The sequence below is a fragment of the Streptomyces sp. NPDC023573 genome, from assembly GCF_055559735.1.
On the sequence record NZ_JBVHKB010000005.1, the window covers coordinates 576,689 to 633,651 of the forward strand.

The following is a 56,963-nucleotide window of genomic DNA, read 5'->3' on the forward strand; positions in this document are numbered from 1 at the left end:
GCTTTACCTAGTTCCCGTTCCCGGGGCAGAAGGAGGCAGGATGTTGGGTATGCCCAACGTTTCCCCCTCAGGCCCTCCGATGGCCGCGAGCCCCCTCACCGTCGCCGTCCTCGAAATCGACGCATACGCCGCCGGCCTCGGCTGGGACCAGCCGGCCCGGCTGTTCGCCCTCGTCGACACCGCCAGGCTGCGCGCCCACGAGCCGGGCCTCGCCGCCCAGCTCGGCCTCGACGACTCCGCTTCCACGACCGCCACGCTCACCCCCGTCGAGCAGGAGGAGCTGCCCGACGGCACCGCCCTGGACGAATTCCTCGCCACGATCGCCTGGCCCGACGCCGTGGTCGGCTGCGCCATGACCGTCGAACGGCTGATGCTGCCGCCCTCGGCGGAGGCGTCCGTACCCGACGGACTGTCCGACGCACAGCTGACCAAGTGGGTCGCCGAGCATCCCGACCGGCAGGAGGTGCGGATGACCGTGGCGGTGCTGCGGGACGGCGCGCGGGACTCCGCCGTGCGCCTGCGGGCGAAGGACTCCCCGACCGAGGTCCTGACCGGCGCGGGACTGGTTCCGGGGCTGGCCGAGGCACTCGCGGCCACCTTCGAGTCCTGACGTCTCCGGCGGGGGCCGGCCTCGAGGACTCCGGTGGCCTCCGCCCGGTCCGGGGCCGCCTGCGGCTCCTCAGCCCTTCGAGCAGCTCGGCAGGCCTGCCGTGTCCCCCGCCTGGATCTTCTCCAGGGACTTCTTGGCGTCGTCGAGGGTCTTCACCCTCACCAGGGTGAGGCCGTCCGGGGTGTCGGAGGCCGCTGCGGAGCAGTTGTCGTCCGGGGTCAGGAAGTACCGGGCGCCCGCTTCCCGCGCGCCGACCAGCTTCATGTTGATCCCGCCGATGGGGCCGACCTTGCCGTCGTCGTCGATGGTGCCGGTGCCGGCGATGAACTTGCCGCCCGTCAGCTTGTCGGGCGTCAGCTTGTCGATGATGCCGAGCGAGAACATGAGTCCGGCGCTCGGGCCGCCCACATCGGCCAGCTTGATGTCGATCTCGAACGGGAACGTGTGGTCCGTCCCTGCCTGGATCCCCACGATCGCCCGGTCCTCCGACGGGTTCGAGGGGTCCTCGGGCGCCTTCCGCGTGGTCAGGGTGACGTCGCGGGAGCCCTTGGGCTCCTTGCCCGCCTTCTCGGCCGCGGCGGCGGTCCTGGCCGGGATCACCGAGAAGACGACGTCCTCGCCCGGCTTGTGCTTCGTGACGAGCTTCGCGACGTCCTCCGGCTCTTCGACCGCCTTGCCGTCGACCGCCTCGATCACGTCGCCCGCGTGCAGCAGGCCCTCCGCGGCGCTGTCCTTGACGACCGTGGAGACCACCACGCGGGAGGTGACGGGGATCTTCAGCTCCTCCAGGGCGGCGACCTTCGCGCTCTCCTGGGACTGGCTGAACTCCTCGGCGTTCTCCTGCGTCGACTGCTCCTCGGTCTTCCCGTCCGGGTAGAGGGTGTCGTGGGGGACGACCACACTGTCGTGGGCCAGCCAGCCGTAGACGGCCTCCACGATGTTCATGTCGTAGTCCGCGCCGGTGACCCGCACCGTCGTCATGTTGAGGTTCCCGGACGTGGGATACGTCTTGCGCCCGCTGATGTGCAGCACCGGCTCGCCACGCGCGTCGCCGAGCGTGTTCACGGTCGGTCCGGGGGACATCTCCGAATACGGCACACGGATCAGCACGCCTGCGCAGAGCAGCGCGATGAGGATGAGGGTGGAGGCGAGCATCGTCGCGGTGCGGCGTGGCATGGAACGACAGTACGGGAACGGCCTGTCAGTGCACCGTCGGGGCCGGTCCGTACGAGGCGGACGGCGGAGGAGATCCGGAAGGACCGGGGGACCGCGGATTCGCTCGCTGCGCGGGCTGCGCCCAAGGGGAGCGGGTGCGGTGCGGAATTGGCGACTGCGTACAGCTGCGGAGTCTCAGACGGCCTCGGAACCGGAGTGCGATTTCTCCATCGCCTCACGGAACCTGGCGTAGCCGGCGAGTTCGGTGACGTCGCCGGTCGTTCGATTGCGGGCTGCCCACCCTCCCCATATCGCCGCGCCAAGAGCAGCTATAAGCGGAATCAAGAGCCAAGCGAGTGCTGCCATCACGACCTCCCTACCCCATGAGCGACCGCAACTGACGATCAGAAGATTAACCACCTGCAGGACCAACGCTCACGGCAGGGGTGCGGTTACGCAAATCGGGGCTGATGCCCCCTGGGGCGGTTTGCGCTCAGCAGGCGCCGACCCACTCCTCCGTGCCGTCGGAGAAACGCTGGTGCTTCCAGATCGGGACCTCGTGCTTCAGGTCGTCGATCAGCTTGCGGCAGGCCTCGAAGGCCTCACCCCGATGGGCGCAGGACACGGCGACGACCACCGCCAGATCGCCCACACCCAGTTCACCCACCCGGTGGACGGCGGCCAGAGCCCGTACCGGGTACTCGGCCACCACCTTCTCGGCCACTCGGCGGAGCTCGTCGCCGGCGGTCGGGTGGCAGGAGTATCCGAGGGCGCCGACGTCCTGCCCGTCGTCGTGATTGCGCACCGTGCCGACGAAGAGCGCCATGCCTCCCGCGGCGTCGTCCCCGACCGCGCGGAAGATCTCGTCGACGGACAGCGGTGTCTCACGGATGTCCAGGAGCCGGATCGGGTCCTGAGCGGCCTGCTCGCCGGGGTGGTCGTGGGTGCGTGCCATGGGCCCATCGTGCCGCACGGCGGGCACATCACGGAATAGCGTTTTCGACCGGTGGCGCGCCGGCCCGCTTGGAGCCTCCTACCAGGCGGGGGTTCCCGGCGGATGGGCCGGCCCGGGGCCGGCGGCCTCCTAGAAGCGCCGGCGCGCCTTGCGGGCCCGCCGGACCAGCGCCGCCGTACCGAGCAGCGCGACGGTCGCTCCAGCGGCACCGGCTGCGGTGGCGTCCTTGCGGCCGAGCCGCCGTCCGGCGACGGTGTGGCGTCCCTCGACCTCCTCCAGGAGCGCTGCGAGGACCTCCTCGTTGGTCCACCTCGGGCGCCATCCCGCGTCGTGGAGCCGGCTCACACTGACCACCCAGGGGTGCATGGTGTAGGCGAGATCACCCGCGGGTGACGGGGTGAGACCGATCCGGTGGAGGCGGGCGGCCGCGCCGAGTGCGACGGCGGACGGCAGCTCCATGCGGCGCACTCCGGAGAGCTCCTCCACCTCTTGCTGTTCGAGCCAGCCGTCGCAGCCGACCGCGAACTCTCCCTCGATCTTCTCGAGAGCCGCGTACTCCAGGGCGCTGACCAGGTCGTCGACGTGGCAGAACTGCCAGGCCGGGCGTGAGCCGGCGACGACGAGGAGCCTGGGGGACTCGAAGTACCGGGTGAGCGCCGTGTCCGTACCGCCGACCAGGACAGTGGGCCGTACGACCGTGACGTTGAGGCCGGGGTGGGCGCGGGGCGCGCGGCGGCCCAGCCGTTCGATCTCCAGCAGGTCGCCGACGCCGGTGGCCTCCGCCGTGGCCCGCAGTTCCGCGTCCTCGGCGAGGGGGATGTCGTTGTCGGGCAGCGCTCCGTAGACCATCGCCGAGGTGCAGAGCACCACCCGGTGGACGCCCACGGCCGCCGCCGCCGTGAGCACGGTCTGGGTACCGCGGACGTTGTACGCGGTGCGGGCGGCGGGATCCGTCTCCAGGTCGAGGTCGAGCGCCATGTGTACGACGACGTCCGCGCCGCGCAGCTTCTCGGCGATGGCGGGGTCCCGTACGTCCAGGATGTGCCACGTCGCTTCGGAGACGTCCCCCCGGCGCTCGTCGATGGCGATGACCTGCTTGATCTCGTCCGATGCGGCAAGATGCGCGGTGAGCAGCTCACCGACGCCGGACGCGGCACCGGTGACCGCGACGACGGGGCCGCGCTTCCGGGGAAGATTTTTCGTGGGCTTGCTCTCGGTCGTGGGGTCGGCCAGGTTTCGCGCTGCGCGAACCTGCGGATCTGGGGAACTCACCGGGCGTCTCCAGCGGTTGTCTTCAGTACGTACCCGAATGACGCGTACGTACCAGGTGGCGTCCATCCTGCCGCAGGCCGGGAGCCGGCGGAGCACCGAGGGCCTGAGCGGTCTTCGGTGTCTACGCTGGATGGTGATGTCGGGCAGTCGCCGTCGGTTCGAGCCGGCGGCCCTACGAGCCGAGGAAACCCGTGAGTGACACCCCATTCGGATTCGGCCTTCCGCCGGAGGAGCCGGAAGACGGCGACGAAGGCAAGAAGAAGGACCCCACCGGTGCTGGGCAGGGCTCGGGCGGGCCGGCGAACCCGTTCGGCTTCCCGCCCGGCGCGGGCGGCGACAACCCGTTCGCCGCGATGTTCGGCTCGATGAACCCGAACGACCTGGGTGCCGCCTTCCAGCAGCTCGGCCAGATGCTGAGTTACGAGGGCGGCCCGGTCAACTGGGACATGGCCAAGCAGATCGCCCGCCAGACGGTGTCGCAGGGCACCACGGACGGCAGCAAGGACGCGAGCGTCGGACCCGCCGAGCGGGCATCCGTCGACGAGGCTCTGCGTCTCGCCGACCTCTGGCTCGACGGTGTGACGTCGCTGCCCTCGGGTTCCGTCTCGACGGTGGCGTGGAGCCGCGCCGAGTGGGTCGAGGCCTCGCTGCCGGCCTGGCAGCAGCTGGTGGACCCGGTGGCCGAGCGCGTCGGCCTGGCGATGGGCGATGTCCTGCCGGAGGAGATGCAGGCCATGGCCGGCCCGCTGATCGGCATGATGCGGTCCATGGGCGGCGCCATGTTCGGCCAGCAGATCGGGCAGGCCGTCGGCGTGCTCGCCGGCGAGGTCGTCGGTTCGACCGACATCGGCCTCCCGCTGGCGCCGGCCGGCAAGGCGGCGCTTCTTCCGCTGAACGTCGAGCGGTTCGGCAAGGACCTGAGCGTGCCCCAGGACGAGGTGCGGCTGTACCTGGCACTGCGCGAGGCGGCTCACCAGCGGCTCTTCGCCCACGTCCCGTGGCTGCGTTCGCACCTGTTCGGCGCGGTCGAGGCCTATGCGCGCGGCATCAAGGTCGACACCAGCAAGCTGGAGGACGTCGTCGGCCAGTTCGACCCGTCGCAGCCCGAGCAGCTGCAGGACGCTCTTCAGCAGGGCATGTTCCAGCCGGAGGACACCCCGGAGCAGAAGGCGTCGCTGGCCCGTCTGGAGACCGCTCTCGCCCTCGTCGAGGGCTGGGTGGACGCCGTGGTGCACGAGGCCGCGAAGTCACGGCTGACCTCGGCGGACGCGCTGCGCGAGACGATGCGCAGGCGCCGGGCCTCCGGTGGTCCCGCCGAGCAGACCTTCGCCACGCTCATCGGGCTCCAGCTGCGCCCGCGCAGGCTGCGGGACGCCTCGCGGCTGTGGGCCTCGCTCACGGACGCCCGGGGCGTCGACGGCCGTGACGGCCTGTGGGAGCACCCGGACATGCTGCCGACGGCCCGGGACCTGGACGACCCGGACGGCTTCGTCCACCACGAGCAGCTGGACTTCTCCGAGCTGGACAAGATGCTCGGCGAAGCGGCGAAGGGCCCGCAGAAGCCCACGTCCGAGGAGCAGGGCAAGGACGAGCCCGGCGACGACGATCCCCAGAGCGACGGCAAGGACGACTCCGGACGGTGAGCCTGCACGACGACGCGGTTTCGGTACTCGAGGGCTACGCCGGCGGCGGCACGGAGCAGGCCGGGTTGCGCCGGACGTACCTGGACCACCTGGCCGGGCATCCTGACGGCATGTGGAAGGCGTGCGGGGCGGGGCATCTGACGGCCAGCGCGCTGGTCGTCGACCAGGAGGGCGGCAGGGTCCTGCTGACGCTGCACAGGAAGCTGCGGATGTGGCTGCAGATGGGCGGGCACTGCGAGCCCCAGGACACCACTCTGGAGGCGGCGGCCCTGCGGGAGGCCACGGAGGAGTCAGGGATCCCCGGGCTCACCCTGTTGCCCGGCGGGCCCGTACGGCTGGACCGGCATCCCATCCCGGCGCCCTGCCACTGGCACCTCGACGTGCAGTACGCGGCGACGGCGTCGGCCGGGGCGGTGGAGCGGATCAGCGAGGAGTCCCTGGATCTGCGCTGGTTCCCCTACGACGAGGTGCCGCGGGTGGCGGACGCCTCGGTCGAGCGGCTGCTGGCGAGCACCCGAACACGGCTGGAGCAAGTCCGCTAGACAACGGGTGAGGGGCGGTTCCCCGCGGGGAACCGCCCCTCACCCCTCGGTCCTGCCGGTCCGGCTCAGTTCCAGGAGTTGTTCTGGTTCTGTCCGTGCGATCCCTGCTGACCCATGCCGAACTGCGCTGCGGCCCCCTGGCCGATCTGGGCGTTCTGCGGCGGCAGCACCTCACTGGGCTGGACGAGGGCGAAGCCCTGCCCCAGGAAGCTCAGTTCCCAGCCCTCCCCCGTGTTGCCACGACGCCGGAAGACGCCTGACGAATGCGTCTGGGCCTGCATCTGCACCCGCAGCCCGCTCGACCAGGCGACGATCGCGTCGGCGTCGGCGTTGACGTACTTGTCGGGGGTGACCTGCATCATCAGCGGCTGGCCGGAGGTCATCAGGGCGACCTTGCCGCTCCCGGAGATGTTGAGCTGGTACTTGCCGGTGCCGGAGATCCCGTACTGGCTGTCCACCGCGATGACCTCGGTGTGCAGCGAGGAGTCCAGCGCCAGGACGTAGGCGCTGTCGACCGTCATACCCTCGTGGTCGACGTCGACCACATGGATGTACTGCGCGAGGTTGGCCAGGTAGACCGTGCCCTGACCGGAGCAGCGCATGAGGTCGAGGCCCTCGCCCGTGTTCCTGCGGGCGCGGCGCTGGCTGTTCGACTGGTACTCACCGTCGAACTCCATGAGCCCCTGGTAGGCGACCATGGCGCCCTTGCGGGCGAGGACGTCGTCGTGGCCGCCCAGCGCGACCCGCAGGAGCTGCGGGTTCTGGACCGTGTAGCGGTCCTGCGACTGCTGTTCCGTGTAGCTGAAAAGCGGACTCTGCATGATGTGTTTCTCCCCCGCTCAGTTCCGGATCCGCAGGCGGTCGGTGCTGTCCTCGCTCGGCTGGACGACGACGATGCCCTGGCCGGAGAAGGCCATCTGGTACGCCTCTCCGCTGCCGCGCCCGATGAGCGAGCTCGCCTTGAAGCTGCGCTTGCCCTTCACCTTGAGGTTCGGGGACCACGCGACGAGGGCGTCCGGGTCGACGAACGTCTCGTCCTCGCCGCGCCCGCAGTCGACCACGATCGGTGTGCCGCGCGAGGTGATGGCGACCCATCCCGTGCCCTGGATCCCTACGTTCCACAGGCCCTGGCCGGCGAACTTGGCCAGCCCCTTGACCCGCTCCACTCCCCAGGTGAGGTGGCTGTCGAAGGCCAGGAGGTTGGTGCCGTTGACCGAGAGCGAGTCGTTGTCGAGATTGATGACGACCACGTCGGCGCCGTAGTCGGCGAGGTAGAGCAGTCCGTCGCCGGCGCACTTCATCAGGGGTGCGCCCTCGCCGGTGATCCACTGGGACGCGATCTGGCGGACGGCCGGCGGGTTGGGTTCGTACTGGATGAAGCCCTCGTAGGCCACCATCGATCCGGTGCGCGCGTAGAGGTCCTGGCCGGTGGCCATGGCGACCTTGAGCATCGTACGGCCGTGGTTCTCCATGCGGGCCGTGACGGGGGTCGGGGCGAAGCCCGCGAGCTGCTGATTCATGACGGGCTCCCTCAGACCTCGTAGGGCTGGACGACGATGAAGTTGCCGGGTGCGCCCCGGAACTGGAGGTTCACGGTCTCTCCGCTGTGCCCGGGGTACGCGTTGCGGCGCAGCCGGACCTGGCTGGAGATGATCACCTGGGACCCCGACGACCATGCCACCACGGCGTTGCAGTCGGCGAAGGTGGTCGGGGTGACGGGCAGGACGACCGGCACACCGTGGGTCTTGACGACGACGGTGCCGGTGCCCTGGAACTGCATGGTGAACAGGGCGCCGCCGGGAATCCCGTGTCCCTCGATCCTGCGGATCTCGTACTGCAGTGACTCGTCGAAAGCGAGCACGCTCTCGGCGGAGACGCAGATGCCGTCGCCCTGCAGCTCGATGGGATGCAGATGCGACCCTTCCTCGGCGAGGAAGACCTGGCCACGGCCGCTGCAGCGCATCAGCTGCATTTCCTGGCCCGTCGCGTTGCCGACCATGCGGCCCGCGAAGCCGGCGCCCTTGTAGCCGAAGTCGACCTTGCCCTGGTACATCACCATGCTGCCCTGACGGGCCAGCACCGGTGTGCCGCCCATCGTGAGGTCGACGCGCATGAGCTGCTGGTTCTGCGAGGTCCAGCGCTGCCCGGTGGCCGCTTCCTTGTAGGGCTGCAGTGCGGCCTGCAGGCCCGCACCACCGGCGGGGACACCCTGGGGTACGCCCTGCGGCATACCGGGCTGCATCCCCGGTGGCTGCTGGCCGAACGGCCCCGGAGGCTGCTGGCCGAACGGCGGCGCGGCCGGGGGCTGCTGTCCGTACGGCGGCGCGGCGGGCGGAGCGCCCTGCCCGGGGACCTGTCCGAACTGCGGCTGCTGGGGCGGCTGCTGCCCGTACGGCGCGGGTGCCTGCGGTGCCGGGGCCTGCGGTGCCGGTGCCTGCGGCGGTGCCGGTGCCATAGGGGCCGCTATGGTCGGCGCGGCGTGCATCGGCTGCTGCTGCGGCGCGGGCGCCGGTGCCGCGGGAGCGCCGAACGCCGGTGCGGGCTGCGGCGCCTGGGGTGCGGCCGGAGCGCCGAAGGCGGGGGGCGCGGAGGCCTGGGCGGGCGGCGCGAACGAGGGGGCGGCCCCCTGGGGTGGCGCGGCGGGGGCCTCCTCGGCGACCTCCCCGCCGAAGTTCTTGAGCAGCGCGTCGAGCCCGCCGTCGAAGCCCTGGCCGACAGCGGCGAACCGCCAGACGTCCTTGAGGTAGAAGTCGCCGAGCATGACCGCGCGCTCGGTGGTGAACTCCGAGCCGGTGAAGGCGTACTTCACCACTTCCTCGCCGCCCGCGACGATCCGGATGTATCCGGGGCCGGCCTGCGACATCTGCCCGGCACCGTCGAGCGTCGCGGTGAAGGACAGCTTGTGGATGTTCGCCGGAATGCGGTCGAGGGTGACGCGGAACGATTCGGTGTCACCGGCCTGGGCACCGAGAAGCTGAATGGACTCCTCCGGTGATTTCGGCTGGTTGAAGAAGATGAAATACCGGTCGTCGGAGAGCTGCTCATTGGCGTCGAGGCCGAAGCAGCTGATGTCGAACGTCAGGCCGGGGCCCGCGATCTGCACACCTACGTACAGATCCGTCCCAGACGTGAGATCACTGACCTTGGCCTTGTGGCCGCGCTGAAATTCCCTGGCCATGCGTAACGACCGTCCCCCATCCCGAAGGTGAATGCGTCGCGTCAGGCTAACCGCAAACCACGACATCGAGCCAAGCCGGTACAGACCCGGTACAGAATCGGCGACGTCACTCTTCGCGGGCGGCGGGCAGATGCGGGAGCCGGTCGGCCGCCACGACTCCCTCGAGGTAGCCCCGCGCGCGCTCGGTCCGCGGATAGGCCTCCAGGAGCCGCCAGAAACGCGGCCCGTGGCCCGGAACCAGCAGATGGGCCAGCTCATGGAGGAGCACGTAGTCGAGGACGTACTCCGGCATTCCCTGCAGGCGGTGCGAGAGGCGGATGCTGCCCTCGGCAGGGGTGCAGGAGCCCCAGCGGGTGTTCTGGTTGGTCACCCAGCGCACGGAGGCCGGCCGCGCCCGGCCGTCGAGGTACTGACCGGAGAGCCGCTCGGCCCGGTCGGCGAGCTCGCTGTCACCGATGACGCGTCTGCTCTCCTGCGCGGCGAGCTTGTCGAGCATCACGCCGACCCAGCGCTGCTCCTCGGCCTCCGACATGCGGGCGGGGATGAGCACGATGGTGCGGTCGCCCTCGCGGTACGCGGAGACCGTTCTGCTGCGCCGGGTGCTTCTGCGGACCTCGACCGCGCTCGTCACCGCCGCGCGGGGCTGCTGGGTGGCTGCGCTGCGCTGCTGTCGTCCGGCGCGGCGCGCAGGGGTCTCCGCGGCGAGACCGGGAGAGGGGTCGGCGGGCACGACTCGACGTTACCCGCCGGCGGTGCGGGAAGTCCCGCCTCCCCGACGGTCCGACGTTGATCCACTTCTCGGCTTGCACCATTTGAACGACTAATGCCCCAGCCTGTGGATAACTTTCGGCCCGTTTCGCCGCCATGTTGCATTCTGGCAACGGACTCAACACCGACCTGGGAGAAGTCATGCACCCGATGCTGAAGCCCGCACTCCGCCGCGCCTAGGACGTAACACCGTGCAATTCGGCGTGACGCCCGCACACGCGGTAACGCTGGGGCCGATGGATATCGCCACCGGAAGCTTTCTGGAACTCCTGGACGGAACGCGTGGACTTCCTCTGCTCCGCGAAGAGGCCAGGGCTCTGGATCTGTCGGACCGTCACGTGGACATTCTCGTGTCGCGCCTCACGGAGGCCGGTCTGCTGGACGATCCGGACGCGGGCGGCCCCGAGGCCGACGCCTTACGCCGACGGGCCGAGACCCTCGATCGGCAGCGACCCGACGCCGCGGCGCTCTCGGTGGTCCATCCGACACCCGGTGGCGGGTTGCGCACGCTCGCGGCCCGGCGCGCGATGCGGGTGCAGGTGCGCGGAGCGGGCAGGGTCGGCGCGGCGGTCGCCGCGGTGCTGTCCGGGTCAGGGGTGGGGCACGTCGAGGTGCTCGACGGGGGCCGCGCCGAGCCCTGGGACGTGGCGCCGGGCGGCCTCCCCGCGTCGTCGGTCGGCGAGCGCCGGGACACGGCGGCACGGCAGCTGGTGCGCAGGTCCGCGGTCGGCGGGCCTCCGCGGTCGGGAGGGACGTCCGAGGCTCCGGCGCGGGGTGAGCCCGCCCTGTCCCTGATCGTGGTGGCGCCCCGGGACGGCCTCTCCGTGTACGCCCCCGATCCGGACACCGCCGCACCGTGGATCGCTTCGGGTACGCCGCACCTCTATGCGGGCGTGATCGAAGCCACCGGAGTCGTCGGGCCGTTGGTGCTCCCCGGAGGCACCGGCTGCGCGGGCTGTCTGGCGCTGAGCCGCGCGGAAGCGGATCCCCAGTGGCCGCGGATGCTCGCGCAGTGGAGGTCCGGGCGGCGCACTTGCGTGCAGGCCTGCGATCTCGGTCTGGCGACCGCGGTGGCCGGCCTCGCCGCGGCTCATGCGCTCTCCTTCCTGGACGGAGAACTGCCGGCCAGCACGGGGGCGCGGTGGGAGGCCGCCATGCCCATGCTGGACTGGCGGTCGGAGCGGCTGGGCCCCCACCGCGACTGTGGCTGCGGTGCCGCCGGGCACACTGAGGTGGAGCTCACCCCCGCGGCCGGCGCCACGCAGGACACAATGGCCGGGTGACCGCCGCCGCCGGAGCGGAGCCGGAAACGCACGCCGCACGGCAGTCTGGGAAATGGAGGGGCACATGTCTGATCTTCCCCGGAAGGCGGTCACCCGTACCGCGAAGCTGGCAGCCCTGCCGCTCGGCTTCGCCGGCCGTGCCACATGGGGCCTGGGCAAGCGGATCGGCGGCAAGTCCGCCGAGATAGTGGCCCGCGAGGTCCAGCAGCGCACGGCGGACCAGCTCTTCAAAGTCCTCGGCGAGCTGAAGGGCGGTGCGATGAAGCTCGGCCAGGCGCTGTCCGTCTTCGAATCCGCGCTGCCCGAAGACGTGGCGGGACCCTACCGGGCCGCGCTGACGAAGCTGCAGGAGGCCGCACCGCCCATGCCGACCCGCACGGTCCACGGGGTCCTGGCGGAACGCCTCGGCGAGGACTGGCGGGAGCTTTTCACCGAGTTCGAGGACCTGCCCTCTGCCGCTGCCTCGATCGGCCAGGTCCACCGCGCCGTGTGGCACGACGGGCGGGACGTCGCCGTGAAGGTGCAGTACCCGGGCGCCGGTGAGGCGTTGCTGTCGGACCTCACCCAACTCAGCCGCTTCGCAAGGCTGCTCGGTCCTCTCGTCCCCGGAATGGACATCAAGCCGCTCATCACGGAGCTCCGCGACCGGGTGTCCGAGGAACTGGACTACGAGCTCGAGGCCCGGGCGCAGCAGGAACACGCCGCGGAGTTCGAGGACGATCCCGACGTGGTGATCCCGGGCGTGGTCCACCGGTCCGAACAGGTGCTGGTCACGGAGTGGATCGACGGAATTCCGCTGTCGGAGGTGATCGCTGACGGCACGACGGAACAGCGGGACCGGGCGGGCCAGCTGCTGGCGCGCTTCCTCTTCTGCGGGCCGGCACGCACCGGTCTGCTCCACGCGGACCCGCATCCGGGCAACTTCCGCCTGCTGCCCCCGCCCGAGGCGGCCGCCGGGGACCCGGCGGGGCCCGACGGGGACGCCGGCCTGTGGCGTCTGGGTGTGCTGGACTTCGGCACGGTGGACCGGCTCCCGGGTGGTCTGCCGCAGACCATCGGCGAGGCCCTGCGGATGACGCTGGACGGAGACGCCGACGCCGTCTACGCCATGTTGCGTGAGGCCGGTTTCGTGAAGGATTCGATCGATCTCGAACCGGACGCCGTGCTCGACTACCTGATTCCCATCATCGAGCCGGCGCAGGCGGACGAATTCACCTTCACCCGTTCCTGGCTGCGCGGCCAGGCCGCCCGGATCGCCGATCCGCGCTCACCGGCACACCAGTTGGGGAAGCAGCTGAACCTTCCGCCCTCGTACCTCCTGATACACCGGGTGACGCTGAGCACGATCGGGGTGCTCTGCCAGCTGGGGGCAACGGTCCGTCTCCGCGACGAACTGGAGTCCTGGCTGCCCGGGTTCCTCCTGGAGTACGAACCGGACGAGGACAGCGCCGAGGAGCAGGAGGAGACGGTCGAGGTGTAGCACGAGCGCCGTCACCACCAGGCGGAGTCGAGCCTGCTCTCGACGGCCCTGATATGGGTGCGGGCACAGTCCTCGCAGAAGTACCGGCGTCCGCCGTTCTCCACGGAGCAGAGCCATGTCGGAGGCGGGGGGGCCGAACCGGCGACGGTGCCGCAGCGGGCACACGCCACGTGGCCGTCGGCCGGGTCCGCGGGGTGATGGGTCTCCTCGTCCACCTCGCGACGATAACGCCGCCGGCCTGGCGGCGCGCGCCGGAACGCACTGCGGGGCCGGCCTGGCCGGGCCGGCCCCGCTGATGGGGAGGGTGGCTGCCTCAGTGGCCGAGCGGGGCCGGGCAGCCGTGGTGCGCCGTACTGCTGGTGCGGCTGTCAGTGCATGACGGCCATGGCGAGCGCACGGCGGGCGCGCATCGAGGCGCGCTCCGCACGGCGCTGCATCCGCCGGGCGGCCACCAGGCGCACTGCCTGACGTCCCTCCTCGGCTTCCCTCAGGCGGTCGTGCATATGCGCACGAGCCAGGGCTTCTGGGATGAGTTGCATCTCGCGGGTCCTGTTCTGACGCGAGTCGTTCGCGCCGATGATGGTGACGTCCGGGGTGGCGGAGCCGACGGGCTCCCTCGTCGTGGTGATCATTGGTGCCTGATTTCGGGGGTCATGGGTCTGGGGACGGTCGATGGTTCCGATGCGCTTCGTTCGTGCGGGGGACATGACCCCCAGGCCGGGAGTCACGCCGCGACCGGGTTCTTACGCGGACGGCCACGCGGCCGCTTGCGGGCGACGACGACGCCCTGGACGAAGAGCTCGCCGCCCCAGACGCCCCACGGCTCACGCCGCTCCTTGGCGCCGGCGAGGCAGGCCTCGATCAGCGGGCAGGTCCGGCAGAGGGACTTGGCGTACTCGACGTCGGCCGGGGACTCGGCGAAGAAGACCTCCGGGTCGTAGGAACGGCAGGGGACGGGTACGCCGAGGTTCTCGATGGCGTCGTCGAGCGCAGTGAGCGCGGTGAGGGGGATCAAGGTGGAGTCCTCCGTGAGGCCGGGCGGGGAGATCGTGTCGGAAGGCGGTACGGACGGGGCGTGCGTCTCGAGTTGCACGGTGGCGTTGTCCTCGTCTGGTCGTGCCGGCCTGTTGGCCGGTTGGCGGCTGGTACCAGGTCCTGCTGTCCCGAGGCTCCTTCGTCTCGTCTCATCCGTTCGGACAAAACAAAAGGGCCGCGGATCCCGAGTGGGGTTCCGCGGCCCTGAAGGCGCCGGCCTGACTTGCTGTCAGGCTGGATCACTCCAGGGTTCAGGCCCACGGAAGGCCCACATCGTGTGGTGCTGCGTCGTCTGCTTCTTGGCTCCGGCACCGGCTGCCGCAAAGGCATAGGCCGAGGCCTGTCCCTTCGCTACTGCTGCTTCCGGTGCCTCGGTCGGTCGCTCATTGCGCTCCCGCACGGGCAGGCTCGCCAGGGACAGCGGGCTGACCAGGGAGACGCCGGACACACCGGTGCCACGAAGCGAGAGCTGCGAAGAGCGGGTGAGGCCGAGCGAGCAGGTGGAGACGACCGACGGATCGGTCATTTTGATGGTGTTGATGATGCTGATCACGACAATCGCCTCCTCTCGGCGTCTCAAGGGACCGGCCGGGGCCGATCCTGCGGTATTCGGATAAGTACAGCACGGAGTCAGGGCTTCAGAGAAGTCGCTGTTCCCGTGGTTAAGAACCTATGGTGACGACTGCTGTGCGCGCAAACTATTTTTCCGACGAGTTTTCCTCACACGTCGCCGTCATTCCCGCCGAGCTCCTGACCCACCGTCCGACCTGCGCAGATGTCCAGGACGTCAGCTCCGAACCGGGTCAGCTTCCGGTTGCCCACTCCGGCGATGACGACGAGCTCCCCCTCGCTGACCGGCGCGGCCTCGGCGATCGCCATCAGTGTCTTGTCGGTGAAGAGGCAGTAGGCGGGCTGGCTGATCTCCTTCGCCCGGTCCGCGCGCCACTCACGCAGCCGCTCGTACAGTCCCTCGTCCATGTCCGAGGGACAGTCCTCGCAGCGCATCAGTTTCATCTCGCCGGCCTCGGTGAGCGTCTTGCCGCAGACCCGGCACCGGACCGGGCCCCTCCGGCCGGCCCTGACCGGCTTCTCCGTGCCGGCGCCGCCCGCTCCCGCGCGGGAGCCTCGGTCGATGCCGCCTCCTCCCCCGGCGCCGCCCCGGGTGCCGAGCGCGGCAGAGCCGGGCCGCAGTCCGTTCAGGAAGCGCGTCGCCCGGCGGTTCCCCCGGCCGCCCGGCGACCGGGACAGCGCCCAGGACAGCGAGAGGTGGAAGCGGGCCCGGGTGACACCGACGTACAGCAGGCGGCGTTCCTCTTCGACCTGTTCGTCCGTCTTGGCGTAGGCGATGGGCATCATGCCCTCGGTCAGCCCGACGAGGAACGCGGCGTCCCACTCCAGGCCCTTCGCCGAGTGCAGCGACGCCAGGGTGACGCCCTGGACCGTGGGCGCGTGCTGGGCTGCGGCCCGCTCGTCGAGCTCGGCGACGAGATCCGAGAGCGTCGCTCCCGGCTTGGCCTGTTCGAAGTCCTCGGCGAGACGCACCAGGGCGGCGAGGGACTCCCAGCGGTCCCGCACGGCTCCTGAGCCGGCCGGGGGCTTGGAGGTCCATCCCTTGGTGGAGAGCACCGCCCGCACTTCGGAGGGCAGGTCGTCGGCGCCGTCGAGCAGCGCGTCGTTTCCTCCCGCGCGGGCGGCACCGCGCAGGGCGACGCCCGCCTCCCGCACCTCGGGCCGGTCGAAGAAGCGCTCGGCGCCGCGCAGCTGGTAGGGCACGCCCGCGTCCGCGAGTGCCTGCTCGTAGACCTCGGACTGGGAATTGACCCGGTACAGCACGGCGATCTCGCCGGCCGGAACGCCGGCGGCGATCAGATCACGGATCCGGCGGGCGGTGCCCTCGGCCTCGGCGGGCTCGTCCGCGTACTCCGTGTAGACGGGTTCGGGGCCCTTGGCCCGCTGGGAGACCAGCTCCAGCCGGTGTTCGGCCGCCCGGCCCCTGGCCTGACTCAGCAGGCCGTTGGCCAGGTGGACGACCTGGGGTGTGGAGCGGTAGTCGCGCACCAGCTTGACCACCGTCGCGTCCGGATGACGGGTGCGGAAATTCAGCAGGTGGTCGGGGGTGGCGCCGGCGAAGGAGTAGATGGTCTGGCCGGCGTCGCCGACGACGCAGAGATCGTCCCGGTCGCCCAGCCAGAGATCGAGCAGCCGCTGCTGGAGCGGGCTGACGTCCTGGTACTCGTCGACGACGAAGTGCTGGTACTGACGGCGCACGTGTTCGGCGATGTCGTGGCGGTCCTGGAGGATGCCGACGGTGAGCAGCAGCACGTCCTCGAAGTCGATCACCGACCTGTCGCGCTTCAGCTGCTCGTACATCGCGTAGATCTGCGAGAGCTCGGCCGGGTCGCGCGGGACGTCCCGCTGTGTCTTGGCCACCGCGGCCGGATAGTCGGCGGGGACGGTCTGGGTGACCTTGGCCCACTCGATCTCGCTGGTGGTGTCCCGCAGTTCGTTGCGGTCGAGCCGGACGCCGCAGCGGGCCGCGGCCTCGGCGACGAGCTGGACCTTGCGCTCCACCAGGCGTGGAAGATCGCCACCGACTGCTTTCGGCCAGAAGTACTGGAGCTGGCGCAGGGCCGCGGAGTGGAACGTACGGGCCTGGACACCCGTTGCTCCGAGCTGGCGGAGCCGGCCCCGCATCTCTCCGGCCGCCCGGTTGGTGAAGGTGACGGCGAGCACGGTGGTCGGCTGGAGGATCCCGGCCCGCACCCCGTACGCGATGCGGTGCGTGATCGCCCGCGTCTTGCCCGTCCCGGCTCCGGCCAGCACGCACACGGGTCCGCCGAGGGCCAGCGCGACCTCGCGCTGCTCGGGGTCGAGCCCGTCCAGCACGGCGTCCGCGGAGTCGGGGACCTGTGGGAAGAGGGTGGAATGCGTTGCTGCTGTCACCCTGCCATGCTGCCAGGTCGCGAGGGGCCGCCGCGGCGGTTGTCCACAGGGGGTGCCGTTCGTCATACCGGCCGGGGACCGCCGGGAATGGTGGTCAGATCCCGTGCGTTCCCTCCATGCGGGAACGTGCGCGTACGGACGGTCCCGCATCCGGACGGACAAGACGAAGGAGCGCCGACGACATGCCGGGCACTGTGACGATGTACAGCACCACATGGTGCGGCTACTGCCGCCGGCTCAAGGGGCAGATGGACCGCGAAGGCATCGCGTACACCGAGGTCAACATCGAGCAGGACCCGGACTCGGCGGCCTTCGTCGAGAAGGCGAACGGCGGAAACCAGACGGTTCCGACGGTTCTGGTGGTTCCCGAGCAGGGAGGCTCCGAGGTCGTCATGACGAACCCGAGCCTCGCGCAGGTGAAGCAGGCGCTCGGCGTCTGACCGGGCGTGACGCGCGCACAACCCCTGATCGGCCTGGAGCTGGTCGGGGGTTTCGTGTATCCCGGTCCTGCCCAGGAGTTCCGGCGCGCCGAGTACGGGGCGGGCGGACAGCGGGGCCGCCGAAGGGAGGGGGATCACATGACACGGCAAGGGGCCGTCGGGATACAGCGGATGGACGGTTCTGCCGCGGTCCGGGCCGAGGAGGCGTTCAGGACGGTCTACGCCGAGGCCTTCGCCGAGCCTCCCTACGACGAGGGCGAGGAAGATGTCGCCGCCGCCTTCCGCCGCTTCCCCGTCCAGGCCCGCGACCGCACGTTCCGCGCCGCCCTGGCCCGCTCCGAGAACGGCGAGCCCGTCGGCATGGCGTACGGCATCACGCTCGGCCCCCGTGCGGTGTGGTGGGACGAACTGACCGAGCCCGTGCCCGAGGACATGCGGCGCGAGGACGGGCGCCGGACCTTCGGGCTCATGGAGCTCGCCGTGCGGGGGCCGTGGCGTGGGCGGGGCGTCGCGCGTCGTCTCCACGGGGCGCTGCTCGACGGCGTAGGGGCCGAGCGGGTGCTGCTGAACGTCCACCCGCGCGGCGAGGCGGCGTCGGCCGCCTACCGGGCGTGGGGATATCGCAAGGTCGGCGAGTCCCGGCCGTGGGGGGCGAGCGCGGATCTCCACGACGTGATGCTGCTGGCTCTGCCCTGAAGCGGCCCCGGGCGGGCTGTGCGTTCCGGTGATCGTCACCGTGCCCGCCCGGACCGTCAGCCGGTGGTGCCCGGCCTCGGGAGCGGTTTGCCGTACCAGAGCTCGATCAGCCGCGCCGCGATCGAGACGCCGAACGGGGGCAGCACCTCGCCCGAGTCGAAGGCGGCTGTCAGCTCCTCGCGGGAGAACCAGCGGGCCTCCTCGATCTCCTCGCCGTCCACGTCGATCTCGAAGGAGGTGGCACGCGCCATGAAGCCGAGCATCAGGCTGGACGGGAACGGCCAGGGCTGGCTGGCGATGTACTCGACCTCGCCGACGACGATCCCGGCCTCCTCGAACACCTCGCGGGCGACGGACTGCTCGATCGACTCACCCGGCTCGACGAACCCGGCGAGGGTCGAGAAGCGGCCCTCGGGCCAGTGCACCTGCCGTCCCAGCAGGGCACGGTCCTGGTCGTCCGTGACCAGCATGATCACGGCGGGGTCGGTACGCGGATAGTGCTCCGCCCCGCACGCCTGGCAGCGGCGGATGTGCCCGGCCGCCGCGATGACGGTGCGCTCGCCGCACCGTGAGCAGAAGCGGTGCAGCCGCTGCCAGTTCTCCAGGGCCACCGCGTGCACCATCAGTCCGGCGTCACGCGGGCCGAGGAGCATTCCGGCCTCGCGGAGACCGGCGGGGCGGGCCGACTGGTCCATGCGGCCCGGGAGGGAGTCCTTCTGGAGCGCGAAGTAGCGTACGCCGTTCTCGTCGGTACCCAGGAAGTAGCGGTGGGTCTCGGTGACGGGCGCCTCGAAGGCGGGTGTCATGACCAGCTCGGTGCCGCCGTCGGGGGTGTCGTCGATGAGCGCCTGCCCCCCGGAGACGACGAAGACTCTGGTCGTCGGGTGGCTCCAGGCCGCGGCGAGCCAGGCCTCGTCGAGCCGGTGGTGCGCCGCGCGGTCGATGCCGCTGGGCGCGGTGAGACCGATCGGGCGGTCTGCGGTGGCGTTGTCGAAGGTGCTCACAGGTGCTTCCTACTCCCCCGGGGGTGGATCGGGCGTTCAGAGATTCAGCGGAGTGCGTCGGCCAGCTCGCCCCACAGGTGGGCGGCGGTCTCCACGCCTTTGAGGAGGAGATCGAGTTCGACCTTCTCGTCGGGACCGTGCCAGCCGTCGGAGGGTACGGAGATGCCCAGGAACAGGACCGGCGCGCCGAGCACGTCCTGCAGGTCCGCGGCGGGGCCCGAGCCTCCCTCGCGGGTGAAGAGGATCTTCGTCCCGAAGGCCCGCCCCATGGCGCGGGCCACCGCCTGGAGGGCGGGGTGGTCCAGGGGCGTCAGACAGGGGCGGGTGGCGGGCGCGAAGGTGATCCTGTGCCGGACCCCGGCGGGGACGCGAGCCTCGGCCCAGGTGCGGACCGCTTCCTGGATCCGCTCCGGGTCCTGACCCGCGACCAGCCGGAAGCTCAGCTTCGCCAGGGCGGACGAGGGGACGACGGTCTTGCTGCCCGCCCCCTGGTAACCGCCGCCGATGCCGTTGACCTCGGCGGTGGGGCGGGCCCAGACGCGCTCGAGGGTGGAGTAGCCGGCCTCGCCCGCGGCGGCGTGGGAGGCGGCCGTGCGCAGCCACACGTCCTCGTCGAAGGGCAGCTCGGCGAAGAGGTCACGCTCGGTCTCGGTGAGCTCGGCGACGCCGTCGTAGAAGCCGGGCACCGCGACCCTGCCCTCCGTGTCGTGGAGGGCGGCGACGAGGCGGGCGAGCGCGGTCGCGGGGTTGGGCACCGCGCCGCCGAAGGACCCGGAGTGGATGTCCTGGTCCGGGCCGTGCAGCTCGATCTCGCACTCCGCGAGGCCGCGCATGCCGGTGCAGACGGTGGGGGTGTTCTCGTCCCACATGCCGGTGTCGGAGACGATCACGGCGTCGGCCGCCAGGCGGGCGGACCGCTCCTCGGCCAGCGCGCGGAAGTGCGGGGAGCCCGACTCCTCCTCACCCTCGACCAGGAGCTTGAGGTGCACGGCGGGAGTCGTGCGGCCGGTCGCGGCGAGGTGGGCGCGGACACCGAGTGTGTGGAAGAACACCTGGCCCTTGTCGTCGGCGGCACCGCGTCCGTACATCCTGCCGTCGCGGATCACCGGGTCGAACGGGTCGCTGCTCCAGCCGTCCTCACGGGCGGCGGGCTGCACGTCGTGGTGGCCGTAGACGAGGACGACGGGCGCGTCCGGATCCTCCGAGGGCCACTCGGCGAAGACCGCCGGAGCGCCGGGCGTCTCCCAGATCTCGGTGACCGGGAACCCGGTCTCCGCGAGCTTGGCGGACAGCCACTCGGCGCTGCGCCGTACGTCCCCGTCGTGCTCCGGCTGGGCGGAGACGGACGGGATGCGCAGCCACTCGGCGAGATCGTCGAGGAAGGCCGCGCGGTGCTGCTCGGTGTACGTACGGACGGCGCTGTCCGGGGTGTCGCTCATGCTTATGAGCCTATCGGCCCTGGGGAGGTGGCTCGTCCAGCAGGAGCTTCTCCAGCTCCTCCCGGCCCGGCAGCCCGGTGGGCCGGGACGTCTCGCCGGTGCGCACGTACAGGAAGGTCGCCTCGACCGCTTCCAGGGGCAGCCCGTGCAGTTCGGCCCACGCCAGCCGGTAGACGGCGAGCTGGAGCGGGTCGGCCGTGCGGTGCCGGCTGGTCTTCCAGTCGACGATCTCGTACGTGTCTCCCGTGCGGTAGACCGCGTCGATCCGGCCGCGGACAACCCGGCCTCCGAGCGTGATCTGGAACGGTGTCTCGACGCGGTACGGAGTGCGCCGGGCGTACGCGGTGCGCTCGAAGGCCTCCTTGAGGTCGGCGAGGTCACGCTCGTCGGCGATCTCCGCGTCGCTTTCGTCGCCCCCGGGGAGTTCGTCCGGGCCCAGCATGGGCAGGGGCAGCTCCTCGAACCGGGACTCCACCCAGGCGTGGAAGCGGGTCCCCCGGCGGGCGGCCGGCTGAGGGGGGCGGGGCATGGGGCGGGCGAGTTCCCGCGCGAAGCCGTCGGGGTCGTCGGCGAGGTGCAGGAGCTGGGTGGCGGAGAGCGTGGCCGGTACGACGACGTCCCGCACGGCCGCGCGGGCGCGGCGCAGCTCACCGGCGAGGGCGTCGAGGTCCCGGTCCCAGGAGGCGAGGGTGCGGGACTCCTCCGGGGTGAGGGCCTCGTCCGCCGGGGCGCGGGCGGCCGGTACGTGCGGGATGGGGGCCGCGCCGTGCGGAGCCGCGCCGGCACCGTCCGGACCCGGGCCGCCGTCCGGCGGCAGGGCCCCCGCGGCGGACGCGGCGGGCTCGCCGTCCGGGAGCGGATCGTCGTAAGGGGCGTCGGTCTCGTCGTACGGCGGCTCCTCGTCGTCGAACGGGGGCTCGTCGTCGTACGGCGGCTCCTCGTCCTCGTAGGGGGGCTCGTCGTGCTGGGGCCAATCCTGTGCCTCGTACACATCCGGTACGGGCGTGGCCGCCAGGGCCTCCAGGTGTGCCAGCACCGTGTCCCGGGCGGCGCGGCGGCGGGCCATGGCGGTGCCGTCGAGCGGGAGCGGCCAGGCCTGGTCGGCGTCCGTCTCCTGGAGCGCCGGGTTCTCCTCGTCCTCACCGGGTTCGTCCGCCCAGGTCTCGATCTCGCCGTGGCCGGCCGCGCAGTGCTCGTACAGCGCGTCCAGGAACACGGACGGGCCGCGGGGCTTCTTCTGGGACGGGCCCCACCAGTGGCCGGAGCCGAGCAGCAGGCTGCGGGGGCGGGTGAAGGTGACGTAGCCGAGGCGCAGCTCCTCGGTGTGCTGGTGGCCCTTCAGCTCTTCCTTGAACGCCTTGAGGCCCTTGGCGTCGAAGGAGCCGAGGGCGGGCAGCGTGGCCGCGTCTCCGCGCAGAGCGTGCGGGAGGACGTGGGACTGCGAGGTCCAGGCGTCCCGGGACCGTGTGCTGGGGAACTGCCCGCCGACGAGGCCGGGGACGGCGACGACGTCCCATTCCAGTCCCTTGGACTTGTGGGCGGTGAGGACCTTCACGGTGTTCTCGCCGCCGGGCAGGGCGTTGTCCAGGCCCTTCTCGTACTGCGCGGCGGTCCGCAGGAAGCCGAGGAAGGCGAGCAGGGTCGCGTCCCCGTCCACCGCGGCGAAGCCCGCCGCGACGTCCAGGAAGTTGGCGAGGGTCTCACGACGGCGTGCGGCCAGGGCGTGCGGCGACGCGGAGAGCTCCACCTCGAGGCCGGTGGTCGCGAGGACGCGGTGCAGTACGTCCATGAGGGGGTCGGCCAGCGAGCGGCGGAGGTCGCGGAGCTCGGCGGCGAGACGGGCGAAGCGGACGCGCGCCTCGGCCGAGAAGGGCAGCTGGTCGTCCTCGGACCCGCCGGACTCCAGGAAGGTGTCGAGGGCGTCGGCGAGCGAGATCACCTCGGCGGGGTCGATGCCCTCGACGGCCTCGGCCAGGCGCCGGTCCGGGTCTGCGTCGTCGCCGGCGGTGGAGCGGTGGACGAGGAGGCGGGCGCGGCGCCCCAGGAGGGCGAGGTCCCGGGGTCCGATGCGCCAGCGCGGCCCGGTGAGCAGCCGGACGAGGGAGGCGTTGGCCCCGGGGTCCTGGAGGACCTCGCAGACGGCGACGAGGTCCGCGACCTCGGGGAGGTGCAGCAGCCCGGACAGGCCGACGACCTCCACCGGGATGTCCCGGGCGACCAGGGCGGCCTGGATGCGGGGGAAGTCTCCGGCGGTCCGGCACAGGACGGCGATCTCCCCGGGCGCCGTCCCCGTCCGCACGAGATGGGCGAGCGCGTCGCCGAGCCAGTCGATCTCCTCGGCGTGGGTGCGCAGGAGGGCGCACCGGACCATGCCGTCCCTCTCCGCTCCAGGTGCGGGCCGCAGCGCCTCGACGCCCTCGTGCATGGCGCGCAGGGGTTCGGCGAGGCCGTTGGCGAGATGGAGGAGGCGGCCGCCGCTGCGGCGGTTCTCGCTGAGGGAGTAGCGGCTGGCCGGGGTGCCGTCGGCGTGCGGGAAGTGGTGCGGGAAGTCGTCGAGGTTGGCCACGGAGGCGCCGCGCCAGCCGTAGATCGCCTGGCAGGGGTCACCGACGGCGGTGACGGCGTGGCCCGCCGTGCCGCTCCCGCCGCCCCCGCCGAACAGCGCGGCCAGGAGCAGTCGCTGCGCCACGGAGGTGTCCTGGTATTCGTCGAGCAGGACCACCCGGAACTCGTCGCGGAGGATGGCGCCGACCTCGGGCCGGGTGAGCGCCAGCTCGGCGGAGAGGGCGATCTGGTCGCCGAAGTCGAGGAGGTCCCGGCTGCGCTTGGCCTCCCGGTAGCGCCGGGTCAGCTGGAGGAGTTCGCGGCGGGCCTCCGCGGTCTCGGGAAGCTTGCGCAGCTCGGCGTTGGTGAGCCTGGCCGTCTCCAGGGTGTGGAGCAGCTCAGTGTCGTACTCGGCGAGCTGCTCGGGCCGTACGAGGTGTTCGGCGAGCTCGGCGTCCAGGGCCAGCAGGTCGCTGACGAGGGTCGGGAAGGACCGGGTGAGAGCCGGGTACGGGCCGGGGGCCTCGCGCAGCACCCGGGCGGCGAGCTGGTAGCGGGTGGCGTCGGCGAGGAGCCGGGTGGTGGGTTCGAGCCCTATCCGCAGGCCGTGGTCGGTGAGGAGCCGTCCGGCGAACGCGTGGTAGGTGGAGATGCTGGGTTCGCCCGGGGGGTTGTCCGGGTCGATGACGTCCGGGTCGGTGACCCCGGCGGCGACGAGGGCCCGGCGGACCCGCTCGGCGAGCTCACCGGCGGCCTTGTTCGTGAAGGTCAGGCCGAGGACCTGCTCCGGGGCCACCTGCCCGGTCCCGACCAGCCAGACGACCCGGGCGGCCATCACGGTGGTCTTCCCCGAGCCGGCTCCGGCCACGATCACCTGCGGGGCGGGCGGCGCGGTGATGCAGGCCGTCTGCTCCGGGGTGAAGGGAATCCCCAGGAGCTCCTTGAGCTGCTCGGGATCGGTGATACGGGAGGACACTCCAGAGAGGCTAACCGGCCCCGCCGACAACGCGGCCCCGCCCGGATTCCACCGGGAAGATCATTCGATGATCTGCCGGCCCTCGGGCTGTGCGCTGCACGACGCCTTGAAGGCGCAGTGGGTGCAGTGCTGACCGGTCGTGGGGGTGAACCGTTCGTCCAGGACCCGCCCGGCCGCCGTGGCCAGCAGGCCGGAGACCCATTCCCCGGAGAGGGGTTCCTGCGCCTGCACCTTGGGAAGGGCGTCGCCGCCCTCCTTCTTGGGGGCGGGCTGGCGCAGCTGGACGAGCTCGGCGCCGCCGGCGTCGGGACGGCGGCCGTCGAAGACCTCGTCGACGGCACCTTCCCTGACCGCCAGCTGGTACACGGCGAGCTGGGGGTGGGACGCCACCTCTTCCTTGGTCGGCGCCCCCTTGCCGGTCTTGAAGTCGACGACGTACGCCCTGCCCTCGGCGTCCTGTTCGACCCGGTCCATGGAGCCCCGGATGCGTACGGCGTACTCGCCGGCTTCCAGGGTGACGTCGAAGTCGTGTTCGCTCGCCGTGGGGGTGCGGCCCCCGCGGTCCATGACGTGCCAGCGCAGGAACCGTTCCAGTGCGTCGCGTGCCTGGTCCTTCTCCTGCTGCGACTTCCAGGGCGCGTCGAAGACCAGGCCGTCCCACACGGAGTCCAGGCGCTCCATCAGGACGTCCAGATCGGCGCCCGTCCGCCCGGAGGCCACCTCGTCCGCGAGGACGTGGACCACGTTGCCGAAGCCCTGGGCCGCCGTCGCCGGGGCGTCGGCCTTGACCTCCCGGCCCAGGAACCACTGGAGGGCACAGGTGTTGGCCAGCTGGTCGAGGGCGCTCCCGGAGAGCGGGACGGGGTGGTCCCGGTCGCGCAGCGGGACCTCGGAGCGGGTCGGCTCGTCCAGCCCCCACCAGCGGTACGGGTGGGCAGCGGGCACGAGCGGCCGGCCCTCGTCGTCGCTGAGGGCCGCGAGCCGGGCCAGCCGTTGCGCGGCGGCGTCGCGCAGGACTTCCGAGGCGGCGGGGTCGACGGTCGTCGCCCGGAGTTCGGCGACGAGCGAGGCGACCGCGAGCGGGCGGCGGGGGCGCCCGGTGACGTCCCGGGGTTCGACTCCGAGCTCGGTGAGGAAACGGGACGGCTGGTCGCCGTCGTCGGCGGGCGCCTTGACGGCGGTGACGATCAGGCGCTCCCGGGCCCGGGTCGCGGCCACGTAGAACAGGCGGCGCTCCTCGGCCAGGAGCGCCCCCGGGGTGAGCGGCTCGGCCAGACCGTCGCGCCCGATGCGGTCCGCCTCCAGGAGCGACCCCCGGCGGCGCAGGTCGGGCCAGAGCCCCTCCTGGACACCGGCGACGACCACCAGGCGCCACTCCAGGCCCTTGGAGCGGTGCGCGGTCATCAGGCGTACGGCGTCGGGCCGCACGGATCGCCGGGACAGGGTGTCGGCGGCGATGTCCTGGGCGTCGACCTCCTCCAGGAAGTTGAGCGCGCCGCGTCCGCCGGTGCGCTCCTCGGCGCGTGCCGCGGTGTCGAAGAGGGCGCACACGGCGTCGAGGTCCCGGTCGGCGTTCCGGCCGCCCGCACCGCCGCGCAGGGCCGCCCGCTCGAGCCGGCCGGGCCAGGGCGTGCCGTTCCACAGGGTCCACAGGGCCTCCTCCGCGGTGCCGCCGCTCTCCAGGAGTTCACGGGCCCTCCGCAGGAGCGCGCCGAGCCGCTGCGCTCCGCGGGCGTACGCCGGATCGTGTGTGGCCAGGCGCTCGGGCTCGGTGAGCGCCCGGGCCAGCAGCTCCCCGGACGGCGGCGGTACGCGGTTCCCGGCGGCCCGCTCCTCGTCGCGCAGGGCCCGGCCGAGACGGCGCAGGTCGGCGGCGTCCATGGAGCCGAGGGGCGAGGTGAGGAGGGCGAGGGCGGTCTCGGTGTCGAGCGTGCCGCGCGCCTCCCCGGTGGCCCCGTCGTCCGGGTGCGTGCCGCCCGCCTCCCCGCCGGCCCCGGCCCCGTCGTTTGGGTCCTCGGGCGCCGCGGGGTGCATGGCCGCCGTGGCGACGGTGCGCAGGGCGGTCAGGAGCGGGGCGACCGCCGGCTCGTGGCGGAGCGGGAGATCGTCGCCGTCCACCTCGAGAGGGACTCCCGCTGAGCTGAGCGCCCGGCGCACGGCCGGGATCGAACGTCCGCCGGCGCGTACGAGGACCGCCATGTCCCTCCAGGGCACGCCCTCTTCCAGGTGCGCGCGCCGGAGCAGGTCGGCGATGTTCTCCAGCTCGGTGGAGGGCGTCGGATAGGTGTACGTCTCGACGCGGCCGCCTCCGCGCACGGCGGACAGCTCGCGGTGGGCGCGGACCTTGGCCGAGGGCAGACGGGTGAGCGGCATCCGGCGGGTGAGCAGCCGGGTGGCCTGGAGCAGCTTCGCGCCGGAGCGGCGGGAGGTGGTGAGCACCCCGACGGGTGCGGGCGCCCCGTCGGCACGGCGGAAGGTGTCCGGGAAGTCGAGGATGCCGTTCACATCGGCGCCACGGAAGGCGTAGATCGACTGGTCGGGGTCGCCGAAGGCGATCAGCGTCCGGCCGCCGCCGGTGCCCGGCGCGGCGCCGCCCTGGTTCCCGGCCAGCGCGTGCAGCAGCCGCACCTGGGCGGGGTCCGTGTCCTGGTACTCGTCGACGAGGACCACGTCGTAGCTCCGGGCCAGCTCTGCCGCCACCTCGGGCCGTTCGGCGAGCAGGACCGCCCGGTGGACCAGTTCCGCGTAGTCGAGGACACCCTGGGCGTCCAGGACGTCCAGGTACTCGGCGAGGAACTGGGCGGCGGCGCTCCAGTCGGGACGGCCCGTGCGGCGGGCGAAGGCGGCCAGCGCGTCCGGTCCCAGGCCCAGCTCGCGGCTGCGGGCCAGCACTGCGCGCACCTCGTCGGCGAAGCCCCGGGTGGTCAGGCACGCGCGCAGCTCGTCCGGCCAGCGCACATGGGCGAGACCCGCCTGCTCCAGGCCGAGCTGTCCGGCCAGGAGTTCACGGACGGTGACGTCCTGCTCGGGCCCGGAGAGCAGGCGCAGCGGATCGGCGAACAGGTCGGCGTCCTGGTGGGCGCGGACGAGGGCGTAGCAGTACGAGTGGAAGGTGGTGGCCTGCGGACCCCGGGTGCCGCCGAGGCGGGCGGCCATCCGGTCGCGGAGTTCGACCGCCGCCTTGCGGCTGAAGGTGAGGACGAGGATGCGCGCGGGGTCGGTCCCGCGGGCCACCCGCCGGGCCACCGTCTCGACCAGCGTCGTGGTCTTGCCCGTGCCGGGTCCGGCGAGGACCAGCAGCGGGCCGTCCCGGTGGTCAACCACGGCCCGCTGCGGTGCGTCCAGGAGAGGGGGGTCCACGGATCCCGGCGGCGTGCGCACGAGCCGGTACGCGCCCGGGGCCCGCCGCCGTGCCTGACGGTGCGGGCTGTTCCGGGTGGTGGAGGAGGAGCTCACGTGGTTCGCCGGTCCTGGTGGGTGTACGGGGTCTGCGCGGTGGCCGGCCCATGGGGTGCGGCCCGGGTGTGACGGCTGCTGGTGTCCTACGGGTCCCGGGTGAGGGGCGGCCGGGACGGGAACGGACGGACGGATGAGGGAGCGGAGCGTGCCGCGTGTGGACGACGCTACGCCAGCGGCGAGGCGGACAGCGGGTGGTGCGGCGCGTCGCCCGTCACACGCGGGACCGTCGACGCGCCCCGCTCACCGGCCGGCCGCCTGTCCCGGCGGGGCACGAGGGCGGAAGCTGTCAGATGTGAACTTCGTCGCCCGGGCCACCGGTCACGCCGTCCCATCTGGCGCGCTTCATGTCGAGGCGCGGGACATGCCCTTCCGCGGCGCGCGGGGCCACTCTCAGTGGAGTGCCCTCCTCGCGGTAGTGGCCGAGCGCGCGCAGTTCATGGCCCGGCAGCAGCAGCCCGTCGGCGCGCACGACACGCCACCAGGGCGCCGCGGAGCCGTACAGGGCCATCACCCGGCCGACCTGCCTCGGCCCGCCGTCACCGAGCCACTCCGCGACATCGCCGTACGTCATGACCCGGCCGGGCGGGATCAGGTCCGCCACGTCCAGGACCCGCTCGGCGTAGACGGGCAGCTCGGCGGTCACGGGGCGGGGCGGCACGTCCCCGGTCCGGCCGCTGCCTCTCGTCCGGTCTTCGCTCATCCGCCCCATCCTGCCGTACGCCACCGACAGCCGGGGCCCTGCGGCGTGGTTCCGCTCACACACCGCGCGCGCGGCGGCGGGGCCGCGTATGTTGCGCATCGCGCCCGCGCAATGCACCCTGATGCCCCCCTCTGTCTGCAGGCCGTGCCACCATCATGCGGGCGGTGACCGGTGATACGAGAACACGAAGATTCGTCAGAGGCTAAGGAGCAGGGCGTGCAGCCACCGAAGGCGGCGGGCGCCTCTGACGCCGAGCCGCGCCCGGACGCGCCCGGCGCCCCCGGCACACCAGGTGCGGGGAAGACCCCCGCGTCGTCCGAAGCGACTCCGAAGACGCCGCAAGAGGCCCCCGGGGAGCACCTGGCGGGCTCGACACTCGCGTCGGCCGGCACGGACCTGACGGACCGCGTGTCCGGCGACGAACCCCTGCTGCCCGCCCGGGTCCACCGCCCCTCCGATCTGCTGAGGCTCCTCGTCGGGGTCCTCGCGATCGCTCTGCTGTTCTCCATCGCCGCGTTCGCCCAGGGGACCACCACCGGCCTCGAGGACGACATCTCCAAGGGCACCGACCAGGCCCCCGATCTGCTGATCAAGCTCGCGGGCCTGGTGTCCAGCATCGCCGTGCTCCTCGTGCCGGTCGCCTTCGCGATCGAGCGTCTGGTGAAACGCGACGGGCTGCGGATCGCGGACGGGGTGCTCGCCGCCGTACTGGCGCACGGGGTGACCCTGGCCACCGACCTGTGGGTCGCCAGGTCGGCGTCCGGGACGATCCGGGACGCGCTGACCCAGCCCCAGCCCGGCGACGCGCTCACCGACCCCGTGCACGGTTATCTCGCTCCCGTCATCGCCTACATGACGGCGGTGGGGATGGCCCGCAGACCGCGCTGGCGGGTCGTCCTGTGGGTGGTGCTCCTCCTGGACGCCTTCGCGATGCTGGTCGGCGGTTACACCACCCCGTTCTCGATCGTCCTGACCGTGCTGATCGGCTGGACCGTGGCGTACGGCACCCTGTACGCGGTCGGCTCGCCGAACGTCCGTCCGACCGGCCAGCACCTGATGGCCGGTCTGCGCCACGTCGGTTTCCGCCCGGTCGCCGCGATGCGCACGGAGGACGTTCCCGACAACGTCGACCAGAGCGACCGGGGCCGCCGCTATCTGGTGACCCTGGAGGACGGACCACCGCTGGACGTCACGGTCGTCGACCGTGAACAGCAGGCCCAGGGGTTCTTCTACCGGGTGTGGCGCAGGCTGACCCTGCGCAGCATCACCCAGCGCCGCTCCATCCTGTCCCTGCGCCAGGCCCTGGAGCAGGAGGCGCTCCTCGCGTACGCGGCGATCGCCGCGGGGGCCAACGCGCCCAAGCTGATCGCCACGTCCGAGCTCGGCCCCGACGCCGTGATGCTCGTGTACGAGCACATCGGCGGGCGCTCGCTGGACGCGATGGAGGACGAGGAGATCACCGACGACCTGGTGCGGGGTGCCTGGCGGCAGGTGAAGGCGCTCCAGTCGCGCCGGATCGCGCACCGCAGGCTGACCGGGGACGCCATTCTGGTGGACGGGTCAGGCACGGTGTTCGTCACCGACCTGCGGGGCGGCGAGATCGCCGCCGGTGACCTGGTCCTGCGGATGGACGTCGCCCAGCTCCTCACCACGACCGGGCTGCGCGTGGGCGCCGAACGGGCCGTCGAGGGCGCGCTCGCCGTGCTCGGGCCCGACGCCGTCGCGGACTGCCTGCCGCTGCTCCAGCCGATCGCCCTGAGCCGCTCCACCCGGGCGACGCTGCGCAGAATCGCCCGGGAGCGTTCGCAGCGCGAGCGTGAGGCGGTGCTGGAGGCCTCGCAGGCGGCGAAACAGGGGAAGGCACGGGAACACGGCTCGGAGACCAGCGACCGCAAGGCCGTCCGCAAGTCGCTGCGCACGGAGAAGCAGGCCGAGAAGCGGGCGATGGACGATGCCCTGGAAGAGGCCCGCGAGGAGGACATGCTGGCCCAGATCCGCCGCCAGGTGCTGCTGATCAGGCCGCAGGCACCGGTCGAGCCGGTCCGGCTGGAGCGCATCAAACCGCGCACCCTCTTCAGCTTCATCGCGGGCTCCATCGCCGCGTACTTCCTGATCTCCCAGGTCACCGAGGCCGACTTCGGCACGGTCGTGGAGCAGGCGGAGTGGGGCTGGGTGGCGGCGGCGCTGGGCTTCTCCGCCCTGAGCTATGTCGCCGCCGCCATGAGCCTGCTGGGCTTCGTTCCCGAGCGGGTCTCCTTCGGGAAGACCGTGCTGGCCCAGGTGGCCGGGTCGTTCGTGAAGATCGTGGCGCCGGCGGCGGTCGGCGGCGTGGCGCTGAACACGCGCTTCCTGCAACGCGCCGGGGTGCGCCCGGGGCTCGCCGTCGCGAGTGTGGGCGCCTCCCAGCTGTTCGGTCTCGGCTGCCACATCCTGCTGCTCGCCCTGTTCGGCTATCTGACCGGCACGGAGAAGACGCCGGACTCGCTCACCCCGTCCAGGACGGTCATCGCGGGTCTGCTCACGGTCGCCGTGCTCGTGCTGGTGGTCACCGCGATCCCGTTCCTGCGGAAGTTCGTCGTCACCCGGGTGCGGTCGCTGTTCGCCGGCGTCGTACCCCGCATGCTCGACGTGGTGCAGCGGCCGCAGAAGCTGATCACCGGCATCGGCGGCATGCTGCTGCTGACCGGGCTGTTCGTGCTGTGCCTCGACGCGTCGATCCGCGCGTTCAGCGGTCCCGACGTCCCCCAGCTCAGTTACGCCAGCATCGCCGTGGTCTTCCTCGCGGGCAACGCCATCGGCTCCGCGGCGCCGACCCCGGGCGGTATGGGGGCGGTCGAGGGCGCGCTGACCCTGGGTCTGATCGCGGTGGGCCTGCCGAAGGAGGTCGCGGCGCCGGCTGTGCTGCTGTACCGCGTGATGACCTTGTGGCTGCCCGTCCTTCCCGGCTGGATCTGCTTCAACCAGCTGACCCGCAAGGAAGAGCTTTAGAACGCACGCGCGAGGGCGCGCCACTCGCATGGACGACGCCCCGCGCGGTCCACGGCGCGCCGCCGCACGATGGGGTCATGAGGACCTCCCCCGCTCTGCGTGCCGCCGCCCTCGCCGCCACCGCCACCGTGCTGCTGCCCCTGGCGGCGTGCTCGGACGACGGGGACGACGGAGGTACGGGGAGCGGGAGGCCGACGGCCGCGTCGACGGCCTCCCCCACGGCGACGGCGGAGGAGCTGTCCTCCCAGAAACTCGACTGGAAGCCGTGCACGGCCCCCAACCAGGCCCAGGGCAGCGGCCCGTCCCCCTCGCCGCTGCCGGGCGGGACGTCGTGGGAGTGCTCCTTCATCGACGTACCCCTCGACTACGCGGACCCGGGGGGCCGGACCGTCGAACTGGCGCTGATCCGTGCCGCCGCCCGGAACAAGGACCGGCGGATCGGTTCGCTGATCTTCAACTTCGGCGGCCCCGGGGGCTCCGGTGTCGCCACGCTGCCGTCGTTCGGGACCGCCTACGACGCGCTCCGTACCCGCTACGACCTGGTGAGCTTCGACCCGCGCGGGGTCGGCCGCAGCGAGGGCGTCGAGTGCTCGGACGACAGCACACTGGACAAGCGGTACGAGCAGGACGGGACGCCGGACGACGCCGAGGAGGAGAAGGCGTTCGCCGAGGACCAGAAGTCCTACATCGCGGACTGCGAGGAGAACTCCGGGGACGAGCTGCCCTACGTCGGCACGACGAACGCGGCCCGGGACATGGATCTGCTGCGCCAGGTGCTCGGTGACGACAAGTTGTACTACTTCGGGATCTCGTACGGAACCGAACTGGGCGGCGTCTACGCCCATCTCTACCCCGAGCGGGTCGGCCGGGCCGTCCTGGACGCGGTGGTCGACCCTACGGAGGACTCCCTCAAGTCCTCGCTCGGCCAGGCGGAGGGTTTCCAGCTCGCCCTGGACAACTTCACCGCCGACTGCGCCGAGCGCGACGACTGCAGGCTCCCGGGTGCCACCTCCAAGGAGGTCCAGGACTGGATCGCCGCTCTCCTGGCCAAGCTGGAGAAGAAGCCCGTCCCAGGGCTCGGCGACCGGAAGCTGACCGAGACCCAGGCCACCACCGGCATCGCGTCCGCCCTCTACTCCAAGGAGACCTGGCCGTTGCTCGAACAGGGCCTCGACGAGGCGGACGGCGGGAACGGCGGACTGCTGCTCGCGCTCGCCGACTCGCTGAACGGCCGCTCCGAGGACGGGCACTACGACAACTCGAACGCCGCCAACACCGCGATCAACTGCGCGGACTCGAAGCAGCGGTTCACCCTGGAGCAGACCAGGAAGGCGCTCCCCGCGTTCCGCGAGGCCTCCCCCGTGTTCGGCGACTACCTCGGCTGGGGGCTGATGTCCTGTACCGGCTGGCCCGTCACGGGCGCCTGGGACACCCCGGACGTCAGCGCGCCCGGCTCGGCCCCGATCCTGGTCATCGGCAACACCGGGGACCCCGCGACGCCGTACGCCGGCGCGAAGGCGATGGCCGCCGAGCTCGGCAAGGGGGTCGGGGTGGAGCTGACGTACAAGGGCGAGGGCCACGGGGCGTACAACGGCGGCAGCACCTGCGTGCAGCGGGCCGTGGACGCCTATCTGCTCGAAGGTGAGGTCCCGAAGTCGGGAACGGTCTGCGAGTGACCGCTCGTTGAACGGCCGGACATCGGTGACAGCCCGGCCACCGCCCAGGCGGGTCCGGGCACGGGGCCTTCGGGCACAGGGCCTTCGGGCACAGGGCCTTCGGGCACGGGGAGGGAGCACACATGCGCGTGCGTGGACGGGCGCGTGGAGGCGCGGCGCTCGCCGGGGCGGCCCTGCTGCTGACGACGGCGGTCCTCACGGGGTGCGACGACGGTCCGGCACCACCGCGGTCGTCCAAGGGCTCGTCGCCGGAGGCCCCAGGGCCCTCGTCCCGGGGGTCCGGCCCGTCCCGGCCCCTGGACTGGAAGCGCTGCGACGCCCCAGGGGGCGGCACCGCGCCGGGCCCCGCCTGGCGGTGCGCCACCCTCGACGTTCCCCTGGACCACGCCGAGCCGGACGGGGAGACGATCGGCATCGCGCTGATCCGCAAGGCGGCCACGGACAGGAGCGAGCGGCTCGGATCACTGCTCTTCAACTTCGGCGGCCCCGGCGGCTCCGGAGTCGGCATCCTGCCGCGCGCCGCCGCTTCGTACGGGGAGCTGAACACCCGCTACGACCTGGTGGGCTTCGACCCGCGCGGGGTCGCGGCCAGCGCGGGGGTCCGCTGCCGCGGCGACGAGGAGCAGGAGACGGCCTCCCGGGAGATCGACATGACCCCGGACACCCCGGCGGAGGAGGCCGCGTTCATCGAGGACGGCAGGGACTTCGGCGCCGGCTGCGAGCGTCTCTCCGCCGAGGTGCTCCCCCACGTCGGCACGGTGAACGCCGCCCGGGACATGGACGCGATCCGCCGGGCACTCGGCGACGAGAAGCTCTCGTACTTCGGCGTCTCGTACGGCACGGAGCTCGGCGGGACCTACGCGCACCTCTTCCCGGAGTCCGTGGGAAGGGTCGTGCTGGACGCCGTCGTCGACCCGACGGCCGACTCGGTGGGCCACGCCCGCAATCAGGCGACGGGATTCCAGCGGGCCCTGGAGAACTATCTGAAGGACCGCGGCCAGGACCCGGCGGCCGGCACCCGGCGGACAGCGCGGCTGCTGGAGCGGATCGACAAGGACCCGCTGCCGACCTCGTCCGGGCGCGAGCTCAACGCATCGCTCGCCGTCCTCGGCATCGTGGCCCCCCTCTACTCCAAGAGCGGCTGGCCCACCCTGACGGCCGCACTCGACGAGGCGGAGAACAGAGGCACGGGCGACGGACTCCTCCGGCTGGCCGACTCGTACAACGGCCGCGACGCACAGGGGCACTACGACACCCAGAGCCACTCCCAGCGGGCGATCTCCTGCGCCGACGCCAGGGCGAGGCCCACGGCTGCCGAGGCCCGGGGGCTGCTCCCCGAATTCCGTGAGCTGTCACCGGTCTTCGGCCCGTTCCTGGCCTGGGACACGGCCGGCTGGTGCGCGGGGTGGCCGGTCGAGGGGGAGCACGACACCCCGGAGGTGAGCGCCCCGGGCGCCGCCCCGATCCTGGTCATCGGCACGACCGGCGACCCGGCGACTCCGTACGAGGGCGCGCGGCGGATGGCGGACGAACTGGGCGAGGGGGTCGGCGTCTTGCTGACCAACAAGGGCGAGGGGCACGGCTCCTACGGCGAGAGCGCGTGCGTGACCTCCCTCGTCGACGCCTACCTCCTCGAAGGAAAGGTCCCGGCGGACGGACGTACCTGCTCCTGACGTCCGGACGCGCGAAGGGGCCGGCTCCTGCGGGAGCCGGCCCCTTCGTACGTCACGTCGCAGGTCTAGTAGACCGGCTTCTCGGGCTCGATCTGGTTGACCCAGCCGATGACCCCGCCGCCGACGTGCACCGCGTCGGCGAAGCCCGCCGACTTGAGGACCGCGAGGACCTCGGCGCTGCGGACGCCGGTCTTGCAGTTCAGGACGATGCGCCTGTCCTGCGGGAGGTCCTGGAGGGCGGTGCCCATCAGGAACTCGTTCTTCGGGACCAGCCGGGAGCCCGGGATCGAGACGATCTCGTACTCGTTCGGCTCGCGGACGTCGATGATCTCGATCTTCTCGTCGCCGTCGATCCACTCCTTGAGCTGCTTGGGAGTGATCGTGGAACCGGCCGCCGCCTCCTGGGCCTCCTCGGACACGACGCCGCAGAAGGCCTCGTAGTCGATGAGCTCGGTGACGGTGGGGTTCTCGCCGCAGACCGCGCAGTCGGGGTCCTTGCGGACCTTGACCTGGCGGTACTGCATCTCCAGCGCGTCGTAGATCATCAGACGGCCGACCAGCGGGTCACCGATGCCGGCGAGCAGCTTGATGGCCTCGTTGACCTGGATGGAGCCGATGGACGCGCAGAGCACACCCAGGACACCGCCCTCGGCGCAGGAGGGAACCATGCCGGGGGGCGGCGGCTCCGGGTAGAGGCAGCGGTAGCAGGGCCCGTGCTCGGACCAGAAGACGGACGCCTGGCCGTCGAAGCGGTAGATCGAGCCCCAGACGTACGGCTTGTTCAGCAGGACCGCGGCGTCGTTGACGAGATAGCGGGTGGCGAAGTTGTCCGTGCCGTCCACGATCAGGTCGTACTGGGCGAAGATGTCCATCACGTTCTCGGCTTCGAGCCGCTCCTCGTGAAGGACCACGTTCACCAGGGGGTTGATCCCCTGCACGGTCTCCTTGGCCGACTGGGCCTTGGACTTGCCGATGTCGGCCTGGCTGTGGATGACCTGACGCTGCAGGTTCGACTCGTCGACCTCGTCGAACTCGACGATGCCGAGCGTTCCGACACCGGCCGCGGCCATGTACATCAGAGCGGGCGAGCCGAGACCGCCGGCGCCGACGCAGAGCACCTTCGCGTTCTTCAGCCGCTTCTGTCCGTCCATCCCGACATCCGGGATGATCAGGTGGCGGGAGTACCTGCGGACCTCATCGACGGTGAGCTCAGCAGCTGGCTCGACCAGGGGTGGCAGCGACACAGGAACCTCAACAATGCAGGTGGTCGGTTTCTACGTACTTCATCTACGTACGGTTGTTCTCCCGTAACACTGCCACGCCGCTCCTCATTCCGAGATACCAGGTCCGATCCGCGAGACGAATTCGTCCCAGTAGCTGGGCAGTGCCCTAAATGGGTCGATTTGCCCCTTCGCGTCGTCCCGGTCCGTGAAGAAGACCGTGCCCGCGCCCTGCCAGCGGGCGATGCGCATGGCCTCCTCCAGGTGGGTGCGGGGGACCCCGTGGACGAAGTGCGCGAAGCGGCCCGGTTCGTACGCGGCGGTCCACTCGGCCACCTGGGACCAGCGGTAGTCGGTCCAGGGCCCCCGGAAGGTGACCAACTGGTCGGCGGCCTCGGCGTAGCCCGGGTGCGGGTGGGTGCCGTGGCCCAGGACCAGCCGCCCGCCCTCCTCGTCCGCGCTGTCGCTGTCGGCCAGCAGCGCGGAGAGGGTACCGGTCAGCCGGCGGACCCCCTGGAGCCCGTCGCGTCCGTCCGGGCAGCGGTCCAGATAGAAGCCGCCGACGCGGTACCAGTCGATGTAGGACCGGGCGTCGGTGATCAGCTCGCCGAACGGACGGCCGCCGAAGGCCAGGTCGAGGTGGCCCAGCAGCCTGCCCCCGGACGCTCGCACGGTGTCCTCGGGCGCCTCCCCGTGCAGAGCGCGCTCGCGGGCGTTGCGCAGCCGTCCGGCGGCCTCCAGGCAGTGCGGGTCGGGCCGGGCGCCCGGCCCGTCGTCGATGTTGAGGACGGCCCAGTGCAGCGGCGTGCCCGGCCGGTTGAGCCCGGCCCATTCGGCGGGTGCGAGCAGCGGGTGCGCATATCCGGGCACCCCGACGCCGAGCTGTTCCGCCCCGCCGGTCCGCAGGGTGGCGCCGGTGCCGGTCAGATACGGCACGCCGCCTCCATCCAGATGTCCGCGAGGGACTCCTCCAGATTGATGCGGGGCCGCCAGCCCAGCCGGTCCCTCGCGGTGCGGACATCGGCCTGCTGCCAGGCACCGCAGCCGTCGGGGTAGGGGGACGGGGTCGCGGCGAGGTGCTCCACGACCGATTCCGAGGAGGTGCGGGGGGCTCCGATGGGAAGCCTGCCGGGGGGTGTGTCGAGCTCGTGGAGCGCGCCGGCGTAACCGGCGACCCTGGCGAGGACCGACGCGGCGTCACGCAGCCGCACGGCCCGGCCGGTGCCGATGTTGACGACGCCCTGGGCGGCGGAGAGCGAGGCGGCGTGCACGGCACGCGCCACGTCGCGTACGTCGACGAAGTCGCGCTGCACCCCGAGGCCGCTGAGCTTGAGTTCGGGGTCGCCGGTCTGCATGGCGCGGCGCATGGTCTCGGCGAGCCGGCCGAGCGGGGAGCCGGCCGGGGTGCCGGGGCCCACCGGCGAGAAGACCCGCAGGACGACCGCGTCGAGGCCTGAGCCGAGGACCAGCTCCGTGGCGGCGAGCTTGCTGACGCCGTACGGGCCGCCCGGACGGGGCACGGCGTCCTCGGCGGTGGACGAGCCGGGCTGCGAGGGCCCGTACTCGGAAGCGCAGCCGACCTGGACGAGCCGTGCGCTGCACCCGCTGCGCCGCATGGCCTCGCAGACGGTGGCCACGGCGACGGTGTTGTGGCGGGTCAGGTCCCGGGCCCCGCCGCGGGTGGCGCCCGCGCAGTTGACGACGACCCCTGGGTGGACGGCGTCCAGGAAGCGGGTGAGCGCTCCGGGGCTGCCGCCCGCGAGGTCGAAGCGCACGTCGGCGTCGTCGCCGCGGCCGAGCGCCGTGAGGTGAACGGCCGGGTCGGCGAGCAGCCGGTCGGCGACGAAGCGCCCGAGGAACCCGTTCGCTCCGAGCAGCAGAACCCTCATCGCGCGCCCCCTCGGTGCCGACGGCGAGCTGCCGGTGCGGGGGATTGGGGGGTCATGTCCGGTGTCTCCTTGAGGAAGGTGTGTGCGGTACGGGAGACCCGCGGCGTCGGCTCCGCGGGGTGGTGCGGGCCCCGGTCAGGCCGTGGCGTGGGCGGATGCCCGGGTGAGGGTGACCGAGGCGTGGACCAGCAGCCCGAACGCGGCGATGCCGCAGGCGAGTACGGGTACGCCGCCGGGTCCGGCCGCGACGACGACCGCGTCGACCGGCCGGGCGAGGAGGCCGAGGCCGGGCAGCCGCCCGGCCAGGACCAGGAAGGGGGCCGCCACTTCGACGGCGCAGGCGGCGGCGAGTGCGGTGGCGGCGGGTTCGGGGAAGCCGTGGACGGCCAGCAGCCGGGCCAGGAAGAGCAGGGCGCCGAGGGCGGCAGGGCCCACGGGAGGACCTCCCGCGCCGGGGTGGCCGAGGTCGGCGAGGAGCAGCAGCACGGTCAGCGCGCAGAGGAAGAGCGCGAGGACGCCGAAGAGCAGGGGGCGCACACCGGCGCCGAAGTCCGACAGGCCGTGGGATCCGGCGAGCCGGCGGCGCGCGTGCACCGCGAACAGGTGGGCGCACCAGGCCGCGGGGGCCAGGGCGAGTGCGAGCCCGAGCAGGGGGGCGGGTGCGGCGGTCCAGTGGCCGTCTGGTCCACCGCTGATGACCTGGGCGAGCAGGTCGTCGCCGTACACGACGTAGCCGAGGAGCCAGCAGACGTACAGCGAGACGCCACCGGTGCCGTCCGGGGCGCGCAGCGGGCCGCCGCGCAGGGCGAGCCGGAGCCCGAGTAGGACGAGTACCGCCCCGGCGGCGGTCACCGCGAGCCGGGCACCGCCGCCGAGCACCTCCTCGGTCGCCCTGAGCGTCCCGGCGGTCGCGAGGCAGGCGGCGCCGGGGAGCAGCGCCGGGAGCGTCCATCCGGCCCGCGCCTCGTCGGCGGGGTCCGGCTGCGGTCCCGGGTCGCGGGGGGCGGCTCTTCCCGCGCCGGGGACGCGGGCGTAGAGCTCCTCCGCGAGCGAGAAGACGTCACGGTGACGGTAGCGGGCGGCGGTCCGGTCGGTGAGCCCGTGCGCCTCCAGGCCGGCGGCGATCTCCAGCGGGTCGACGGCGCGTTCGCAGAGGTCCCGGTGCCGGTGCATCAGCGCCTTCACGGGGTCCGCCGGACCGCGCCTGACCACCGGCCTGCGGTCGGGGTGGTAGGCGATCTCGGGAGCCCGGACCGCGGAACGGACCGCACCCGGCCTCTCGTCCGCCTGCCCGCCCCCGGCGTCCTGGTCCGGGGTGTCGTTCGGTCCACCCATCGGGGCTCCTCCGTGATCGCGTCCGCTCGTGCCGTCACGCATCGCCCTCACCCGCCCCGCGTGCGCCCGCGCACACGCTCTCCTCGCCGAGCGCCCAGCTCGGCACCCGGGAGGCGCCCGCGACGGCCCCGGCGGGCAGCGCCACCGGCATCAGGCCGGCGGGCAGAGCACCCAGCACATGGGCCTCCGGTGGTGTGGCGAAGGGGCGCGGCGGGCCGGCCGGATCCTGCGGGTCCCGCACCGTCGCCCATCGGGCCGGGGCGTGACCCACCAGGTCGAGGTAAATGCCGCGAAATGCCGTGAGGTTCTGCTCGACGGTGAAGAGTTCGAGCGCCCTGGCGCGCGCCGCCGCGCCCAGGCGCGCGCGGCGCTCCGGGTCGCGCAGGAGCGCGACGCAGGCGTCGGCGAGCGCCCGCGGGTTCCGCGGGGGCACCACCAGCCCCGTACCGCCGACGACTTCGACGACGGCGCCCACATCCGTCGAGACGGTGGCCCGGCCGCAGAACATCGCTTCGACCAGGCTGATGGGAAACCCCTCGACGACGCTGGAGAGCACGACGACGCCGCCCGCGGCGTAGGCCTCCGCGAGGTCGGGCACCTCGGGACCGCCGATCTCCTCGAAGGTGACCGGGTTGTCGCCGACGGTGTGCGCGTCCGTGGCCTCGTCGGGGAAGAGCTGGGCGGCCAGCGCCCGGCAGTGGGCGAGGTAGCTGTCGCCCTCGCCGCCCTGGACGGGTGCGCCGAAGACGCGCAGCCGTGCGTCGGGCTCGGCCCTGCGCACCTCGGCGAAGGCGTGGAGCAGGGCGATCAGGTCCTTGGCGGGTTCGATCCGTCCGACCCACACCAGGGTGCCGGGGCCACCGTCGTCGTCCCCCTCCCCCACGGCCCGGAACCGGCCGGCCTCCATGCCCGGGTAGACCGTGCGCAGCTTGCCGCGGTCGGCACCGAACCGCTCCTGCCAGCGGCGGACATGGGTGTTACCGGGGGTGATCAGCGCGGCCTGCCGGTAGATCTCGGTGGCGAGCAGCCCGTGGAAGTTGGCCAGCAGTGCGCGCACCGGCGCACCGAGAGGGGCTTCGGGCGCCGCCAGGTAGTGGGCCCGCAGCGGCACGCCGTGCTCGGTCACCAGCAGCGGCACACCGAAGAAGCGTTTGGCCAGCAGCCCCGGCAGAGCGGCCGCGCCGCCGGAGGCCGCATGGCAGAGGTCGACCGCGCCGAGACCGTCCTCGTCGTACCAGTCGAGGGAGAGGGGGCGCAGGGTGCGCTCCAGCTCGGCCACGAAGGCGAGGTAGTCCGGGACGGTGGCGCCCTGGACGGTCCGCCCGGTGCCGGGAGCACGGCAGGCCGCCTCCACGATGCGTACGGCCGTCTCGGAGCGCAGGGCGTGGTGCAGCCCCCCGCGCTCCCGCGCCAGTTCGGCGAGGCCGTAGAGAGCTTCCGTGAAGAGCCCGGCCTCCTCGTTTTCCGGCCTTGCCTCCGCGCCGGCGCAGACCGCGCCGACGAGCGCCGTCATGTGCGCCGTGAAACGCCACCGGTCCCGTCGTCCGTACGAGCGGCCCAGGCCGGTGGCGATCCTGCCCGCCAGGCCCCTGGGGCGCTCGGGGTGCCGGGGGTCCTCCTCGTGCGTCCACATCGGCGCCGTCCGCACCCGGCCGACCCGGTCGGGGAGTCTGACCCAGCCCTGCTGTTCCTGGTCCGCGGAGCGGCTGAGGGCGAAGAGGTCGAACTCGTGCTGGGGAAGACCGCGCACGAGGCGGTCGCACCAGAGTCTGGACTCACCGGTCGCATACGGATAACCACCGTCCGTGAGGAGTCCGATCCGCACGAGCACACCCCCGATCTCCCTTGTGGGCAGCCGCCGTTGCCCGGCGACTCACAGCGGGACGACCGTATGCGGATACACGGGCGGCGCGACGGACGGTTGTCCGTCGCGCCACCGAAAGGGGTGAACCGGCGTAACTTTCCCGCCCCAGTCGCGTTCTGTTGCGATATGCGGGCGCTTGGTGACGCACAGTCAGGCTGCGGCCAGCTCCGGCCCCGACCCGTCAGCCGGCGTCCGGTCGCCGATCCGCCGCACGACGGCCGGACGCGGGCGACGAACCCGGGTCCGGCGGAGTGCGGCCTGTCGGCGGTTCAGCTGCCCGGATACACCCAGGGGTTGGGGCGGCACTTGATGCCGTCCAGATCCAGGGTCTTGGTCTGCTGCTGCATCACGGGCGCCAGGGCGCCGGGGGTGCGGCAGCTCACGTGGTTGTGCCCCAGCCGGTGGCCGACCTCGTGGTTGATCAGCATCTGACGGTAGGCCAGGAGCTTGTCCGGCCCGAAGGTCGAGGCACCCTGCGCCCAGCGGTAGGCGTTGATCATCACGCGGTCGGTGGCGGCGGAGTCGCAGGAGACGTTGTCCTCGGTGGTGTCCAGGCCGGACTTCGCACACCAGACGCCCGTGGTCCCCGGGCTCGCGAGAGTGATGACGAAATCGGGTTCGCCGGAGGAGATCCGCTCGAAGGTCATGGCGCCGTTGTGCGCCCAGCTGCGGTCGTCGTTCAGCGTCTTCTGCACCGCTTCGGCGAACAGCCCCGCGTCGAGGCCCATCCCCTGTTCGACGTCGATCCGGTACCGGTGCTTGTCCCCCCGTCCGGGAGCCTTCGCCAGCCCCGGCACCGCCTCGAACTTGCCGGACGCCTTGAGGTCCGGTGCCAGCGGGAAGGCAGTGGCCATCTTCTGCGCGTACGACAGGGGCTTGACCTCCTGCCGCTTCACCTCCGGGGTCGCCCGGTCGACCGAACGGGAGGCGTCCTCGGAGTCCTGCCGGTCGACGCCCGTGCTCCGCGTGCCGTCCCCCGCGCTCCCCGAGTCCTGTGCCACCTGCCCGGCGACCACGACCGCGAGCACCGTGGTCACGGCGGCGGCCGCGATCCCCGTGAACGCGCGGCCCTTGCCCCCCTTGGCCTGCGGGGTGTCCTCTCCGGCCGGCGCCTCGTCGGGCCCGCCGGACTCCATCGAGGTCCGGGCCGGCTCCTCGGGCGGGGCCGGGGGCGCGGGACGCCCGGGGGCGGTGTCGAAGGCCTCCAGGAACTCCCTGCGCGGGCCCGGTATCAGCGCGGCACCGCCGGTCTGTGGCCCGGCCGTGCGCCGCCCGGCCGCCTGCTGCGCCGCCCGCTGCCGCGCCATGGCGTCCTGCCTGGCCCGGAAGAGCTCCTGGGCACCGGGGCCCTCGGGGTCCCTCCGGCCGTCGTGTCCCGGCTGCGGCCCGGTCCCCCAGCCGCCGCCCGGTTCACGCTGTTCGGGGTGGCCGCCGCGCACCCGCGGGGCCTCGGCGAACGGACTGTGCCCGTCGCGCGGAGGCGGTGTGACGGGGTCCCGCCCGCGCCGGCCGGTGCCGCGCTCCGCACCGGTACCTGTCGCGGTCCCGGTATCGGGCCGGGTGGCCTCGGGGCCCTTTCGGCTGTGTCGTCCCACGCCCCGGATCAGCTCCTGCCACGTTCGTCGAGCAGTTCCCGGAAGGCCTGGGCGACCGCCTCCGGGTACTCCATCATCGCCACGTGCCCCGCCTCGGGCAGTGTCAGCAGGCGCGACTCACGGAAGGCCGCGGACGCCCTGCGCGCCATCCGGTACGAGACCAGCTGGTCCCGTCCGCCGTACACCAGCAGGGTCGGTGCGAGCACCCGCTCGGCCTGGCGCCACAGCCCGTGCTGTCCGCCCAGCGTGTAGGCATCGACGATGCCCCGCGCCGAGCGCGTCATGGCGTCCCAGAAGTACGGCAGTTCAAGCCGGCGCTCCATCTCGGCCACCGCGTGGCGGAAGGCTTCGTCGGAGATACGTGCCGGATCGCCGTAACAGAGTGCCATGGCGCCACGGGTGCGCTGCTCCGCGGTCCAGTTCCGGGTGAGCCGGACGAACAGGGATGCGACGCCCGGGAGTGCGAGCAGGGCGGTCGGCACGGCGGGCCGCTGGACCCGGATCTCGGGCAGGGCCGGGGAGACCAGCGTCAGGGTGCGCACCAGATCGGGCCGGACGGCCGCGACCCGGGTGGCAACGGCGCCGCCCAGAGAATTACCGAAAAGATGGACGGGACCACGCCCTCCGGCGTCCAGCAGCCGGACCACCGCCCGGGCGTGTCCGTTGATGGAGTAGTTGCCGTCGTCCGGCGGCGGGGAGTCCCCGAAGCCGGGCAGATCGACCGCCTCGCTGTCGAGCGTGTCCGCCAGCAGCGGCATCAGGGCCGACCAGTTCTGGGAGGAGCCGCCCAGCCCGTGCACGAAGAGGGCGGGAGACGCGTCCCCGGTCTCCGGCGGGCGGGAGCGGACGGTCAGGGTGAGGCCGGGCAGCGCGACGGAGCGCAGCTCCTCACCCTCCGCGACCCGGACGGCACTGACCGTAGGTGCCACCGCGGCGGCGGCGGCGTCGATACCGGGCAGCTCGGTCGAAGACATGGGGCAATGTTACGAGACGATCACGCGGTGGTTCATGTGTTCGCGGTCACAGGCCGCATCGCGCCCCCGGGGGCTTGCTCCTAGGCTGCAAGGGAAGAAGGAAGGGAGCCATGATGACGGTCGACCCCAGCGACCCCGAGACGTTCGAGGATCCGCAGCAGGACGAACCGGACCCCGAAGCCCCCGAAGCGGACGCCGCCGAACAGCAGGCCGCCGTCCGGCCGGAGGGCGACGAACCGCTCACCGGAATCGACCGCTCCACCGCGAACGAGGCGGACGCGGCGGAGCAGGCCCGCGTGGTCACACAGGATGAGGACGATTACCGGTAAAACGCACCGCTTTGCGGCATGGGCCGACGTTTCTGTGGCTACCGCAGCCGTCCGGTCCGTGAAATTCTGCGTCCGCGCCGCGCACACCCGGGTTACTCAAAAGTACGATGGCCCCACGGCGCAGCGTTCACGTACGGCTGTGTTCGATCACGAATTTGGGAGGCGGCGTGACAGCCATCGAGCAGACAGAGGCGGCGCGCCCGCGGGGCACCCGGCTGCCCCGCCGTGCCCGACGCAATCAGCTGCTGGGCGCCGCCCAGGAGGTCTTCGTCGCCCAGGGCTACCACGCGGCGGCGATGGACGACATCGCCGAGCGGGCCGGCGTCAGCAAGCCGGTGCTCTACCAGCACTTCCCCGGAAAGCTGGAGCTCTACCTCGCCCTGCTCGACCAGCACTGCGAGTCACTGCTCCAAGCGGTCCGTACGGCGCTCGCCTCGACCACGGACAACAAGCTGCGCGTCGAGGCGACGATGGACGCCTACTTCGCGTACGTGGAGGACGAGGGCGGCGCCTTCCGTCTCGTCTTCGAGTCCGACCTGACCAACGAGCCGGCGGTCCGCGAGAGGGTCGACCGGGTCTCACTGCAGTGCGCGGAGGCCATCTCCGACGTCATCGCGGGCGACACGGGCCTGTCCAAGGACGAATCGATGCTGCTCGCGGTCGGCCTCGGCGGCGTCTCCCAGGTCGTGGCGCGCTACTGGCTCTCCAGCCCGTCCGGCATTCCGCGCGACTCCGCCGTGCAGCTGCTGACGTCGCTGGCCTGGCGGGGCATCGCCGGATTCCCGCTGCACGGTGCCGATCAGCACTGAGCACGGTGTGAGCCGCGGCCGGTGTTCGCTGCGGGCGTTGCCGGTCGACCCGTGGTCCGTCCCTTCACCGGGCTAATGTGTGCTGCGTACGGCGCGGTTCACCGCGCAGAGACGGACCGTCGGAGGGACATAGCCGTGGAGGTCAAGATCGGGGTGCAGCACACGCCCCGCGAGATCGTTCTGGAGAGCGGACTTTCCGCCGAAGAGGTCGAGAGCGCGGTCGGCGAGGCGCTCAACGGCAAGGCGCAGCTGCTCAGCCTCACGGACGACAAGGGCCGCAAGGTCCTGGTGCCGGCCGACCGGATCGCCTACGTGGAGATCGGCGAGCCCAGCACCCGACGGGTGGGATTCGGCGCGCTGTAGCCCGCGCGACACGGCAGCAGAGGTGGAGGCCCGGCGGAATCGTCCGCCGGGCCTCCACCTTTTCTCCCCGGAACCGGCTCGGGGCTCTTCCCTCGGTGGGGTTCACGGCGGCCGCTGAGGGTTGTATCGCGCGAGCCCCGGGTAGGACGGCCTACGACCGACCGACCGTCGCGAAATCAGCAGCGAGGTGACCCCTGTGCTCTGGGAATCCATCAGCGCCGTCGTGCTCGGAGTCGCCCTGTCCTGGGTGGTGCTCCGCTCCCTGCCCGGCCGGCTCCCGTCCTCCCGCGTGGTGTTCGTCACGGGCGGACTGGGTGCCCTCTTCGGCGCGTACCTGACGCATTCGACACTGGGCTCCGGCCATGTCCTGGCCACACCCGCCGGTGCCGTGCTGGTCGGGGCGGTGACGCTGTCCCTGCTGATCCGCCCGCGCTCCGGCAGGGCGGTGCGCTCGGCGGCGGCCCAGTAGGACCCGCCGTCCGGACCACCGGGCCGCGAGACCGGGTCAGGCCGCGAGGCCGAGCGCGGCCATCCGCTTGGTGTGCGCCTCGGTGATCCGGGAGAACATCCTGCCGACCTCGGCCAGGTCGAAGCCGTCCGCCACGCCGCCCACGAGCATCGTGGACAGGGCGTCGCGGTCCGCGACCACCCGCTGCGCCTGCGAGAGTGCCTCGCCCATCAGTCTGCGCGCCCACAGGGCCAGCCTGCCGCCGAGGCGGGGCTCGGCCTCGATCGCGGCCCGCACCTTTTCGACCGCGAAGTTCCCGTGGCCCGTGTCGTCGAGCACGGAGAGGACCAGGGAGCGGGTGTCCGCGTCGAGGCGGGCGGCGATCTCCCGGTAGAAGTCGCTGGCGATCGAGTCGCCGACGTACGCCTTGACCAGGCCTTCGAGCCAGTCGGACGGAGCCGTCTGACGGTGGAATTCGTCCAGTGCCCTGGCGAACGGTTCCATGGCGGAGGCAGGCGATTCGTCGACGGCCGTGAGCCGGTCGGCCAGCTGCTCGAAATGGTGGAATTCGGCGGACGCCATCTTCGCCAGTGCCGCCTTGTCGCCGAGTGTCGGCGCGAGTTTCGCGTCCTCGGCGAGCCGCTCGAAGGCCGCGAGCTCCCCGTAGGCGAGCGCGCCGAGGAGATCCACGACCGCGGCGCGGTACTGCGGGTCCTCGGACGCGGTGGCCCAGTCCTGGGCGGCGATACCGGTCGGTGCGGGTGCTTCGTCGGATGCTGCAGTGGCGTTGTCAGGCGTCTCCATGCAGCGCAGAATAGCCCGCTCCGCCAGGGACCGAAGGGCCCGCTCAGCGGGAGACATCACACCGATCCGATGAATTCGCCCAACACGCATGCGCGAATCCGGGGTACAGTGGTATTGCGCTTACTGAGCATTTGCTGTGCCAGAAGCGCGACCTTGAATGAGGATGCCCGGTCGGTGGCCCGATCGGCTCCGACCCGACAGCCCTCCACGCGGGGCGTACACCACGTACGACCGCAGATGAGGGGCCCCCTCAGCGGCACGAGCGCTCGAGCGACGGCAGTGGTCCCGCGCCACCCGGCCCATCCACGGCCGGATGACCAACCCCGGCACGGTACGACCCCCAGCGTTCGCCTCGGGCCGCGTCTCACAGAAGAGGCAGCACCCTGACTACGTTCCGCGACCTCGGAATCCTTACCGAGACGGCCGAAGCCCTCGAGGCGGTCGGCATCACGTCCCCCTTCCCCATCCAGGAGATGACGCTCCCCGTAGCGCTCTCCGGCTCCGACGTCATCGGCCAGGCCAAGACCGGCACCGGCAAGACGCTCGGCTTCGGTCTTCCGCTCCTGGAGCGGGTGACCGTCCCCGCCGACGTCGAGGCCGGCCGCGCCGCGCCCGACAAGCTGACGGACGCGCCGCAGGCTCTGATCGTCGTCCCCACCCGCGAGCTGTGCCAGCAGGTCACCAACGACCTCCTGACCGCCGGCAAGGCCCGTAACGTCCGCGTTCTCGCGATCTACGGCGGCCGGGCGTACGAGCCCCAGGTGGAGGCCCTCAAGAAGGGCGTCGACGTCGTCGTCGGCACCCCGGGCCGACTGCTCGACCTGGCGGGCCAGCGCAAGCTCGACCTGTCGCACATCCGCGTCCTGGTCCTCGACGAGGCCGACGAGATGCTCGACCTGGGCTTCCTGCCCGATGTCGAGCGCATCATCACCATGCTGCCGCCGAGGCGCCAGACGATGCTGTTCTCGGCCACCATGCCCGGTGCCGTCATCAGCCTCGCGCGCCGCTACATGTCGCAGCCGACGCACATCAACGCCACGTCGCCCGACGACGAGGGCACGACGGTCAAGAACACCGTGCAGCACGTCTACCGCGCGCACAACATGGACAAGCCCGAGATGGTCTCCCGCATCCTGCAGGCCGACGGCCGCGGGCTGGCGATGATCTTCTGCCGCACGAAGCGGACGGCCGCCGACATCGCGGAGCAGTTGGAGAAGCGCGGTTTCGCGTCCGGCGCGGTCCACGGCGACCTCGGCCAGGGCGCCCGTGAGCAGGCGCTGCGCGCCTTCCGCAACGGCAAGGTGGACGTCCTCGTCTGCACCGATGTCGCCGCGCGCGGCATCGACGTCGAGGGTGTGACCCATGTCATCAACTACCAGTCGCCCGAGGACGAGAAGACCTACCTCCACCGCATCGGCCGTACCGGCCGCGCGGGCGCCAAGGGCATCGCGATCACGCTGGTCGACTGGGACGACATCCCGCGCTGGCAGCTGATCAACAAGGCGCTGGACCTGAAGTTCCCGGACCCGCCGGAGACGTACTCCACGTCCCCGCACCTGTACGAGGACCTCAGCATCCCGGCCGGCACCAAGGGTGTCCTGCCGCGTACCGAGCGGACCCGTGCGGGTCTGCGCGCGGAGGAGATCGAGGATCTCGGCGAGACCGGCGGCCGCGGCCGCAAGTCCGCCGCCTCCGCCCCGGCACCCCGCGAGGAGCGTCCGCCGCGCACGCCGCGTCAGCGCCGTCGCACGAGGGGCGGCAGCGTCACCGACGAGGCCGCCGCCGTCACCGTGCCCGCCCCCGCCGTCGAGTCGACCGACGAGACGACCGACGAGGTCACGTCCGAGCCGCGCACCCCGCGCCGTCGACGGCGTACCCGTGCGGCCGCTCCCGAGGCCGTGACCGAGGCCGCGGTGGCCGTGGCCGAGACCCCGGTCGTCGAGCCCGCGCCCGTCGTCGAGGCCGAGCCGGCCCCGGAGGCCAAGCCGCGCCGTCGCCGTGCGCGTGCCACGACCGCGGCCGTCGCCACCGAGCCGGCCCTCGCGCCGGCCCCGGCCGCCGAGCCCGTGGTCGACTTCCAGACCGTGGCCGTCGCCGCGCCCGCGGCGGAGCCCGTCGCCACCAAGCCGCGCCGCCGCGCCCGGGTCGTGAAGCCGGCCGACGAGGTCGACTTCCAGATCGCCCCGGCCTCCGAGCCGGTGACCGAGACCAGGTCACGCCGCCGTCCGCGTGCCGCCGTCAAGCCGAAGGCCGAGGCTGTGGTCCCCGCGGCGACCGCCGAGGACACGGCGGAGACCAAGCCGCGCCGTCGTCGGCCGCGCGCCGCCGCCGCGGAGAAGGCGGAGACCGCCGCGGTCACCGAGGCAGCGACGGAAGGCGAGGCGCCCGCGAAGCCTCGCAGGCGCCGGTCCCGCGCGGCGGCAGCCGCCGAGACGACCGAGGGCTGATCTCCGGCCACCGTTTCACCGACGTACGGCCCCGGTTCCCGCTCTGCGGGGCCGGGGCCGTACGTCTGCCCGGGCGCGGCCGGGCGCCCGGCGATACCCTCGGCCCCATGAGCCGGCCTCCCACCTTCATCCCGCCCCCCTGTGCCCGTGCCCGCGTACTGCGTACCGAGCGCGGGGACTTCGCCGTGCTGGACGCCGCACCACCGGCGGGCGCGCACTCGACCGCCCTTCTGCTGCCCGGGTACACCGGCAGCAAGGAGGACTTCATCGCGCTGCTCGAACCCCTCGCCGACGCCGGGTTCCGCGTGCTGTCCGTCGACGGGCGGGGGCAGTACGAGACCGAGCGGACGGACCGTCAGAACCGTTACGAACAAGTCGAGTTGGCGCTGGACGTCCTGGCCCAGGCGGCCGCCGCCGACGACACCGCGCTGCCCGGTGCCATCCATCTGCTCGGGCACTCCCTCGGCGGTCAGATCGCCCGGGCGGCGGTCCTGCTCGACGCCACGCCCTTCCGGTCGCTGACCCTGATGTCGTCGGGCCCCGCCGAGATCGACCCCGCACAGCAGCAGAAGGCGCGGCTGCTCAGTGACGCGCTGAGCCGCTGGAGCATGGACGAGGTCTGGCAGATGATGCGCGCCATGGACCCGCCCGAGGACGCGGACACGGGCGACGGCGAGGATCTGCGCCGCCGCTGGACGCTTCACGACCCGGCCCAGCTGATCGCCACCGGCGCGCAGCTGTCGTCCGAACCCGACCGGGTGGACGAGCTCGCCGCGCTCCCCCTTCCCGTGCACGTCGTCTCGGGCGAGCGCGACGACGTCTGGCCGCTGCCGCTGCTCGACCGGATGGCCGAGCGGCTCGGCGCCCACCGCACCGTGATCGAGGGCGCCGAGCACTCCCCGAACACGGCCCGGCCCCAGGAGACCGCCGCGGCCCTCGTCTCGTTCTGGAAGAGCGTCTGAGCTTCCCCGGGGGCCCGCCGGCCGGTGTCAGTACTGCGCCTGGAGGTGCTGCCAGAAGCCGTCACGCAGCGCCCTGCGCAGATGGGCGTGGCCGCGCAGCGAGTGCTGGAGGAGCCGCTCGGCCTCGACGAGCAGGTCCTGGTCGACGGAGCCCGGCAGGTAGGGGTGCCCCGGCAGCAGGTCGGCGAGGGCCTCGCGGCCGCGCGAGGAGAGCCAGCCTGCGGCGATCTGCGCGCCGACGAAGCGGACGTCCTCGCGCGCGGGCGCCGGGCTGTCGTCCTCGTACATCGTGACGGAGCGCCGGGTCACGTACGGGCGGCAGAAGTCGAGGTCGAAGGTGCGCTGGCTGTCGACCTCCCAGAGCAGCGGCTCGGCCTGGTTGCGGCCTTCGCCCGCCTCGATGCCCCAGAGGTGGACGCGGGCACCGTAGCCCTGGGCGGCCTCGACGGCCGAGACGAGGTCCTCGTCGCCGCCGACGAGGGCGGCGTCGCTGATGGCGCGGTGCCTGGCGAGCGACTCGAGGTCGGTGCGGATGAGTGAGTCGACGCCCTTCTGCTGGTTGTTGGCGTTCAGATTGCCCAGCCTGACCTTGACGTCGGGGAGTTCGGCGATGGACTGCTGCTCGACGGTGTGGATCCGGCGCCTGGCCCCGTCGTACCAGTACACGCGCAGCAGCCTGCTGTCCGCGAAGATCGTGCGGGCCTTGTCGATGAAGGCCTCGATCAGCCCTTCCGCGTCCAGGTCGAAGGACCGGCGGTCCTCGGTGCCGGTGACCAGGAGCCCTGCCGCCGCGTAGACGTACCCCGCGTCGACGAAGATCGCGTGGGTGGAGGGGGTCTTCGACACCTCGGCGAGTACGCGCTGGAGCAGCTCGTTGGTGCGGTCCAGCTGTTCGCGGATGCCCGGCCCCTCGTCCGTCCACGTGTCCGGGTGGCTCATGCGGGCCTCATTGTCTGCACACGGCTGATTACCGACGGGTACTTAGACATCCAAAAAATTTCCTTAGCGTAGGGAATGTTTGCAGTAGGCAAGTCGTTGTACCCCCTGAGGAGCGCGAGACGCAGACGCCTTGCGCTCCCCATCCTTGCGGACGGCAAGCCCGTCCTCTCAGTAGTTCTCCAGCAGGAGGATCAGACGAAGGGAAGCCATATGCGCTTCGAGATCATGCGACTCGACGATGTCGACGGTACCGCCGTGGACAGCACCGTCGTGGACGCCGCCTCCGTCAACCGGATCGTGCAGCAGGCCGCGGCAATGGGCCAGCGCATCTACATCCGGCCGGCCGACACGTCGGCTTCATAACACCTTGCATTGCTCGGCGTCGCTGGTTTCGAGCGGATGACATGAGCTGAAGACGAAGCGCCCCCGCACGGAAGGCCCGTGCGGGGGCGCTGTGGTGTCCGGACCGTGCGCGCCTCAGGAGTTCTGGATGACCTGGGTGACGCCGTTGATGATCTGCTGCACGGCGATGGCCGAGAGCATCATCCCGGCGAGCCGGGTCACCAGGACCACACCGCCGTCCTTGATCACACGGATGATGAGCAGCGAGTACCGCATGGTCACCCAGAGCACGACGTGCATGGCGACGATCGCCGACCAGACGGAGACCTGACCGGCCGTCCCGTCGGCGTTCTGCACCGCGAGGATCACGGAGACGATCGCACCGGGTCCGGCGAGCAGCGGCATGCCCAGCGGTACGAGGGCGACGTTGACGTCCTTGGTCTGCGTCGGCTCGTCCGTCTTGCCGGTGAGCAGGTCCAGCGCGATGAGCAGCAGGAGCAGCCCGCCCGCGATCATCAGCGCCGGGACGGAGACATGCAGGTAGTCGAGGATCTGCTGGCCGAGCAGGCCGAAGACGGCGATCACGCCGAAGGCGACGGCGACGGCCTGCAGAGCCATCCTGCGCTGCACCTTGGCGGGGCGGCCCGCGGTGAGGGCCAGGAAGATCGGGGTGATTCCAGGTGGATCCATAATCACGAAAAGGGTGAGAAAGAGGGATCCGAAGACAGCGATGTCGAACACGGTGAGCCTTGCGAGAGAAGAGCGGGCCGAACAGGAGGACGCGCGCCGGCGGGCTCGATGGCGCCCGGGCGCACGGGGATACGACAGGAAGAAGAAGGGGCGAAGGACCCGTTACGCGGGAACCGGTCCGCCGGCGCCCGGCACGGGGAACGCTCCCGTGGCGCGCCGGGTGATCTCGCCGTAGATCTCGGGGTCGGTGGTGTACTCCCCGAGCCGGACGGTCTTGCGTGAGCCGTGGTAGTCGCTGGACCCGGTGGGCAGCAGGCCCAGCTCGGCGGCGAGCCCCCGCAGCCGGGCCCGGGTGGGCTCGTCGTGGTCCATGTGGTCGACCTCGATGCCGTCGAGCCCGGCGTCGGCCAGCCGCGCGATCACGGCTTCCGGGACCACCTCGCCGCGCTTGACGGCCAGCGGGTGGGCGAAGACGGTGACGCCGCCCGCGGCCTTGACCAGCCGGACCGCGTCGAACGGGTCGAGTTCGTGCTTGTCGGCGTACGCCCGTCCGCCGTTGCCCAGCCAGGCCGAGGTGAAGGCGTCGGAGACGGTGTCGACGACGCCGAGCTCCACGAGCGCGGTCGCGACGTGCGGGCGGCCGACCGAGCCGTTCCCCGCGATCCGCGCGACCTGCTCCCAGGTGACCGGGACGCCCAGCTCCTGAAGTCTGCGCACCATGGCCTGCGCCCGCGGGACCCGGTCGTCCCGGACGAGCTCGCGCTCACGGGAGAGCTCGGGCTCGGACGGGTCGAAGAGGTAGGCCAGCATGTGCACGCCGATGCCGTCGACGCGACAGGAGAGCTCGGCGCCGGTGACGAGCGTGAGCCCTTCGGGGAGGGCGGCCAGCGCCTCCGCGTGGCCTCCCACCGTGTCGTGGTCGGTCAGCGCTACGACGTCGAGGCCCGCCGCCGCCGCGTTGGCCACCAGCTCGGCGGGGGTGTCCGTGCCGTCCGAAGCGGTGGAGTGGGTGTGCAGATCGATGCGCACGACGCGTACTCCGGAGCTGGCGGGCGGACAGGGGACGCTCAAGGATAACCGCCGGGCGTCACCCGTCCGGTCCCCCGCCACCGCCCCCGGGTCAGGGCCGTGTGAGCAGCCGGGGGGTGAGGGCCCCGCACGGCAGGAGGTCCACTTCCCCTCCGGCGTCACGCAGGTCGGTCAGCACCAGTTCGTCGTACATCAGGAGCCCGGACTGTTCGGGCCAGACGATCGCCCAGAGCCACAGGCCACGCGCCTCGCCCGCGAAGACCGCCCGGTCGGCGGGGGCGTTCCTGACGTGCCAGAGCGGGGTGGGGCGTCCCGCCGCGAGCACCTTGGCGTCGGGGGCGGCCTCGACGGCCAGTCCGGAGCCGGGGTCGGGGCCGTCGATGCCCGCGTAACGCGCGCCGAGCCCGACGCCGAGCTCCTCGGCGACGAGCAGCAGTTCCCCCATGCCTCCGAGCGGGCCGGGGCCCGAACAGACGACGGCGGTGGCCCGGCCACCGCTGCGGTCGTCGCCCGCGTACGCCGCGCCCGTGAACAGCCAGCCCACCGGGAGCGGCCAGGGCATCCACACCGGCACCTGGGCCCGGTGGACCACCACGCCCAGCGCCTCGACGCTGGGCGGGACCACCGGCTGCATCGGGTGCACCTGGCCGTGCGCGGAGCACTGCCAGGCATCGGCGAAAAGGCCGGGCGCCCTGACCCGGCCACCGCACTTCGGGCAACTGGGTTCGCCCCTCATAACGCCCAACGGTCCTCCCCGGTCGTCGCCGCGTCAAGGACGATCACCCGTCCGCAGCGCGGCTCCGGCCCGGGAAAATAGATGTGGCTTGCACTTATTAGCTTGCCTAACTTATTCTGCGTATGACCCGACGGACTGGTGGAGAGGGAGAGAACCCATGCCGGCAGAGGATCCGTTCGACGAGGGGGCGACCGGCGTCCTGCGTCAGCCGAAGGCCGTCTGGGCCACGGCGGGCGCCTCGGTCGTCGCCTTCATGGGGATCGGTCTGGTGGACCCGATCCTGCCGTCCATCGCCGAGGGACTGGAGGCGACACCCAGCCAGGTGTCCCTGCTGTTCACCTCGTACTTCCTGATCACCGCCGTCGCGATGCTCGTGACCGGCTTCGTCTCCAGCCGCATCGGCGGACGCAGGACGCTTCTGGCCGGGCTGGCGCTGGTCGTCGTCTTCGCCGCGCTCTCCGGAACGTCCTCGTCGGTCGCCGAACTGGTCGGTTTCCGGGCGGGCTGGGGCCTGGGCAACGCCCTGTTCGTCTCCACCGCCCTCGCGGTGATCGTCGGCGCCGCCGCCGGCGGCAGTGCGGCGGCGATCCTCCTGTACGAGTCGGCGCTCGGCCTCGGCATGGCGTGCGGGCCGCTGGTCGGCGCCCTGCTCGGTGACGCCAGCTGGCGCTACCCGTTCTTCGGCACCGCGGCCCTGATGGCGATCGGGTTCCTCTGCATCACCGCGTTCCTCAGGGAACAGCCCAAGCCGGCCCGGAAGACCTCGCTGCTCGACCCGCTGAGGGCGCTCGGCCACGGCGGACTGGCCTCGGTCGCCGCTTCGGCGTTCTTCTACAACTACGCGTTCTTCACGATCCTGGCCTTCACCCCCTTCGTACTGAACATGTCGCCGTACAGGTCGGGCGCGGTGTTCTTCGCCTGGGGCCTGCTGCTCGCCGTCTTCTCGGTGCTCGTCGCACCCCGTCTGCAGCGGCGCTTCGGCTCGCTGAAGGTGGTCGGCGGATCCCTGGTGCTGCTCGCCGCGGACCTGGTGGTCCTCGGTTACGGCAACCACACGACGGCCGTCGTCTGCACCATCGTCTCGGGCGCCTTCATCGGCATGAACAACACCGTCTACACCGAACTGGCCCTCGGCGTCTCCGACGCGCCGCGGCCGGTGGCGAGCGCCGGATACAACTTCGTCCGCTGGTTCGCCGCGGCGGCGGCCCCCTACCTCGCCCCGAAGATCGAGGAGTGGAGCGACATCCACACGCCGTTCGTCGTCGCCGCCGTCGCGGCACTCGTCGGCGCGGCGGTCGTACGGGTACGGCGCACGGCACTGACCCACGAGGCGGGGGAACTGCGGCCCCGTCACGCCACGGAGGACGGCGTCACCGTCTTCGCCGACTGACCCGCTCCCCCCGGGACCGACCCCGCCCGCGGTCGTGTGGCGGGGCCCCTCCCCCTGCCCTGGGCGTCAGTCCAGCGGTACGGACGCGCGGAGCGGGTCACGCAGGTCGGTCCCCTGCGTGAGCCAGCGCTCCTGGAGCTCCTGCGCGCCCCTCACCCGCTTCCAGGCCGCCTCGTTGTGCGTCATCGGCAGCAGTGGCAGGAAGCGCACCGGGTCCATCGGGGCTTCGAGTTCGAGGTCCTCGACCAGGCCCCCCGGCTCGGCGACCAGGACGGAACTGAAGGGCGCCCCGGCCCACAGCGGCTGCCCCAGGTCCAGCGAGGCCCCGGGAGCCACGATCAGCCCTTCGACCTGCGGGGAGGCCGCCAGTACGGCGAGAGGCCGCAGCACCTGGTCGGTGTCGGCGAGCCCCACCCGTACGGACAGGACCAGCTCGGCGCGCGGCCCCTTCACGGGGTCGGCGAGCGGCGCGGTCGGGTCGGCCATCGGCTGGGCGGACATGCCGAGGGTGGCGTAGCGCACCACATCGCCGTCGATGAAGCGGAGCACCTCGATGCGGTCCGTGCCGAGGAACGTCACATCGGCGCGTGCGTCCGGCTCCCCGAGCGCCGTACGGAGCCGGGCCTCGACCAGATCAAGAATTTCTCCCATGCCGCGAGCATAGATCGCGTAAGGAATGGGAACAGAAAGGGATTGGCTCCTCGACCGGCTGATAGCCTGAGGCGTCGGTCGGGACAGCGCGCGGAGCGCGCTCTCAGTCCCGACAACACGTGCTCCCCCACGGGGGACCGGCCGGAGGAGGTGGGGCTGCGGTGGATCCAAGTCGACCGTGCAGTACCGACCGCCCTTCCGCACAACGCCTTCCTTCTGTGATCTGACGCCCTTCCCGGACGTCACCACGGCAGTTCGCGCACCGGAAGAGCCCCGCGTTTTTGCCTGTCTGTAGCGAACGCCGTCATCGTGCCCACGCGGTGCCGCCCGCTTTGCGGACGTGAGCGCACGTCCCCATTCCGGGCAGTTCCACGTGCCCACCGACGGCCCTCCGTGAAGAGGAGCCAGCCATGTCGATGATCCGTGACCTGCGCGCCGCCGTGCGCCCGTCCCTGCGCAAGAGCAACACCCCGTACAACAGCTACGACACCACCCGTGACCCGTCCGCCTCCAGCGCCGTCGTCGACTGCGCCGTCTACCGGGACGGGCGCCGGATCACCGACACCTCCGGCCTGACACCGCGCGAGGCGATCCTGCGCGTGCGGGAGGAGGGCGGCTTCGCCTGGATCGGCCTGCACGAGCCGACCGAGGAGGAATTCGCCGGTATCGCACGGGAGTTCGGGCTCCACCCGCTCGCCGTCGAGGACGCCGTCCACGCGCACCAGCGGCCGAAGCTGGAGCGTTACGACGACACGCTGTTCACCGTCTTCAAGACGATCCACTACGTCGAGCACGCCGAGCTGACCGCGACCAGCGAGGTCGTCGAGACCGGCGAGGTGATGTGCTTCACCGGGCGGGACTTCGTGATCACCGTCCGGCACGGCGGGCAGGGTTCGCTGCGCGCCCTGCGCCACCGGCTCCAGGAGGACACCGAGCTGCTCTCCAAGGGCCCGTCCGCCGTGCTGCACTCCATCGCCGACCACGTCGTCGACGGTTACATCGCGGTGGCGGCCTCGGTGCAGGACGACATCGACGAGGTGGAGATCGACGTGTTCTCCACCCCCGCCAAAGGGACCCCGCGCGGGTCGGACGCGGGCCGGATCTACCAGCTGAAGCGCGAGGTGCTGGAGTTCAAGCGCGCGGTGTCGCCCCTGCTGCGGCCGATGCAGCTGCTGAGCGAGCGCCCGATGCGGCTGATCGACCCCGACATCCAGAAGTACTTCCGCGATGTCGCCGACCACCTGGCGCGCGTGCACGAAGAGGTCATCGGCTTCGACGAACTGCTCAACTCGATCCTCCAGGCCAATCTGGCGCAGGCGACCGTCACGCAGAACGAGGACATGCGCAAGATCACGTCGTGGGCGGCGATCATCGCCGTGCCCACGATGATCTGCGGGGTGTACGGCATGAACTTCAAGCACATGCCCGAACTCCGCTGGACGTACGGCTATCCGATGGTGCTGGCCCTCATCGGCGTGGTCTGCTTCTCCATCCACCGCACCCTCAAGCGCAACGGCTGGCTCTGACGGAGTCTCCAATAGAGTTCGGGCATGACTGCTGCTGACGTGTTGCTTGCACGGGCTCTCGTCGAGGAGGCCACCAAGAAGTCCGGCCTGATCTGGGTGCGGGGCACCGGCCCCTCCCGGGCGCTGTGGCACGTGTGGCACGAGGGTGCGGCCGTGCTCGTC

At 72.0% G+C, this 56,963-nt stretch carries 49 protein-coding genes and 2 pseudogenes (1 of these 51 cut by a window edge); 20 read left to right on the top strand and 31 right to left on the bottom strand.

The annotated features are described in order from the left end of the window. The first annotated feature begins 40 nt into the window (after positions 1 to 40). Positions 41 to 610 carry a PPA1309 family protein gene (locus ACZ32T_RS19675; protein ID WP_467367978.1) on the top strand — a complete coding sequence of 190 codons (570 nt, stop codon included), beginning with the start codon at positions 41 to 43 and terminating at the stop codon, positions 608 to 610. A 69-nt stretch (positions 611 to 679) separates the two neighbouring features. On the opposite strand, the gene ACZ32T_RS19680 is transcribed toward ACZ32T_RS19675, so the two are convergent. From ACZ32T_RS19680 to ACZ32T_RS19695, 4 genes are all read right to left on the bottom strand, one after another. Continuing rightward, positions 680 to 1,786, bottom strand: coding sequence for a YlbL family protein (locus ACZ32T_RS19680; protein WP_467367980.1), 1,107 nt, complete (start codon positions 1,784 to 1,786; stop codon positions 680 to 682). Between the two features lie 174 nt (positions 1,787 to 1,960). After that, on the bottom strand, positions 1,961 to 2,131 hold the full coding sequence (locus ACZ32T_RS19685) for a hypothetical protein (RefSeq protein ID WP_014048224.1): 171 nt from the start codon (positions 2,129 to 2,131) through the stop codon (positions 1,961 to 1,963). Positions 2,132 to 2,258: 127 nt separating this feature from the next. After that, positions 2,259 to 2,720 (bottom strand): molybdenum cofactor biosynthesis protein MoaE, encoded by a 462-nt coding sequence (locus ACZ32T_RS19690; protein ID WP_467272419.1) that lies wholly within the window; start codon positions 2,718 to 2,720, stop codon positions 2,259 to 2,261. 129 nt (positions 2,721 to 2,849) lie between these two features. After that, positions 2,850 to 3,992, bottom strand: a complete 1,143-nt coding sequence (locus tag ACZ32T_RS19695) for an SDR family oxidoreductase (protein ID WP_467272421.1) — start codon at positions 3,990 to 3,992, stop codon at positions 2,850 to 2,852. Between the two features lie 191 nt (positions 3,993 to 4,183). Here ACZ32T_RS19695 and ACZ32T_RS19700 point away from each other — a divergent pair, with 191 nt between their 5' ends. Beyond that, positions 4,184 to 5,635: a zinc-dependent metalloprotease gene (locus ACZ32T_RS19700; RefSeq protein ID WP_467272423.1), complete on the top strand. Its 1,452-nt coding sequence runs from the start codon at positions 4,184 to 4,186 to the stop codon at positions 5,633 to 5,635. Further along, positions 5,632 to 6,177, top strand: coding sequence for an NUDIX hydrolase (locus tag ACZ32T_RS19705; protein ID WP_467272425.1), 546 nt, complete (start codon positions 5,632 to 5,634; stop codon positions 6,175 to 6,177). Before ACZ32T_RS19700 ends, ACZ32T_RS19705 begins: the two co-directional genes overlap by 4 nt. Positions 6,178 to 6,242: 65 nt before the next feature. Here ACZ32T_RS19705 and ACZ32T_RS19710 read toward each other — a convergent pair whose 3' ends face one another. The 4 genes from ACZ32T_RS19710 to ACZ32T_RS19725 form a co-directional block, all read right to left on the bottom strand. Then, a complete protein-coding gene (locus tag ACZ32T_RS19710) occupies positions 6,243 to 6,998 on the bottom strand; it encodes an AIM24 family protein (protein WP_467272427.1) in 756 nt (251 codons plus the stop codon). 18 nt (positions 6,999 to 7,016) lie between these two features. Beyond that, positions 7,017 to 7,697 (bottom strand): AIM24 family protein, encoded by a 681-nt coding sequence (locus ACZ32T_RS19715; RefSeq protein ID WP_467272429.1) that lies wholly within the window; start codon positions 7,695 to 7,697, stop codon positions 7,017 to 7,019. An 11-nt stretch (positions 7,698 to 7,708) separates the two neighbouring features. Next, entirely contained in the window at positions 7,709 to 9,355 is a 1,647-nt protein-coding gene (locus tag ACZ32T_RS19720; RefSeq protein WP_467367983.1) for a TerD family protein, read from the bottom strand. A gap of 106 nt (positions 9,356 to 9,461) precedes the next feature. Further along, complete coding sequence (locus ACZ32T_RS19725; protein ID WP_467272433.1) at positions 9,462 to 10,085, bottom strand: M48 metallopeptidase family protein; 624 nt, start codon at positions 10,083 to 10,085, stop codon at positions 9,462 to 9,464. A gap of 179 nt (positions 10,086 to 10,264) precedes the next feature. Between ACZ32T_RS19725 and ACZ32T_RS19730 the strand changes: the two are divergent. Beyond that, a pseudogene (locus ACZ32T_RS19730) lies at positions 10,265 to 11,406 on the top strand (ThiF family adenylyltransferase). Positions 11,407 to 11,470: 64 nt separating this feature from the next. Beyond that, the gene (locus ACZ32T_RS19735) at positions 11,471 to 12,886 is read left to right on the top strand and encodes an ABC1 kinase family protein (RefSeq protein WP_467367985.1); all 1,416 of its coding nucleotides are present in this window, start codon (positions 11,471 to 11,473) and stop codon (positions 12,884 to 12,886) included. A gap of 11 nt (positions 12,887 to 12,897) precedes the next feature. Here the strand turns inward: ACZ32T_RS19735 and ACZ32T_RS19740 are convergent, their stop codons facing one another. From ACZ32T_RS19740 to ACZ32T_RS19760, 5 genes are all read right to left on the bottom strand, one after another. Further along, positions 12,898 to 13,101 carry a hypothetical protein gene (locus ACZ32T_RS19740; RefSeq protein WP_467367987.1) on the bottom strand — a complete coding sequence of 68 codons (204 nt, stop codon included), beginning with the start codon at positions 13,099 to 13,101 and terminating at the stop codon, positions 12,898 to 12,900. A 153-nt stretch (positions 13,102 to 13,254) separates the two neighbouring features. Continuing rightward, a complete protein-coding gene (locus tag ACZ32T_RS19745) occupies positions 13,255 to 13,593 on the bottom strand; it encodes a hypothetical protein (protein WP_467272443.1) in 339 nt (112 codons plus the stop codon). A 17-nt stretch (positions 13,594 to 13,610) separates the two neighbouring features. After that, the gene (locus ACZ32T_RS19750) at positions 13,611 to 13,979 is read right to left on the bottom strand and encodes a WhiB family transcriptional regulator (RefSeq protein WP_099174590.1); all 369 of its coding nucleotides are present in this window, start codon (positions 13,977 to 13,979) and stop codon (positions 13,611 to 13,613) included. A 171-nt stretch (positions 13,980 to 14,150) separates the two neighbouring features. Continuing rightward, the gene (locus tag ACZ32T_RS19755) at positions 14,151 to 14,474 is read right to left on the bottom strand and encodes a hypothetical protein (protein WP_467272446.1); all 324 of its coding nucleotides are present in this window, start codon (positions 14,472 to 14,474) and stop codon (positions 14,151 to 14,153) included. 167 nt (positions 14,475 to 14,641) lie between these two features. Continuing rightward, positions 14,642 to 16,864, bottom strand: a complete 2,223-nt coding sequence (locus tag ACZ32T_RS19760) for an ATP-dependent DNA helicase UvrD2 (RefSeq protein WP_467367989.1) — start codon at positions 16,862 to 16,864, stop codon at positions 14,642 to 14,644. Between the two features lie 182 nt (positions 16,865 to 17,046). Here ACZ32T_RS19760 and ACZ32T_RS19765 point away from each other — a divergent pair, with 182 nt between their 5' ends. Both ACZ32T_RS19765 and ACZ32T_RS19770 read left to right on the top strand, forming a co-directional pair. After that, entirely contained in the window at positions 17,047 to 17,304 is a 258-nt protein-coding gene (locus ACZ32T_RS19765) for a mycoredoxin (RefSeq protein ID WP_365935078.1), read from the top strand. Positions 17,305 to 17,442: 138 nt separating this feature from the next. Beyond that, positions 17,443 to 18,000 carry a GNAT family N-acetyltransferase gene (locus tag ACZ32T_RS19770; RefSeq protein WP_467367991.1) on the top strand — a complete coding sequence of 186 codons (558 nt, stop codon included), beginning with the start codon at positions 17,443 to 17,445 and terminating at the stop codon, positions 17,998 to 18,000. Between the two features lie 56 nt (positions 18,001 to 18,056). Here ACZ32T_RS19770 and nudC read toward each other — a convergent pair whose 3' ends face one another. From nudC to ACZ32T_RS19795, 5 genes are all read right to left on the bottom strand, one after another. Beyond that, positions 18,057 to 19,004 carry an NAD(+) diphosphatase gene (gene nudC / locus ACZ32T_RS19775; RefSeq protein ID WP_467272453.1) on the bottom strand — a complete coding sequence of 316 codons (948 nt, stop codon included), beginning with the start codon at positions 19,002 to 19,004 and terminating at the stop codon, positions 18,057 to 18,059. A 44-nt stretch (positions 19,005 to 19,048) separates the two neighbouring features. Next, positions 19,049 to 20,443, bottom strand: coding sequence for a dipeptidase (locus ACZ32T_RS19780; protein WP_467272455.1), 1,395 nt, complete (start codon positions 20,441 to 20,443; stop codon positions 19,049 to 19,051). A gap of 10 nt (positions 20,444 to 20,453) precedes the next feature. Then, on the bottom strand, positions 20,454 to 23,963 hold the full coding sequence (locus tag ACZ32T_RS19785) for a UvrD-helicase domain-containing protein (RefSeq protein ID WP_467367993.1): 3,510 nt from the start codon (positions 23,961 to 23,963) through the stop codon (positions 20,454 to 20,456). A gap of 60 nt (positions 23,964 to 24,023) precedes the next feature. After that, complete coding sequence (locus ACZ32T_RS19790) at positions 24,024 to 27,419, bottom strand: ATP-dependent helicase (protein ID WP_467367995.1); 3,396 nt, start codon at positions 27,417 to 27,419, stop codon at positions 24,024 to 24,026. 289 nt (positions 27,420 to 27,708) lie between these two features. Continuing rightward, positions 27,709 to 28,122: an MGMT family protein gene (locus tag ACZ32T_RS19795; RefSeq protein WP_467272461.1), complete on the bottom strand. Its 414-nt coding sequence runs from the start codon at positions 28,120 to 28,122 to the stop codon at positions 27,709 to 27,711. Between the two features lie 216 nt (positions 28,123 to 28,338). Between ACZ32T_RS19795 and ACZ32T_RS19800 the strand changes: the two genes are divergently transcribed. The 3 genes and pseudogenes from ACZ32T_RS19800 to ACZ32T_RS19810 all read left to right on the top strand — a co-directional run bounded on the left by ACZ32T_RS19800 (position 28,339) and on the right by ACZ32T_RS19810 (position 34,459). Beyond that, a complete protein-coding gene (locus tag ACZ32T_RS19800) occupies positions 28,339 to 31,110 on the top strand; it encodes a lysylphosphatidylglycerol synthase transmembrane domain-containing protein (RefSeq protein ID WP_467367998.1) in 2,772 nt (923 codons plus the stop codon). Positions 31,111 to 31,187: 77 nt separating this feature from the next. Beyond that, positions 31,188 to 32,786: pseudogene (locus tag ACZ32T_RS19805) on the top strand (alpha/beta hydrolase); the annotation flags it as partial. Between the two features lie 122 nt (positions 32,787 to 32,908). Further along, a complete protein-coding gene (locus ACZ32T_RS19810) occupies positions 32,909 to 34,459 on the top strand; it encodes an alpha/beta hydrolase (RefSeq protein WP_467368000.1) in 1,551 nt (516 codons plus the stop codon). 65 nt (positions 34,460 to 34,524) lie between these two features. On the opposite strand, the gene moeZ is transcribed toward ACZ32T_RS19810, so the two are convergent. The 7 genes from moeZ to ACZ32T_RS19845 form a co-directional block, all read right to left on the bottom strand. Then, positions 34,525 to 35,703 carry an adenylyltransferase/sulfurtransferase MoeZ gene (gene moeZ, locus ACZ32T_RS19815; protein WP_467272467.1) on the bottom strand — a complete coding sequence of 393 codons (1,179 nt, stop codon included), beginning with the start codon at positions 35,701 to 35,703 and terminating at the stop codon, positions 34,525 to 34,527. Positions 35,704 to 35,787: 84 nt separating this feature from the next. Further along, positions 35,788 to 36,615: a spherulation-specific family 4 protein gene (locus ACZ32T_RS19820; RefSeq protein ID WP_467368002.1), complete on the bottom strand. Its 828-nt coding sequence runs from the start codon at positions 36,613 to 36,615 to the stop codon at positions 35,788 to 35,790. After that, on the bottom strand, positions 36,603 to 37,568 hold the full coding sequence (locus ACZ32T_RS19825) for an NAD-dependent epimerase/dehydratase family protein (protein ID WP_467272469.1): 966 nt from the start codon (positions 37,566 to 37,568) through the stop codon (positions 36,603 to 36,605). The genes ACZ32T_RS19820 and ACZ32T_RS19825 overlap by 13 nt, the downstream gene beginning before the upstream one ends. 135 nt (positions 37,569 to 37,703) lie before the next feature. Beyond that, positions 37,704 to 38,903, bottom strand: a complete 1,200-nt coding sequence (locus tag ACZ32T_RS19830) for a hypothetical protein (protein WP_467368004.1) — start codon at positions 38,901 to 38,903, stop codon at positions 37,704 to 37,706. A gap of 34 nt (positions 38,904 to 38,937) precedes the next feature. Next, on the bottom strand, positions 38,938 to 40,728 hold the full coding sequence (locus tag ACZ32T_RS19835; protein WP_467272473.1) for a DUF3492 domain-containing protein: 1,791 nt from the start codon (positions 40,726 to 40,728) through the stop codon (positions 38,938 to 38,940). 308 nt (positions 40,729 to 41,036) lie between these two features. Continuing rightward, complete coding sequence (locus ACZ32T_RS19840; protein WP_467368006.1) at positions 41,037 to 42,362, bottom strand: DUF3152 domain-containing protein; 1,326 nt, start codon at positions 42,360 to 42,362, stop codon at positions 41,037 to 41,039. Positions 42,363 to 42,370: 8 nt separating this feature from the next. Next, positions 42,371 to 43,336: an alpha/beta fold hydrolase gene (locus tag ACZ32T_RS19845; RefSeq protein WP_467368008.1), complete on the bottom strand. Its 966-nt coding sequence runs from the start codon at positions 43,334 to 43,336 to the stop codon at positions 42,371 to 42,373. Between the two features lie 113 nt (positions 43,337 to 43,449). Between ACZ32T_RS19845 and ACZ32T_RS19850 the strand changes: the two genes are divergently transcribed. The 4 genes from ACZ32T_RS19850 (at position 43,450) to ACZ32T_RS19865 (ending at position 45,306) form a co-directional block, all read left to right on the top strand. Beyond that, positions 43,450 to 43,665: a hypothetical protein gene (locus ACZ32T_RS19850; RefSeq protein WP_467272521.1), complete on the top strand. Its 216-nt coding sequence runs from the start codon at positions 43,450 to 43,452 to the stop codon at positions 43,663 to 43,665. A gap of 167 nt (positions 43,666 to 43,832) precedes the next feature. Then, on the top strand, positions 43,833 to 44,474 hold the full coding sequence (locus ACZ32T_RS19855) for a TetR/AcrR family transcriptional regulator (protein ID WP_099174612.1): 642 nt from the start codon (positions 43,833 to 43,835) through the stop codon (positions 44,472 to 44,474). A gap of 135 nt (positions 44,475 to 44,609) precedes the next feature. Continuing rightward, the gene (locus ACZ32T_RS19860; protein ID WP_167526138.1) at positions 44,610 to 44,837 is read left to right on the top strand and encodes a DUF3107 domain-containing protein; all 228 of its coding nucleotides are present in this window, start codon (positions 44,610 to 44,612) and stop codon (positions 44,835 to 44,837) included. Between the two features lie 196 nt (positions 44,838 to 45,033). Beyond that, a complete protein-coding gene (locus ACZ32T_RS19865; RefSeq protein ID WP_467272482.1) occupies positions 45,034 to 45,306 on the top strand; it encodes a hypothetical protein in 273 nt (90 codons plus the stop codon). A 36-nt stretch (positions 45,307 to 45,342) separates the two neighbouring features. On the opposite strand, the gene ACZ32T_RS19870 is transcribed toward ACZ32T_RS19865, so the two are convergent. Next, entirely contained in the window at positions 45,343 to 46,089 is a 747-nt protein-coding gene (locus ACZ32T_RS19870; protein WP_467272485.1) for a ferritin-like fold-containing protein, read from the bottom strand. 473 nt (positions 46,090 to 46,562) lie between these two features. Between ACZ32T_RS19870 and ACZ32T_RS19875 the strand changes: the two genes are divergently transcribed. Next, positions 46,563 to 48,536 (top strand): DEAD/DEAH box helicase, encoded by a 1,974-nt coding sequence (locus tag ACZ32T_RS19875; RefSeq protein WP_467368012.1) that lies wholly within the window; start codon positions 46,563 to 46,565, stop codon positions 48,534 to 48,536. 107 nt (positions 48,537 to 48,643) lie between these two features. Next, the gene (locus tag ACZ32T_RS19880; protein WP_467368014.1) at positions 48,644 to 49,498 is read left to right on the top strand and encodes an alpha/beta fold hydrolase; all 855 of its coding nucleotides are present in this window, start codon (positions 48,644 to 48,646) and stop codon (positions 49,496 to 49,498) included. Between the two features lie 27 nt (positions 49,499 to 49,525). On the opposite strand, the gene ACZ32T_RS19885 is transcribed toward ACZ32T_RS19880, so the two are convergent. Next, positions 49,526 to 50,437: an NYN domain-containing protein gene (locus ACZ32T_RS19885; protein ID WP_467272492.1), complete on the bottom strand. Its 912-nt coding sequence runs from the start codon at positions 50,435 to 50,437 to the stop codon at positions 49,526 to 49,528. 210 nt (positions 50,438 to 50,647) lie between these two features. Here ACZ32T_RS19885 and ACZ32T_RS19890 point away from each other — a divergent pair, with 210 nt between their 5' ends. After that, positions 50,648 to 50,800: a hypothetical protein gene (locus tag ACZ32T_RS19890; protein ID WP_014154223.1), complete on the top strand. Its 153-nt coding sequence runs from the start codon at positions 50,648 to 50,650 to the stop codon at positions 50,798 to 50,800. Positions 50,801 to 50,914: 114 nt separating this feature from the next. Here the strand turns inward: ACZ32T_RS19890 and ACZ32T_RS19895 are convergent, their stop codons facing one another. The 3 genes from ACZ32T_RS19895 to ACZ32T_RS19905 all read right to left on the bottom strand — a co-directional run bounded on the left by ACZ32T_RS19895 (position 50,915) and on the right by ACZ32T_RS19905 (position 53,234). Continuing rightward, positions 50,915 to 51,520, bottom strand: coding sequence for a MarC family protein (locus ACZ32T_RS19895; protein WP_467272495.1), 606 nt, complete (start codon positions 51,518 to 51,520; stop codon positions 50,915 to 50,917). Between the two features lie 111 nt (positions 51,521 to 51,631). Then, a complete protein-coding gene (locus ACZ32T_RS19900) occupies positions 51,632 to 52,498 on the bottom strand; it encodes a PHP domain-containing protein (protein ID WP_467272496.1) in 867 nt (288 codons plus the stop codon). Between the two features lie 91 nt (positions 52,499 to 52,589). Further along, positions 52,590 to 53,234 (bottom strand): DUF6758 family protein, encoded by a 645-nt coding sequence (locus tag ACZ32T_RS19905; RefSeq protein ID WP_467272498.1) that lies wholly within the window; start codon positions 53,232 to 53,234, stop codon positions 52,590 to 52,592. Between the two features lie 157 nt (positions 53,235 to 53,391). Between ACZ32T_RS19905 and ACZ32T_RS19910 the strand changes: the two genes are divergently transcribed. After that, complete coding sequence (locus ACZ32T_RS19910; protein ID WP_467368016.1) at positions 53,392 to 54,624, top strand: MFS transporter; 1,233 nt, start codon at positions 53,392 to 53,394, stop codon at positions 54,622 to 54,624. A 66-nt stretch (positions 54,625 to 54,690) separates the two neighbouring features. Here the strand turns inward: ACZ32T_RS19910 and ACZ32T_RS19915 are convergent, their stop codons facing one another. Next, entirely contained in the window at positions 54,691 to 55,275 is a 585-nt protein-coding gene (locus tag ACZ32T_RS19915; RefSeq protein ID WP_467272502.1) for a suppressor of fused domain protein, read from the bottom strand. Positions 55,276 to 55,685: 410 nt separating this feature from the next. On the opposite strand from ACZ32T_RS19915, the gene ACZ32T_RS19920 reads away from it, so the two are divergent. Next, positions 55,686 to 56,801, top strand: a complete 1,116-nt coding sequence (locus ACZ32T_RS19920) for a magnesium and cobalt transport protein CorA (RefSeq protein WP_467272504.1) — start codon at positions 55,686 to 55,688, stop codon at positions 56,799 to 56,801. 24 nt (positions 56,802 to 56,825) lie between these two features. Beyond that, on the top strand, positions 56,826 to 56,963 hold the start of the coding sequence (locus ACZ32T_RS19925) for a hypothetical protein (protein ID WP_467272506.1). Its footprint extends 381 nt past the window's final position; 138 of the gene's 519 nt are visible here — the first part of the coding sequence; it begins with the start codon at positions 56,826 to 56,828; the stop codon falls past the right edge of the window.

Excerpts from the sequence above, each read along its gene's own strand:
- ACZ32T_RS19890 (WP_014154223.1), top strand. The coding sequence starts at position 50,648 with ATGCGCTTCGAGATCATGCGACTCGACGATGTCGACGGTACCGCCGTG.
- ACZ32T_RS19850 (WP_467272521.1), top strand. The coding sequence starts at position 43,450 with ATGACGGTCGACCCCAGCGACCCCGAGACGTTCGAGGATCCGCAGCAG.
- ACZ32T_RS19720 (WP_467367983.1), bottom strand. The coding sequence starts at position 9,355 with ATGGCCAGGGAATTTCAGCGCGGCCACAAGGCCAAGGTCAGTGATCTC.
- ACZ32T_RS19880 (WP_467368014.1), top strand. The coding sequence starts at position 48,644 with ATGAGCCGGCCTCCCACCTTCATCCCGCCCCCCTGTGCCCGTGCCCGC.
- ACZ32T_RS19845 (WP_467368008.1), bottom strand. The coding sequence starts at position 43,336 with ATGTCTTCGACCGAGCTGCCCGGTATCGACGCCGCCGCCGCCGCGGTG.
- ACZ32T_RS19915 (WP_467272502.1), bottom strand. The coding sequence starts at position 55,275 with ATGGGAGAAATTCTTGATCTGGTCGAGGCCCGGCTCCGTACGGCGCTC.
- ACZ32T_RS19875 (WP_467368012.1), top strand. The coding sequence starts at position 46,563 with ATGACGCTCCCCGTAGCGCTCTCCGGCTCCGACGTCATCGGCCAGGCC.
- ACZ32T_RS19810 (WP_467368000.1), top strand. The coding sequence starts at position 32,909 with ATGCGCGTGCGTGGACGGGCGCGTGGAGGCGCGGCGCTCGCCGGGGCG.
- ACZ32T_RS19910 (WP_467368016.1), top strand. The coding sequence starts at position 53,392 with ATGCCGGCAGAGGATCCGTTCGACGAGGGGGCGACCGGCGTCCTGCGT.
- ACZ32T_RS19870 (WP_467272485.1), bottom strand. The coding sequence starts at position 46,089 with ATGGAGACGCCTGACAACGCCACTGCAGCATCCGACGAAGCACCCGCA.
- ACZ32T_RS19675 (WP_467367978.1), top strand. The coding sequence starts at position 41 with ATGTTGGGTATGCCCAACGTTTCCCCCTCAGGCCCTCCGATGGCCGCG.
- ACZ32T_RS19885 (WP_467272492.1), bottom strand. The coding sequence starts at position 50,437 with ATGAGCCACCCGGACACGTGGACGGACGAGGGGCCGGGCATCCGCGAA.
- ACZ32T_RS19830 (WP_467368004.1), bottom strand. The coding sequence starts at position 38,903 with ATGGGTGGACCGAACGACACCCCGGACCAGGACGCCGGGGGCGGGCAG.
- ACZ32T_RS19905 (WP_467272498.1), bottom strand. The coding sequence starts at position 53,234 with ATGAGGGGCGAACCCAGTTGCCCGAAGTGCGGTGGCCGGGTCAGGGCG.
- ACZ32T_RS19770 (WP_467367991.1), top strand. The coding sequence starts at position 17,443 with ATGACACGGCAAGGGGCCGTCGGGATACAGCGGATGGACGGTTCTGCC.
- ACZ32T_RS19920 (WP_467272504.1), top strand. The coding sequence starts at position 55,686 with ATGTCGATGATCCGTGACCTGCGCGCCGCCGTGCGCCCGTCCCTGCGC.
- ACZ32T_RS19745 (WP_467272443.1), bottom strand. The coding sequence starts at position 13,593 with ATGTCCCCCGCACGAACGAAGCGCATCGGAACCATCGACCGTCCCCAG.
- ACZ32T_RS19710 (WP_467272427.1), bottom strand. The coding sequence starts at position 6,998 with ATGCAGAGTCCGCTTTTCAGCTACACGGAACAGCAGTCGCAGGACCGC.
- ACZ32T_RS19825 (WP_467272469.1), bottom strand. The coding sequence starts at position 37,568 with ATGAGGGTTCTGCTGCTCGGAGCGAACGGGTTCCTCGGGCGCTTCGTC.
- ACZ32T_RS19795 (WP_467272461.1), bottom strand. The coding sequence starts at position 28,122 with ATGAGCGAAGACCGGACGAGAGGCAGCGGCCGGACCGGGGACGTGCCG.
- ACZ32T_RS19685 (WP_014048224.1), bottom strand. The coding sequence starts at position 2,131 with ATGGCAGCACTCGCTTGGCTCTTGATTCCGCTTATAGCTGCTCTTGGC.
- ACZ32T_RS19765 (WP_365935078.1), top strand. The coding sequence starts at position 17,047 with ATGCCGGGCACTGTGACGATGTACAGCACCACATGGTGCGGCTACTGC.
- ACZ32T_RS19715 (WP_467272429.1), bottom strand. The coding sequence starts at position 7,697 with ATGAATCAGCAGCTCGCGGGCTTCGCCCCGACCCCCGTCACGGCCCGC.
- ACZ32T_RS19735 (WP_467367985.1), top strand. The coding sequence starts at position 11,471 with ATGTCTGATCTTCCCCGGAAGGCGGTCACCCGTACCGCGAAGCTGGCA.
- ACZ32T_RS19680 (WP_467367980.1), bottom strand. The coding sequence starts at position 1,786 with ATGCCACGCCGCACCGCGACGATGCTCGCCTCCACCCTCATCCTCATC.
- ACZ32T_RS19780 (WP_467272455.1), bottom strand. The coding sequence starts at position 20,443 with ATGAGCGACACCCCGGACAGCGCCGTCCGTACGTACACCGAGCAGCAC.
- ACZ32T_RS19690 (WP_467272419.1), bottom strand. The coding sequence starts at position 2,720 with ATGGCACGCACCCACGACCACCCCGGCGAGCAGGCCGCTCAGGACCCG.